This window comes from Achromobacter sp. GD03932 (genome assembly GCF_029839485.1).
GTDB lineage: Bacteria > Pseudomonadota > Gammaproteobacteria > Burkholderiales > Burkholderiaceae_B > Achromobacter > Achromobacter bronchisepticus_A.
Map to the genome: position 1 here is coordinate 111,896 of NZ_JAOCAT010000002.1, position 57,202 is coordinate 169,097.

The window sequence follows — 57,202 nt, forward strand, 5'->3', positions numbered from 1 at the left end:
GCGCCAGTCCGGCCGCAAGATTCCGCTGAACGCCACCGGGGCCAAGGGCGCCATCGTGCTCGACATGGGCCTGACGCCTGAATTGGGCAAGGCCTTGACGATGATTGGCCGTTCGGTGGGCCTGATGGCGCACATCATTGAGGAACAGAAAAAACCCATCGCCCAGAAAGTGTGGGACATGGCCGCCGGCAACGAGTGATGCGTCTGCCGGGCCGGATTCAGTCCCGGTCCGGCGCGCCCAGCGGAAACAGCGGCCGGTAGGGCCGCGCTTCTTCCACTGCCCGCGCGAACGAAGGACGCGCCAGCAGCCGCGCCCGGTAGGCGCGCAGCGCCGGATACGATTCGGCGATACGGTGCGTCCAGTCGCCATAGAACAATGAGGGTGCGGCGGCGCAGTCCGCCAGCGTGAAGTCCGCGCCAGCGGCCCAGGTTCTGCCGGCCAGATGGCCTTCCAGCCAGGCGTAGGCGATTTCCAGCTTTTCCACGGCCAGCGCCAGTGCTTCCCGGCGCTTGGCCTCGTCGCCCGACAATGCGCCGCCGACGGCATGCTGCGTCCAGCTCATGACGTGCAGGTCGAAGAACCGGTCCAGGAAGCGCACCTGCAGCGCCGCCCTGGGATCGGCGGGCAGCAAGCGCTGCGGCCCGGGATGCTCCAGCTGCAGATGTTCGATGATGATGCTGGTCTCGGCAATGTTGCGGCCGCCGTCTTCCAGCAGCGGGAACTTGTGCAAGGGCCAGCGCCGCAGCCATTCGGCCGCGTGCTCTGGCGTGTCCGGGCCGATGCAGCGGAACTCGAACGGGGTGCCGTTTTCGTACAGCGCGATCAATACCTTTTGCGTGTAGGAAGAGAACGGATGGCCGTAAAGCGCGAGCGGCATGGCGGGGTCTCCTGGCGGGATGGCGACAGACGATGCCTAGCATCGCCGAGACGAGAAACAACCGCAACAAGTAACTTCAAACCTTTTGTGTCAACCATCGAAGCGCCCACAGTGACGGTGTTCCAGTCGCGGGCGGATTAGTCGATGGCCCCTTTGGGGGGTGAAGACAGGCCCCTGAGGATATCGAGCAATTCCTTGACAGGATGACGCATGGCTTCCGGGCCGCTGCGCGTAATCAACGCCAATGGCGGCATGGTGGCGCCTGGCCTTACGTCAAGAATGACCATGTCCTTGTTCAGCCTGGTTTCCTCCAATGCATGTTGTTCCCGCATGGGTCCGATGCTGCCTGGATCCAAACGAAGAAACGTCAACACCGTTAGCGTGGAAAGACATTCGATGCTGGGGTGAGGGGGCGTGACGCCCTCGGTCAGGCAGGCCGCTATGACCGCGCGTCGCAGCAGCGATCCGCGTGGCGGCAGGATCCAGTCTTCGTTGGCAAGACGGGCCCAGGATATTTTCTTGCGGCGTGCAAGCGGGTGGGTACGGGTCGCCACCACGCTAAGGCGGTCGCTGGCAAGCAGGTGGACCTGCAGCCTGTCCAGCCGTTCATTGTTGAACTCGTCCGGCGCGAGCGCGCCGACGATGCAGTCGAGCTCTCCTCGCAGCAGCTCCGCGATCAACAGATCGATCTGGAACTCGCGGATCTGCACGGCCAGCCTGGGCAAGCGCCGGCGCAGTTCCACGATGCCGGAGGGCAGCATGTTGGATCCCGAGAACGTTCCGATCCGGATCAGGCCCGACCCGCCGGATCTCATGATGGCCGCTTCTTCCTGGGCCGCGCCCAGCCCCGCCATCAAGACATCCGAACGGCGCATCAGTTCAGCGCCGATGTGGTTCGCGGCGATGCCGCGCGCCATGCGGTCAAAGAGCGGACCGCCGAAGACCTCCTCGATCTCCTTGATCATGCGCGTCACGGCTGGCTGGGACAGATGCATGCGCTCGGCAGCGGCGTGCACCGTGGAAACTTCCCGCAAATGGCCGAGCAATTCCAAGTGACGGATCCTCAGGCGTTTGAGCAGGTTGGAATCAGCGTTTTCCATTATTTTTCCGATCCGTTTTTCGTATCGATAAATCAATTTATATGAATGGTGAATTATTGATCGGATTCCTAGAATTTGGATCACCGCGTAAATGAGACGACACCGTGACCGCCATGCCTGCCTCCATACCCGCCACCGCCATCGTCGAACGGCTCGACGCGCGCGGCTTCCACAAAATCGTGACCGTGCCGGACTTCGTCCAGCTCTCGGTCCATGACCTGATCGACAGGACGCCGCGCTTTCAGGTCATCCGGTGCTCGGACGAGAACCAGGCCATCCATGTCGCGGGGGGGCTGCATATCGGCGGACACAAAGTCGCCGTGCTGATCCAGAACCAGGGTTTGCTCAATTGCCTGAACAGCCTGCGGGCCGTGGGCCTGGACGCGGGCTTGCCCATGCTGTTGATGATCGGCCAATTCGGCAGGGAGTTTGCCAATGTGGGAAACGACCCAGCCCGGTCGCAGCGCCGCGTGGTCAATCTGGTGGAACCCGTCCTGGACGTCATGGGTATCGACCATTGGCGCCTGGACGGCCCACAAGATTTGCCGAACATCGACACGGCAATCGACTCCTGCGCCGCGCGGTCGGGACCTGCAGCAGTATTGATCGGCCACTACACCGCCTGGAACTAGCCATGAGCATTTCGACGCAAGACGCTTGCAAGATCATTCAAGAAGTCAGGGGCGACGCTATCGTGATCAGCACCATGTCCGCCATGCACAGCATGGACCAGATTGCCCCCGACTATGCCTTCGGCCTTTCATCGGTTCCGCTGATGGGAGGCGCGGCCGGACTTGGGCTGGGCTTGGCGCTTTCCTTTCCGGAGCGCAAAGTCATCATTCTTGACGGTGATGCCAGCTTGCTGATGGAGCTGGGCGTACTTGCCACGGTGGCAGGCATGCGTCCGTCGAACTTCTACCATTTCGTGTTCGCCAATGGCGTGCAGTTCAATGGCGGCGCGAATCTGGCGGTGGCGGGGGACGGGCGTGTCGATTTCAGCGCGGCGGCGCTGGCCTCGGGCTACGCGGGCGCGGCCCGGTTCACGCAGGCCCACGAGTTTCGTGCGGGCATAGGCGCATGGCTTGCCGCGCCTGCGCCCGCGCTGATCGAGCTTGAGATTGAACCGACTCCGGCGCGATTCGGTCCGCAACTTGCGCAGCCGGAACAAGGCGATGCGCGTTTCGCGCGCATGGGAATGGAAGCGCGGCGGTTGATGCGCGCGCTGGGAACGGCACAATGAACTCGCCCGAAATCGTGGATTATGTCGTGATCGGCGGCGGGTCGGCGGGTTGCGCGGTGGCGGCTGGACTGGCCAGGTCGGGCAAGCACAGCGTCGTATTGCTCGAGGCAGGCCGGGCCGAGCGCAGCATCTGGACAAGAGTGCCCGCAGGGGTTGCTTATCTGATCCGCGACGAACGTGTCGTGAGGAAGTTCTACACGCAACCTGAAGCCCGTCTCAAGGATCGTCCGATCTATTGGCCGCGGGGCCGCGTGCTAGGCGGCTCGTCCACCGTCAACGGCATGATCTGGGTGCATGGCGATCCGCAGGAGTACGACCGCTGGCGCGATGAGTATGGCCTGTCTGGCTGGGACAACCAGTCCTTCAAGGCCTACTTGCGGCGAGTCGAGCGATTTCAGGCGGGAGATTCCGCCAGCCGCGGCCGGCAAGGGCCTGTTGTCGTGAGTGAATATGGCCCGCGCCAGCCGCTCATGGATGCGTTCGTGGCCGCCTGCGTGCAGGCTGGAATTCCGGCGAACGCCGACTACAACGGCTTGCACTACGAGGGCGTCGGCTACCTGCAGATGAACACCCGGCGAGGTCTCCGGGTCAGCGCTCGCGACGCGTATCTTGCGTCGCTGCCGCGCCGGAGCGCATTGCAGGTGATCACGGACGCGCCGGCGGAGAAGATTCTGTTCGAAGGCAGTCGCGCATGTGGCGTGGAGTACCGCAGGGGCGGAGCGCGCGGCCGTGTCATGGCCGCCAAGGAAGTCATCCTGTCGGCGGGCGCCCTGCAATCGCCGCAGTTGCTGGAGCTTTCCGGCGTAGGCGATTCGCAGCGTCTCTCCGGCTTGGGCATATCCGTCCGGCATCATGCGCCGGCCGTGGGCGAGGGCTTGCGCGATCATCTGCATGTGCGGCTGACCTACGAATGCCGCAACGCGCGTACGCTCAATCAGATCGTGCCCAGCACGTGGCGCAAAGCGCTGATGGCCCTGCGCCTGGCCGCCTGCGGGGATGGGCTGATGAGCAGCGCGAGCGCCGTCGCTCACGCCTTGGTCCGTACCGATCCAAGCCTCGCGCAGCCCGACGCCAAGCTGCAGTTGCACTATCTTTCCAGCGTAGATGCCAGGACCGCGGGCAAACTGGTGCTCGACGACTTTCCCGGATTCTCGATCGGCACCTTTGCATTGCGGCCGCAGTCGCAAGGCTCGGTGCACATTACTTCGAAAGATCCCGACGCGGCTCCCGCCATCCATGGCAACTATCTCGACCATCCCGACGATGTGCACGCGACGCTCGGCGCGTTGAGGCTCGCGCGCCAGGTGGCCGCGCAGCCGGCGCTGTCGGAGTTCGTCGTGCGGGAAACGAGGCCCGGGCCTGACTGCACTTCGGACGAAGCCTGGCTGGATTACGTCGGCTCGCTGGGTCAGACCTCGTATCACCCCATAGGCTCTTGCCGCATGGGAACCGATGCCGCATCCGTCGTGGATGAGCGGTTGCGCGTGCGGGGCGTTTCCTGCCTGCGCGTGGCGGATGCCTCGGTCATGCCGACCATGCCGTCGGCAAACACCAATGCTCCCTCGATCGCCATCGGGGAGAAAGCGGCGGACATGATTCTGGAAGATGCAGTACACCCATAAAAATCTTTGAGACAAGCCATGAAAAAGCACATCAGAGGACTGATAGTTCTTGCGTCACTTTGCGGCGTCGCGTTACCTGCATGGGCGCAAGGCGATGCCGCGTATCCCACGAAGCCGATCAGGTTGATCGTCCCATCGCCCGCCGGCGGGGAGCCTGACACGCTGGCAAGACTGGTCGCCCAGCAGATGAGCGCCGATCTGCGGCAGCCCGTCATCGTCGAGAACAAGGCAGGCGCTGGCGGATTGATAGGCATCGCCGCCCTGGCCAATTCCAAGCCGGATGGCTACACGATAGGCGTTTCGTACCAGGCGGCCTTGTCGTTGTCGCCGCACCTGCTCGTGAAGAAGCTCTTCGACCCCTTGAAGGACATTGCAGGGATCGGGCTGATTTCGGTTTCCGGCAATGCGCTGATGGTTCCCGCGAAGTCGCCCATATCTTCCTATGCAGACCTGGTACAGCGCGCCCGGGCCAACCCGGGAACGATGAATTTCGGCTCCTGGGGGGATGGCAGCGCCGGACACATCAGCGGTGAGATCATGAAGCGGCACGCCAACATCAGCATGCAGCACGTCGCCTACAAGGGATCGAGCGAAGCGCTGATGGGCATGCTGGGCGGCGATCTGGACGCGACGTTTGGCGGCTGGGCGCTGGCCTCCGCGCAGGCGAAGGCAGGGGCTGTCCGGATCCTGGCCGTGACGTCTCCCGAGCGGGCCGGCATGTTCCCCGATGCCCCGACGTTCCAGGAACTCGGCATACCGTTCGGCCTTAATTCCTGGTATGGCGTGGTTGCGCCCGCAGGCGTACCCGCGCCGATCATTGAACGCCTGCAGGCGTCGGTGGAACGAGCGGTCGGTCAGGAATCGGTCGCGGCGAGCCTGAAATCGATGGGGATGCAGCCACGGTCGTCCACTGCGGCAGAGCTACAGCAGCGCATCAAGAACGACTATGAGGTTTGGGGCAAGGAGATTTCCGCGGCGGGCATCAAGCCTCGCTAGCCCGAAAATCCGCTTCCTGATCCAGAACCGAACTGGAATTAGCGTTATCCTGCCGCCAGACTAGATCGTCGGCTGCCATGCCTACCGGGATGGCGCCGATGCCGCGACCGGCGAGGACTGCGCACTTGAAGCAAATCCGGCACTACCTGTTTGGCATCATCGTCTCCATCCTGCTGGCGGGACTGCTGGCATTCCTGGGCGTCGTGTTCGTTTCCACCCCGAACCTTGGCTGGGGCGCGCAGGCGCTGTTGAGCTATGGCGTTTTGTTCGGCGGACCGCTGGCCGTGGTGCTGGCGCTGTGCTGGATCGTCTACATGGTGCGCGACAAGGGCCAGGTGCCCGGGCGCGTCCACGCGTGGATGTTCCTGCCCACCGTGCTGGCGCTGGCCATCGTGCCCGTCAGCGACTCCATCGAGCAGGGCAAGTGGGACCGCTTCCAGGCGTCGCACCCTGCGATCCAGGAAGCACACGTCAATCTGAGCGGGCGCACCATCTGGACGGACAGGCGCGGCGGAAGCGTGTCTTCGGGCGCGTCGCCGTACCTGGAGTCCGGGTCGGCGGCGCACTCCATGTTTTCGCGTTTCAGCCGCTATCCGAACCAGGGGCCGGCGGCCAGCGAGGCTTTTCCCTACGAGGGCGCGCGCCTGAAGGATGGCGTGGATCGCTACGTGTACTCCAGCCAGGACGGAACGCCCGGCGCGTCCGTGCCGCTGAAACGCGCGCCGTATCCCGATCTGGGCAAGCTGCCCTCGGCGTCCTCGCAGGGCGAGGCGGAGCTGGTGGTTTATCACTATTACCACTATGCCGATCACGTCGAGGTGGCGCCGGGCATCGCGCGCTTCGCTGGCACGACCGACGACCGGATGGAGGCGGCCGGGATGCCCGGGGTGGCGATATTCGGCCTGCAGAACCTGACGCCGCAGACCATCGCCCGGGTGGAGATCAATGGCCAGGCCTACGACATGGGCTCGGAGGCGGCGCGCAGCGTGCTGCCGCGGCCTTGCGATCTGGCGCGTGGCGGCAGCCCGGTATTGCTCGATCTGGAGCAACCCTTGCGAGTGCGTTGGCAGACGCTGGAAGAGCCCGGGACCTGGCGCGAGGCCACAGTGAACGTGCCGGCCTTCAGCGCCGCGAGCAGCAAGGATCCGGGCAAGGGCCTGCAGCGCGTGCGGCTGTACTTCCTGCCCGACGAGACGGTGGCCGCCGAACGCTACAGGGAAATCCGCGCGCGCGGCGAACTCTCCGTCCGCGCCACCGGGCTGCCCGCCGCGGCGCAACCCTATACGGGCTGCGGCGGCGCGTATTCCGGCTACAACCCGCAGACCGTGAAGCTGCTGGGCAACTGAAGCCAGCGCGCGCTACACGTCTTCGACGCGCTGCGAGGGCGCAAGGGGCGTGCCGAGGTCCAGCATGGCGTAGATCCGCTGCGTGAACCGCTGCCGCCGCGTGGGCCTGCCCATGCGCCAGCGCGTGTCCAGCCATAGCAGGGGCAGGGCGAAGCCCAGCCACACGATGAAGAAGAGCGCCAGCAGGAAGACAGCCAGTTCGGGAAAGTCCCGGAACGAACCGTCGTCCGGTCCGGTGAAAAACTGCAGGCCGACCACGAACAGCCAGGCCGTCAGCAACAGCGCGCCTATCAGCTTGAGCAGGCGCGCGCGCTGGCTCATGCCGACGCGGATGGGCGTGTCCCTGCCTTGTTCGCCGCCGTAGTAGCGGTGGCACATATAGCAGCGGCCGTCTTCCAGATTGCGCAGCGCGTAAACGGCGCGCCGGCCGTCCGGGTGGGCGGGGGCCGTGCGCACGGCCAATTCGACGCGGTCGTCCTCGGCCAGGAAGGGCAGCGCGTCGCCGAACGCTTCCTGGGCGATCATCGCGTAGTCCACGCCGTTGACCGTGTAGCGGTAGATGCCATAGTTGGGCCCTTTGTGGACCTGGCGCATTTCATGCGTGAGGCCCACGAGATGGCCCCGCACGTACCCGATGGGCGGCTCGCCCTCGTCCTGAGTCGATAGCGGCTCCAGGCGCGGCGGCTTGGGCGGCGGCGCAGGCGTGCCGGCAGCCGGCCTTTGCTTGGGATCGAACAGCGCCTCGCTCGCCAGGATCAGGGGGCGGTGGCGGCGGTTGTGCCAGAGGCCGTGCAGGGCCGACCCCGCCACCACCAGCGCCACCAGCGCGACGACCAGCGAGAAGACCATCAGGAACACGCGCGTCAGGCTGGCGATGCCAAGCAGCCAGGCCAGCCACACGAACGCCGCGCCGATCGCGCCGCCGATGGCAACCTCGCGCCAGCCGCGCCGCTTCAGGGTCTGGTAGTAGCGCGGCGGGATCGGTTCTCCGCGCGCCGGAACCGCCCAGGAAAAAACGGCCAGCCCTTCGTCGCCGTCCATCACGCCCAGGCGCGCCGGGATGCCCTGCTGATGCAGGCGCTGCAGCTGGTTGATCTGCGGCGCCTGCAGCCCGGCGGCGATCACGCTTTCTGTTCCTACGCGCAGGTACGCATCGTGCCGCGCGAGCGGCACCGCGAGGCGGATCTGATCGATGGTTCCTTCGAGTATGCGGGCGGAGGGCTGCGCCATGACGGGATGCGGGGTGGAAACCGTCAAGGATAGCGTAGCGGCCTGCGTGGGTTACCAAGCGTCCGGCAAAGTGCCAGGCCCTTCATGGGTGGGGAAATGCGGCAGTACTTCTTCCGCCAGTTCCTGCAACACGTCCGCCGCGGGCCGTTGCGAGAACTGGATGCCCAGCGCTGCGTGATTGACGCCGGCCGTCCGCCATTCCTCCAGCAACGCGATCAAACCCTTTCTGCCTGTGCGCAACACGAACCCGTTGCGCAAGGGCGTACGCGGATGATCGGGGTCGTCGACCAAGTCCAGCCATTCATTGGTCATGTGCGGACGGAAGCCGCCGTCGGGGATCATGGCGCGCCAGGCGCGGATTTTTTCCGCCAGGCGTTGCGGTCCCATCGGGGTATGCGTGGCGTCAGGATAGGTCAGCCAGCCATCGGCATGTTCGGCGATCCATCGCAGCGACTGGCCCGAGGAACCGGTGACGATCAGCGGTATGTTGCCCGCGGCCGGCTTGGGCAGGAACTCCGCGCGGCTGAAGCGTCCCAGCGGCGAATCGATCTCCAGATGTCCTGGGCGCATCAGCTGGCGGAAGTACGAGACGGCTTCTGCGAACCGCGGTCCGCGTTCGTCATGCCGCAGCCCATAAGCGGGAAACTCGGCAGGCCGGTCTCCCGAGGCGATTCCCAGCACCAGCCGGCCGCCCGACAATTGGTCGATGGTGCTGGCCGCCTTGGCCAGATCGATGGGGTGGCGCAGGGAGAAGATTGCGCTGCCCGTCGCGAGGGCGATCTTCTTCGTTTGCGCCGCCAGAAACGCCAGGTAGGTAAACGGATCGAAGACCTGGCCTGCATCGCCGAAGGAAGGGGAGTACAAGGGCACATCGCGCACCCAGACGGCGGCAAACTCCTGCCGGTCGATTTGCCGCACAAGTTCGGCTTGCCCCGCAAGGACCGCCATGCTGCCTTCATAGAAGCGCAGCGGCAGGAAGATGCCCAGCGTCAGGCGCTCGGGCGCGAACATCCGCCGATAGCCGGGGTGTGCGGAAAAGGCGAAGTATGACGCGCCCGCCGCGCCGTGGAGAGAGTGGGTGGTGTCCATTCCGACTGTCCTCGTTTCCTTCAAGCGCCCGTTGCCGGCGCGGGCAGGGTGATACCTTTGGCGACCGCGGGCCGCGCAGCCACGCGTTCGTGCCACGCGCTCAGGTGCCGGTGATGGCTGAAATCGAAATCGATGATCCGCGCGATGTGGCTCCAGCCGAAATGCGCGATGTCGGCGATGGAGTAGGCGTCGCCGGCAAGATAGGGATGGTCGGCCAGCCTGCGGTCCAGCACCGCGAGCGCGTCCTCGGTCAGGCGCTGGTAGCGTTCAAGCGCGGCGGCGTTGCGCGCCTTGTCGAAGACCTCGAAGTTGACGCGCTGTCCGATGATGGGACCGACGCTGCTGGAATGGAATTGCAGCCACTTGATGGTTTCCCAGCGGCCCCGGGTGTCCGCGGGCAGCAGCCTCCCGGTCTTTTCCGCGAGATACAGCAGGATGGCCGCCGATTCGAACAACGCCACGCCGGTTTCATCGTCGGTCAATACCGGAATACGGCCATGCGGATTCAGGGCCAGAAAGTCGGGCTGGCGGTGCTCGCCCTGCGCGATGCGCACATGATGCAGGCGGTAGGGCAGTTCCAGTTCTTCCAGCGCGATGGTGGCCTTGTAGCCATTGGGAGAACTATCGGTGTATAGATTCAGCATGGGCTTGCTCATTTAAGATTGGCTAAATATTGCGGTTGCGCGGCGGCAGTCAAATTCTCTGTCTTGAGCGGGATCGGGTACAGCGATGATTTCTCACTTTTGAATTTAGGAAAACTAAAATGACGGCAACGCTTCCCCTGCAGGCGCTGCGCACCTTTGTCGAGGTAAGCCAGCGCGGCAGCATCACCGCGGCGGCGCAGGCTTTGCATGTCACGCCGGGAGCCGTCAGCCAGCAGATCCGGCTGCTGGAGGACCGGCTTGGCATCGCCCTGCTGGTGCGCGAACGCCACGGCATGCGCATGACGGAGGCGGGCGCCGAGGCGTATCCGATGCTTAGCGCGGCATTCGCGCAGATCGACAAGGCGGTGGACTTGCTGGCCGCGAAGCAGGCGCGGCAAAGCCTGACCGTCAGCACCGTGGCGACGTTCGCGGCATCGTGGCTGGTTCCCCGCCTGGGGCGCTTCAAGGAACGGCATCCGTACATCGAAATCCGGGTGGAGGCGACGCCTGCCCTGGTCGATCTGCGGCGCGACCACGTCGATGTCGCCCTGCGCCACGGACTGGGCGATTACCCGGGACTGGATGTGGTGCCGCTGATGGCGCCGGTGCTGGTGCCGGTGGCCGCGCCAGGCTACGCCGCAGCGCTGGTCGAAGCGGCAGACTGCCTGGATTACCCGCTGCTGCACGACGCGGACCGCGCCGATTGGCCATTGTGGTTAAGCGCGCATGGCGTGGCCCCGGATCCCCGGGCGCAGCGCGGCAACGCGTTCGATGACGACTTCCTGCTGATCCGCGCGGCGGAAGCAGGCCAGGGACTTGCGCTGGTGCCCGCCGCGCATGCGCAGGAAGAGATCGCGGCCGGACGTCTGGTGCAGGCGCTGGACAAGCCCTGGCCCGCGCGATTCGCCTACTACGCCGTAAGCAGGCCCGGCGCAGTCCGGCGTCCGGAAGTCCGAGCCTTCATCGACTGGATCGTCGAGGAGGCCGGGGCGTGACCGCTACGGCCGTTTGCGCGGCCAGGAGTCTTCAGGCTTCGAAACGCCGCGCCGCCTGCAACAGCAGGTGCTCGCTGCCCGCGCGGCCCAGCAGTTCCAGCCCGACGGGTATGCCGCTTTCCGTGAAGCCGATGGGTACGCTCAAGGCCGGCAGTCCCGTCACCGCCGCGAGCAGGCCATTGCCGCCGCGCTGGGCTTGGCCCAGCAGCACCGGCGCGCCACGCACGCTGGGATAGGCGAGCAGGTCCAGCTGGCCATGCGCCATGGCAGCCAACACGTCGTCGCGCAGCGCCTGGGCGCGGGCCAGCACCGCGAGGCGCGCGCTGCCATCAGGATCGCGCAGCGCATCGCGCTCGCGCAGCAGCGGCGCGACTTCCGGGTGGGGATAGCCGCCGTCCAGGATGTCGGTCAGGCTGCGCACGGGCAGACCCGCATCACGCAGGCAGAGGGCCAGCGCGTCGCGGAATTCGTAGCCGGTGACGTTGGCGGCCGTCAGGCGCGCGTCTCCCAGCGCCAGCGCGACGGGCTGGACGTGTGCGCCGTCGGCTTGCCAGCCGGCGAGCGCCGCGCGGACGTGGCGCGATACCTCCAGTTCCGCTTCGGCTGGGCCGAAGAATGCCTCCAGCGTGCCTATGCGCCAAACCCGGTCCGCGCCGCGCGCGTCTTCGCGTTGTCCCGCCAACACCGACCACAGGGCCGAGATATCCGCAAGGCTGCGGGCCAGCGGACCGACCGTGTCCAGCGTCGGCGACAGCGGCACTACGCCGGCGTTGCTGTAGCGCCCGGCCGTGGGCCGCAGGCCCCAGACCTGGTTGAAGGCAGCGGGGATGCGGATCGAGCCGCTGGTGTCGGTGCCGATTGCGGCCGCCGCGAAGCTGGACGCCGCCGCGACCGCGCTGCCGCCGCTGGATCCGCCTGGCACGCGCGCGGCGTCGTAGGCGTTGCGCGTGCGGCCGGATAGTGAAGAAACGTTGGTGATGCCGCAAGCCAGTTCGTGCAGCGTGGTCTTGCCCAGCATCACGGCGCCGGCTTCGCGCAGCCTGCGCACGACGTCGGCGTCGCGTTGCGGGCGGCGGCCGGCCAGCGCCAGCGAGCCTGCGGTGGCGGGCATGTCCGCGGTATCGATGTTGTCCTTGAGCAGAAGGGGAATGCCATGCAGCGGCCCCAGCGCCGCCCCGCGCAGCCTCTCCCTATCCCGATCTGCGGCCTCGGCCAGCGCCGCGCCGTTCAGCGCGATGACCGCGTTGAGCGCTGGCCCCGCCTGGTCATGCGCCGCGATGCGCGCCAGGTAGGCGCGTACCAGGTCCACGGCGTTGAGCGTGCCTGCCGCCATGGCGGCCCGCAACTCGGCGATGCCGCGGCCAAAGACCGGGTCGTCGCCCGGCAGAGGACCCGCCAGCAGGCGCGGCGCGCTCATCGGAAGTGGCACGCCACCCATTGCTGCCCGCCGTTCGAGCTATCGGGCCGCTGCGTCAGGACCGGCTGCTTCTCCTTGCATACTGGCTGCGCCAGCGGGCAGCGCGTATGGAAGCGGCAGCCGCTGGGCGGATTCGCCGGGCTGGGTGGATCGCCCTGCAGCAGCTTGCGCTGCGCGGGCTTGTGCGGATCGGGAACCGGGACGGCCGACAGCAGGATCTCGGTGTAGGGGTGCAGCGGGCGCGAGAACAGCGTGTCGCGGTCGGCGACCTCGACGATGCGGCCCAGGTACATCACCGCCACGCGATGGCTGATGTGGCGCACCACCGCAAGGTCATGCGCCACGAACAGGTAGGCGATGCCCATCTCTTCCTGCAGGTCCATCAGCAGGTTGATCACCTGCGCCTGCACCGACACGTCCAGCGCGGACACCGGCTCGTCGCACACGATCAGCTTGGGCCGCAACGCCAGCGCGCGCGCAATGCCCAGGCGCTGCCGCTGGCCGCCGGAGAACTCGTGGGGAAACTTCTTCATCGCTTCCGGACGCAGGCCGACCTTGGAGAACAGCCAGGCGATCTCGTCGGCGCGCGACCGGCCGCCCGAGGCCGGGAAGTTCTGCAGCGGCTCGCCGACGATGTCGCCTGCCGTCAGCCGGGGGTTCAGCGACGCGTACGGATCCTGGAAGATGATCTGCATGTCGCGCCGGCGGCTGCGCATCTGCTCGGCCGACAGCGCCAGGATTTCCTCGCCTTCCAGTCGCACGGATCCCGAGGTAGGCTGGATCAGCCGCAGCACGGACTTGCCGGTGGTGGTCTTGCCGCAGCCGGACTCGCCCACCAAGGCCAGGGTCTCGCCCCTGGCCACGGAAAAGGACACGCCGTCCACGGCCTGGATGACCTTGCGGCGCGGCTTGAACCAGCCGCCCGCGCCGGGGTAGTGCATCTTCAGGTCGCGCACTTCCAGCAAGGGCGTGGCCGGTGTGGCGGGCGGGTTGCAGGCGCTCATGCTTGGACTCCAGTCAGGGCGGCGCCGGGCGTCGCGGAAGCCGCCGCCTGCGGGGCGGGTTGCGCGGCGACGCGCGCCGCTTCATGGCAGGCCACCACGTGGTCGCTGCCATGTTCCAGCAGCTGCGGCGCTTCGGCACGGCAGCGGTCGGTGGCGTAGGCGCAGCGCGGGGCGAAGCTGCAGCCTTTGCCCAGTTCGCTGGGCGCGGGCACCATGCCGGGAATCTCGGCCAGGCGCTGTGTCGACGCGTTCATCGACGGCATCGACGCCATCAATGCCCGCGTGTACGGATGCAGGGGGCGGTCGAACAGTTCGGTGACGGGCGCTTCTTCCACCTTGCGGCCTGCGTACATCACCGCCACGCGGTCACAGCATTCGGCCACCACGCCCAGGTCGTGGGTGATCAGCACGATGCCCATGCCCAGGCTCTGCTGCAGGCTGCGCAGCAGGTCCACGATTTGCGCCTGGATGGTCACGTCCAGCGCCGTGGTCGGTTCGTCGGCGATCAGCACTTCGGGATTGCAGGCCAGCGCCAGCGCAATCATCACGCGCTGCCGCATGCCGCCGGATAGCTGGTAGGGGTACTCGTGCACGCGCCGTTCGGGTTCGGCGATCTGCACCAGGCGCAGCATTTCCTCGGCACGGCGGTAGGCCTCGCGGCGGCCGAGCTTCTGGTGCAGCATCACCGTTTCCGCGATCTGCCGGCCTACCGTCAGCACCGGGTTAAGCGAGGTCATCGGCTCCTGGAAGATCATCGAGATCCGGTTGCCGCGGATCTGGCGCATCTGCTTTTCGGTCAGGCCCAGCAGGTCGGTGCCGCGGTAGCGGATCTGGCCGCCGGCATAGCGCCCGGGCGGCGTCGGGATCAGCCGCAGGATGGACAGCGCGGTGACGCTCTTGCCGCAGCCGGACTCGCCGACCACGCCCAGCGTGCGGCCTGCCCGCACCTGGTAGGACACGCCGTCCACCGAGCGCACGGTGCCGGACACGGTGTCGAAGTAGGTGCGCAGGTTGTCGACTTCTAGCAGCACGTCGCCGGGGGCGACGGCGGCGGGGGATATAGCCATGGCGTGCTCCCGGGTCTTAGCGTTGATTGGCCAGGCGGGGGTCGAGCGCGTCGCGCAGGCCGTCGCCCATCAGGTTGATTGCCAGCACGGTGATGGCCAGCAGGATGCCCGGGTACAGGATGGTGTAGAACGCCACCGCCACGTAGTTGCGGGCGTCGGCCATCATGTTGCCCCAGCTGGGCACCTGGGCCGGCACGCCTACGCCCAGGAACGACAGCACCGCTTCGGTCAGCACCGCGGTGGCGGCGATGAACGTGGCCTGCACCACCAGCGGCGTGACCATGTTGGGCAGCACGTGGCGGCGCAGGATCACCGGCAGGCGCGTGCCCACGGCGTGGGCGGCTTCGACGTAGAGCTGTTCGCGCAGCGTCAGCGCGAGCGAACGCACCAGACGCACCACGCGCGGCACCTGCGGGATCGCGATGGCGATGATCACCGTGGTCAGGCTGGCGCGGATCACCGCCATCAGGGCGATGGCCAGCAGGATGTCGGGAATGGCCATCATGCCGTCCATGATGCGCATGATGATGGCGTCGGCCCAGCGCACGAAGCCCGCCAGCAGGCCCAGCACCACGCCGACCGCGGTGGCGATCAGCGCCACCACGATGGCCACCACGAGCGACACGCGGCCGCCCCAGACCACGCGGCTGAACACGTCGCGGCCCAGCGCGTCGGTGCCGAAGTAATGCTCGGCCGACGGCGGCTTCATGCGTTGCAGCGGATTGATGCTGATGGGGTTGTGCGTGGCGATCCAGGGCGCGGCGATGGCCAGGCCCGCCACGATCAGCAGCAGCGCCAGGCCCAGGATCAGGGTGGGGTGCTTGCGTACCCAGCGCCAGCGGCGCCCGCTGGCGCTGAGCGCCTCGTGCAGCACCACGGGCGGGCTGGCGGAAATCGAGCTTTCTGACATGTTTCTTTCCTGCGGCGGCTCAGTAACGGATGCGAGGATCGAACAGCCGGTAGCTGAGGTCGATCAGCAGATTGATCACCACGTAGGTGCCGGCCGATAGCAGCAGCACGCTCTGGATGACCGGATAGTCGTGGTGCTGGACCGCGTCGATGACCAGGCGGCCGATGCCGGGAATGGCGAAGACCGTCTCGGTCACGACCACGCCGCCGATCAGCAGCGCGATGCCCACGCCCACGGTGGTCGCGATGGGAATGGCGGCGTTGCGCAGCGCGTGCTCCAGCACGGGCAGCACCGCGAGGCCCTTGGCGCGCGCCGTGCGGATGTAGTCCTCGTGCAGCACTTCCACCACGGTTGCGCGGGTCATGCGGGTGATCAGCGCGATGTACACCAGCGCCAGGTTGATGCAGGGCAGGGTCAGGTTGCGCAGCCAGGGGCCCACGCCCTCGGACAGGCTGACATAGCCCTGCACCGGCAGCCATTGCAGCTTGATGGCGAAGCCGTAGATCAGCAGGTAGCCGACCAGGAACACCGGCACCGAGAACGCCAGCACGGCGAACAGCATCACCAGGCGGTCGATCCAGGTGCCGGCGCGGTAGGCGGCCAGCACGCCCAGCGGCACGGCCACGATGATGGAGACCAGCATCGTGAGCGCGGCAATGGACAACGTGGGTTCCACCCGCTGCGCCAGCAGCTGCGTCACGGGCACGTGGGTGAAGATGGACGTGCCCAGGTCGCCTTGCAGCAGTTTGCCCGCCCACAGCCCGAACTGCCGCCACAGCGGCTCGTCCAGGCCCAGCGCCACGCGCAGCTTGGCGATGTCGTCGGCGGAGGCGAAATCCCCGGCGATGAGCGCCGCCGGGTCTCCCGGCGACAGGTGGATCAGCAGGAAGACGATCACCGCCACCACTGCCATGACAGGCACGATGGCCAGCACTCGCCGGAGGATGTAACCCATGGTTGTCTCGCGTATCGATTAGGCTGGCTGCGGACTACTTGTCCAGCACCCACAGGTTCGGCAGGCTCCAGATCTTCTCCGCGTTCTTCAGGCTGTTGTGCGAAGCGAATGCCCGCGAATACTGGCCCACCGAGATCGCGGGGAAGGCTTCATAGGCGCGCTCCTGGAACAGGTCGAGCACACGCTTGCGCTCGTCCGAGCTGGTGGCCGCGATCCATTGGGCGCGCAGTTCGTCCAGCTTCTTGTCGCAAGGCCAGCCGGGCAGGCTGTTGCCGCACACCGCGCCCAGGTAGGTGTTGCTGATGGGCGAGTCGACGTTGAACTCGGACGCGGCCGACAGGAAGATGTTCCAGCCGCCCTTGTCGATGGGTTCCTTGCGGGCGCGGCGGGCGGTCAACGTGGCCCAGTCCATGGACTGGATGTCGAGGTTGACGCCGATGTCCTGCAGCGCCTGGATGGCTACCAGCGTGGCGGAGTTCAGGTAGGCCAGGTCGGTGGGCAGCAGGATCGCGACCTTCTCGCCCTTGTATCCGGCTTCGGCCAGCAGCTTCTTGGCCAACGCGGGATCGGGCTTGGCGTAGGGCGCCGCGCCGGCGGCGGTGTCGTTGGGGCCGCCGCAGATGAAGACCGTGGCGCAGTACTTCATGCGCAGGTCGTCGGGATAACCCATGGCGGCGGTGAACTTGTCCTGGTCCACCAGATGGGCCACGGCCTGGCGCGCCTTCTCGTTGTTGAACGGCGGCATGGACTGGTTCAGGATGATGTAGCCCTGGGCGCGCTCCATCACGCCGATCTTGACGTTCTTGTTGCCGCGCAAGGCGTCGATGTAGTCCGCCGGCGCCTGTTCGATCATGTCGACTTCGCCGTTGGTCAGCGCGGCCGTGGCGCTGTTGGAGTCGGGCAGTACGCGCCATTCCACGCGCGGAATTTTCGGGGTCTTGTTGCCGGCCAGGCCGTCGGCCTGGGCCTTGGGGCCGACGTAGTTCGGATTCTGCTCGAACACGATCTTGCTGCCGGGCACCCATTCGGCGCGCTTGAAGACGTAGGGGCCGGAGCCCACGACCTCGGTCAGCGGCCGGTCGGCCGGCTGCGAGGCCAGGCGCTGGGGCAGGATGAAGGCGGGATAGCTGGACACTTTCGCCAGGCCTTCCAGCACCAGGTCGAACGGCTGGTCCAGCGTCAGCTTGAAGGTGCTGGCGTCCACGGCTTCCCACTTGCCGCCGGCGCGCGTGATGGCCTGGCCGATGTTGTCGCGCGCGGACCAGCGCTGCAGCGACGCGATCACGTCGGCGGTGGTCAGGACCTGGCCGTCGCTGAACTTCAGGCCGGGCAGCAGCGTAAAGGTCCAGGTCTTCTTGTCGTCGCTGGCCGAATACTTCTCGACCATCTGCGGCTGCGGCTTGCTGTGCGAATCCATCGCGAACAGCGTGTCGTACACCATGTAGCCGAAGTTGCGCGTGATGTAGGCGGTGGTGAAGGTCGGATCCAGCACCTTCAGGTCGGCGTGCGGCACGATGCGCAGGGTCTTGGCCTGCTGCGCGTGCGCCGGTGCGGCGCCCAGGGTGAAGGCCAGGCCGAGGGTGGCCGTCGAGAACAGGCAAAGCAGGCGTTTTTTCATCGCGCTAGGCTCCCATCTTGTTGGTGGATACGCCGGCGTCCATGCGCCGGCAGGTTCTTAGAGCGGCCACTTGGGCAGCCGGATATTGCGGTACGTGAGCGTTTTCCAGTCGGGCGTGGCGACGCCTTTGCCGCCGACATAGATGATGTGGCGCGCGACTTTCGAGAACGAGGCATGGAAGTGCTGGGCGGACTTGACCACCACGATCTTCTTGGAAGAAAGATCGCAGCCCAGCTGCGTGAACAGGTCCATGTTGATGGCCTGGTTGCGCAGCGAGGTCAGCACGATCTCGATGCCCTGGGTCTCGACCAGCGCGCAGTCGCCCATGGCTGCCGGCGCGCCGGACAGGCCCGTCATGATCATGTCGGCCTGGATCGCCTTGACCGTGCAGCGCAGGTCCAGCGGATCGCCGGACAGCGGGCCGACCTTGCCGCCGATGCGCAGGTCCAGCACCGCGCCAGGGCCGGCGTCGAAGGCGATGCGCGCCGACACCGGATCCCACATGGGACCCAGCGCCGCGTTCGTCACGCCGCGTTCCAGCATGCGGCTCAGCACAAAGGTGGCGTCGCCAGGGGCGCCGCTACCGGGGTTGTCGGGCCGGTCGGCCAGCACCACCGGACCGTCGCCGAAGGCCAGGGCTTCATCCAGCGCCTGGTCCACGCTGCGGTAGGGCACCATCAACTGTTCGCGCATGCCGATGAGCTCGTCGGCCAGACGGCGCGCCAGTGTTTGCGCAAGAGCGGCATCGCCGTCGGCATAGACCAGCACCTTGGTGCCCATTTCCGGCACGTCCCCGGTGGCGAAGCCTTGCGCCGCCGAGATCGACAGGATGCCGTCGCGGCCTTCCAGCGCCTTGATGCGGCTGACGAAGCCCTGGGCGGGTTCGCGCGTGGTGTGCATGGGCACGATCATTTCGCAGTCGATCAACGCCGCGACGGGCCGTGTGCGGCCGGCTTGCGCGTCCAGGCACAAGGCCAGCAGGTCTTCCGCGCGTTCACGGATATCGGTGTGTGGATATTCCTTGAACAGCACCAGCACCGTGGCCTGTTCCACCATCAACGGACTCAGGTGCGCATGGGGATCCAGTTCGGCGCCCACCACCACATCGGGGCCGACGATCTCGCGCACGCGGCGCAGGATGTCGCCCTCGCAGTCGTCGTAGCCGTCGGCCACCATGGCGCCGTGCAGGCCCAGCAGCACCATGTCCACCGGCAGCGCCGCGCGCAGGTCGGCCAGGATCTGGTCGCGCAGCGTCTCGTAGGCGGCGCGGGTGGTGGTGCCGCCCGGCTGCGCGGAAGTGACCAGGCCTTCGGCCAGCGTCCACCCGGCCTCGCGGCCGCGTTGGCGCGCCACGTATAGCGGCGCGCCTGCGAAGGTCACCGTGTCCGGATGCGTGCCCGCCGGGTAGTAGTCGCGGTCCTGGAAGGAGGCGAGGCTGGTGGGCATGGGCGCGAAGGTGTTGGTTTCCGTGCCCAGGCCGGCGCTGAAGATCTTCATGGCCGGGCCTCCGGACAGGCTGCCGCATGCGCCGCGGCGCGCGCGGCGGTCCAGGTCGACGACATAGTTTTCCCCTTGTATGGATCGGATGTCCGTCATTGCCGCCACACCAAAAGGGGGGCACTGCGTTCCGTATCGCGGATGATCGGCGGCACACCAGCGCGGCACAAATAGCTAACGTGTTCCCATGGATAACCCAAGGTTATGGTGTGCGGTTTTTCGGGGAAAATCGCGGCGAAAAGCGCGCAGATCGGCTGCTTTTAAGGGAAAACGATAGGCCGGCCGAAAGCCTTTCCGGGCGCATATGAAAGGTTATGGACAGTTCATGATTTGGAATTTGTGGGCCGGGCAGGCGGCGCTCAGAATTTGCAGCTGTTCCTGGCCGGCGGACATGCCGCAAGGCCTGTCGCCTTCAAACCGCTAGCGGCGCGCCGCGCCCTGGAGTCGCCCATGCGCATATTCACCGGCGCCCTCGCCACCGAAACCAATACGTTCTCGCCCCTGCCTACCGGTCTGTCGGCCTTCAAGTCGCGCGAATACCTCCCCGGCGGCACGCATCCCGACCACATGACGTTCTACGCCGGGCCGCTGTGGGTCGCGCGCCAGGGCGCAAGCGCGGGCGGCTGGACGCTGGTCGAAGGGCTGGTCGCTTCGGCCCAGCCGGGCGGCACCACTACGCGCGCGGCCTACGAAACCTTGCGCGACGAGTTGCTGGCCGACCTGCGCGCGGCGCTGCCGGTGGACATGGTGCTGCTGGGCCTGCATGGCGCCATGGTGGCCGACGGCTACGACGACTGCGAGGGCGACATCCTGCGCCGCGTGCGCGAGATCGTCGGACCCGGCGTGGTGGTGGGCGCCGAACTGGACCCGCACGCGCATCTCACGCCGCTGATGGTGGAGCAGGCCACTGTGCTGGTCTTGTTCAAGGAGTATCCCCATACCGATGTGCTGGAGCGCGCCGAAGACCTGCTGGCCTTGTGCCTGGACGCGCAGGCCGGCCGCACGCGGCCGGTGGCCGCGCTGGTCGATTGCGACATGATCGTGCCCATGCACACCACCCGCGAACCGGCGCAGGGCTTCGTCAGCCGCATCAAGGCGCTGGAAGGCCGCGACGGCATCCTGTCGATCTCGGCGGCGCAAGGCTTCGCCACCGGCGACGTGCCGGAAATGGGCACCAAGGTGCTGGTCTACGCCGATGGCGATGCCGCCCGCGCACGAATGCTGGCGCGTCAATTGGCCGACGAACTCATCGCGATGCGCGAACAGTTGATGGTGCCCTACCGCAGTGTGGACCAAGCGCTGGACGAAGCCCTGGCCTGCGGCGACGGTCCCATCGTGCTCGCGGACCGTTCGGACAATCCCGGCAGCGGCGCGGCCGGCGACTCTACCTATCTGCTGGCCAGGATGCGCGAACGGGGCATACGCAATGCCGCCATCGGCCCCCTGTGGGATCCGGTTGCCGCCCGCATCGCCTTCGACGCCGGCCCTGGCGCGGAGCTGGACCTGCGTATCGGCGGCAAGGTCGGCCCCTTGTCCGGCAGTCCCGTGGACGCGCGCTGCCGGGTCGTGGCCACGCATGCGGACATGACCATGACGGGCAACTCCAACACCCGCATCGCCCTGGGCGATTGCGCGCTGGTCGACGTGGACGGCATCCTGGTCGCCCTGGTCTCGCTGCGCACCCAGGCCTATCACACGGACCTCTTTACCCAACTGAGCTGCGACCTGACGGCGCAGCGCCTGATCGTGGTGAAGTCCGCGCATCACTTCCACGCCAAGTACGCGCCGCTGGCCAAGGCGGTGCTGTATGTGGCCGCGCCCGGTTCCGCCAGCCCTGACTGGCGCAGCCTGCCGTACCGCAAGGCCAGGCTGCCGAAGTGGCCGATCGCGTAGCGGCTTGAGACCAGCTCCGCCCGCGTCAGGCTTCGATGGTCACGATATCCCCGGCGTGCCGCGCATACTCCAGCGCATAGGCCATTTCGCTGCGAGTCTGCGCATGGAGATAGAGCCAGGGCTGCCCGCGCGCGACTTCATCACCCAGCCGCGCGTGCAGCGACACACCCGCGGCGGGCCGTTCCGGCGCGCCGGCCAGCTTGGCCAGGCGCGACAGCTTGCGGTTGTCGATATGGGTCACGCGGCCGGCTTGCAGCGAGACCAGAGGTTCGACGTGCGCGGCCTGAGGCGGTTCGCGCAGCCCGCCCTGGGCGGCGCAGATGCGGGCGAACTTCTCCCAGGCCCGGCCGCTGTCCAGGGTTTGCAGGGCCAGCGCGATGCCCTGTCCCGGCGGCGCAGCGCCGCCGATTTCCAGCACGGCGCCGGCGACCAGCGCGGCGCGTTCGCGCAGGTCCTGCGGCTGATCGGGGTCGTTGCGCAGTACCGCCAGCACGTCGCGGGCCTCCAGTGCGGGTCCGATGCCGCGGCCGACGGGCTGGCTGCCGTCGGTGTACAGGCAGCGCAGGGTCAGACCGAAATGCGCGGCCGTTTCTATCAGATGGCCGGCCAGGCGTTCGGCGGTCTCGTGGCTGCGTATCTTGGCGGTGGGGCCGACCGGAATGTCGATCACCACGTGCGTGGCGCCCGCCGCGATCTTCTTGGACAGCACCGAGGCGATCAACTGGCCTTCGGTGTCGATGTCCAGCTCTCGTTCGACGCGCACGAAGATATCGTCGGCCGGGCTCAGGTGCATGGCGCCGCCCCAGGCGATACAGCCGCCCTCGGTCTGGACGACCCGCTGCAGCTGTTCGATGCCCAGGTCCACCGGCGCCAGCATTTCCATGGTGTCGGCGGTACCCGCGGGCGAGGTGATCGCGCGCGATGAGGTCTTGGGCATGACCAGGCCGTTGGCCGCGGCGATGGCCACCACCAGCGGGGTGGTGCGGTTGCCGGGCAGGCCGCCCACGCAATGCTTGTCGACCACGATCGGCGCCTGCCAGGCCAGGCGGTCGCCGACGTCGACCATGGCCTTGGTCAGGAAGATGGTTTCATCGATGCTCAGCGGCAGCGTGGCCGTGGCGGTGAGGAAGGCCGACAGGTGCACGTCGGTGTAGCGGCCGCGCACCACGTCGCGGACGATGGCGGCAAGATCCTCTTCGCCCAGGCGGCGGCCATAGATGCGTTGGCGCACGCCGGCCAGGGATTCCAGCACCGGCGGGTGGCGGACCTGCACGCTGTCGCCGTCGCGTATTGCCAGCGCGTCCCAGGCTTCCTCGGACAGCGCCACTTCGTCGAGCGCGAGCAGGTCGCTGTCGATCTGGTAGAGCTGGGCCTGCACTTCGTGGCCGTTCGAGGTGATCAGCACCTGCGAGCGCGACGCCAGGCCTTCGGAACGGCAGACGTGGCAGTCCGCGCGCATCAGCGCTATCGGCTGATGCTGCGCGTGCAGGCGCATGCGCGTTGCGCGCAGCGCGGGCGGTTTGAGTTCCGTAACGCTGCTCACAGCTCGTACCTCTGGTCCTGCAGCGGGACGGTGACATGCCAGCTGAGTTCGCGCTGGATGCGTTCGCGCAGCGCCTCGGAGGCCTCGGGCTCGCCATGGACGATGAAGACCCGGCGCGGCGCTTCCTGAAAACCGGACAGCCAGCGCATCAGCTCATCGCTGTCGGCGTGCGCCGACAGCATGGGCAGCTCGGCGATCTCGGCGTTGATGGGCGTCCACTGGCCGTAGATCTTGGTCTCGGTCGCGCCGTTGAGCAGCTTGCGGCCGCGCGTGCCGGCGGCCTGGAAACCCGAGAACAGCAGGGTGTTGCGGTGGTCGCTGCCGAAGGCGGCGATGTGGTGCAGCACCCGCCCGCCGGTGGCCATGCCGCTGGCCGAGATGATGACCTTGGGATAGCGGTTGGCCGACAGCGCCTTGGATTCCTCGACGTCGCGCACGTAGGTCACGGCCGAGCAGGCGGCCTCGTACTCGCGCGGGGATAGTTTGTGATCGCCGGCATGGCGGTCCAGCAACTCGGTGGCGCTGGTCGCCATGGGGCTGTCCAGGTAGACCGGGACGTTCGGCAGCCGGCCGGCCTGACGCAGTTTCCACAGCGCATGGATCAGGGTCTGCGCCCGCCCGACGGCGAAGGCGGGAATGACGACAGTGCCGCCGCGTTGCACCGTGCGTTCGATCACGGCGCCCAGGGCTTCGACGGGATCGGCCGGGTCGTGGCGCCGGTTGCCGTAGGTGGACTCGATGACGATATAGTCGGCCCGTGGCACGGGTTCGGGATCATGCATCACCGGATCGTTGTAGCGGCCCAGGTCGCCCGAGAACACCACGCGCATGCCGCCGATATCGATCTGCGCGGTGGTTGCGCCCAGGATGTGGCCGGCGCGGCGCAAGGTCAGCTTCGCGCCGCCGGGCAAGGCGGTTTCCTGGTGCAGCGCTACATCGGAAAAATGCGTCATTGCGCGTTCGGCGTCGACCACGCGATAAAGCGGCAGCGCGGGCTTGTGCTTGGAAAAGCCCTTGCGGTTGGCGAAGTCGGCGTCCTTTTCCTGCAGGTTGGCGCTGTCCAGCAGGATCAGCTCGGCGACGTCGCGGGTCGCGGGCGTGGCGTGGATCTTGCCTTTGAAACCTTCGGCCACCAGCCGCGGCAGGTAGCCGCAATGATCCAGATGCGCGTGCGTGAGCACTACCGCATCGATATCTGCGGGCGAGAGCGGCAGCCGCTGCCAATTGAGTTCGCGCAGGTTCTTCAGGCCCTGGAACAGGCCGCAGTCGATCAGCAGGCGCGTGTCCGCGTGGCTCAGGAGGTGCTTGGAGCCGGTGACGGTGCCGGCTCCGCCCAGGCAGGTCAGTGTGAGCATGGTTTCCTTGTGCAGCATCAGAAGGGTTAGGCGAGGTCGGCAGGATTGCCCTTGCCGTCCAGGGCTTGCAGGCGCGGCGCGTCCAGCACGTCTGCCCGGCGCCAGCCCGCCACGGCAGCGGCGGCATCGACTGCGTGCGCCCAGGTGCAGCGGTTGGCGTACAGCATGCCAGGCACGTCCAGCGTGCCGCCGCGGCTGATGTAGCCCAGCGCGCGGGTGCGGGCCGGGCCGCCGTCCAGCCGGCGCAGCACGCCCAGCATGGGTTCGGGGCGCGTATGGCACAGCAGCACGCGCGGCAGGCCGGGCGGGAAGAGGGCGTGGAGGGCGGCGTCAGGTAGCGTGAATACCGCTTCGAGTTCGTCGCGCGGGGCGCGCAGGCGGCCCGGCTCCAGCACCACGGACACGCAGCACTCGTGGCCCAGCGCGGCCAGATGGGCGCGCGCCTTCAGGGCTTCTTCGAGCTGGTAGGCGCCGATGGCGACGAATTGCAGGGCGCAGGCTTGCGGGTCGCCGGCAACGTGGGCCGCGCCTTGCTCCACCAATGCCTGCGCCGCCTGGGCGTCGAAGCGCTGCTTGCCGTCGCGCTTGGACACGACCAGGCAGGCGACCTGCGCGCGCTGCGCATAGACCGCGCGCAGCGCCGCCGCGGCGCTGTTGCCGTCCACCGGGAAGAGCACGCGCGAGGTGTCGGACATTTCACCCAGCAAGGCTTCGCCTATGGTGGGGTCCTGGTGCGATTGCTCGTTCTTGGCGTTTTCCCAGGTATGGGAGGTGACCACCAGCGGTACGGACAGCCAGCCCGGGGTTTGTCCCAGTTCCTTCTGGCGGCGCGCGAAGATGATCTCCTGGCGCAGCAGCCCCAGCATCTTCACCGCGAAGGCCTCGTAGCTGACGATGAGGTTCAGGCCGCCCTTGTTCGCCAGCGCGGCGGCGGCCACCGCTTCCTCGTTCAGGGCGGTGATGACGGCGCCGTGCTGGTCTTCGGCCACGCCGGCCTCTGGATGGTCGACGCGGTGCTTCAGCAAGGCCAGCGCGCCGCCCATCTTGTTGCTGGCCAGTTCGTCCGGATTGCCGATGCGCACGCGCAGGCGCGGATTGGCCCGCACCAGTTCGACGAACCAGCGGTCCAGCGCCGCCATGGCGCTACCCTGGACGCCAGCGGCTTCCCAGGCGGGCTCGGGCAGCGCAGGCGCGTCGGGATGCCGGTGCGCCATGGGGTGCCTGCTTTCCAGCGGACGGCGCTGCGCATCGTGATTGGCCAGCGCGGCCAGCGCCGCGTCCAGTTCAGGCCCCGGGACGAACAGCCGGGCGGCGCTGGCGTTGAAAGCATCGCGGGCCGCGCTGTCGGTGTGCGGGTTGCCGCCCAGCGGCAGGTTGTGCGCGGCGTTGGTGCCGGCGCCGGGAAAGCCGAATCCCTTTTCGGTTTCGGCGATGACGTAGGGCAGCCGGGCAGGGTACTGGAAGCCTGGCGCCGCCAGGCTTGCGGCCAGCGCGTCTTCCGCCGCCAGGATGGCCCAGGCGATGGCTGCCGGATCGCGGCCGTCGACGATGAGCGGATCGAAGCCGTTGTGGCGCAGGTCCTCGGCCAGCCAATGCGCGCCGCCTTCCTGCACGATCTGCGTGCGCTGCTCGATGCGGCGGCCGTTGAGGATCATGACCGGCACGGCCTGGCCGCAATCCTCGGCCCGCCACCAGCGCGTGGCCCAGTCGGAGCCGCGCTGTTCTTCGAACGCGCCGTCGCTCAGGAATGCCACCAGGCTTTCGCCCGGCAGCGGCATATGCACGTATTGCAGGCCGGCAAAGCCCAGGTAGCCGCCTTCCGACACGGCGCCCGCCGTGTTGGGGCCGGCGTGGCTGCCCAGCGGCACGGCAGGCAATCCGCGGGCGTCGATGGCGTAGGAGTAGAAGTCCGTGATCAGGCGTCCCAGCCCGGCTTCGCTGCGGTCATAGCGGCCGCGCTGCGCGGGCGACACGTCGCCGGTCAGGGCGTTGACGGCTTCGATGGCGGCCACGCAATGGCCTTGGCCCATCAGCCAGCCGCGGGTCTTGCCGCTCAGCGCATTGGCCAGCAGGTAGGCGACGAAGGCGGGCGCCATGTTCAGCGATCCGCCGGTGTGGCCTTCGGGATTGGGTTTGAAGTCGCCGGCGACCAGCGGCCCGCCGTTCAGGTCGATGCGGCGCGCGTAGGTCATGTGGGCCACCACGTTCATGGCGGCGCAGCTGAGGCGGTCGGCCGCGGCCAGCATGCGGTAGGCATCGTCCGCGCTGGCGACGCGGCCGCTGGCCGTCAGGCGCCGCACCAGCGCGTCGACGCGTTCGACGGTGTCAGCGCGGTGCTGGATGGGGCCGTGGCCGGATAGCCAATGCTGGCGGAGCGTCATTGCGGGTTCCTTTCAAATCGGGTGATCAATCGCGCAGATTGCGCAGCAGCGCGTTGGCCAGCAGGGACGCGAGTTCGATGCGGTTGCTGGGATGAGGCACGGCGTCGGTGGAAACGACGCGTTCAAAACAGGCGGATACCTGCGCCCAGGCGTCTTCGGCGAAGAGCGCATGCACCACCACGCATTGCGGCGGCCGCATGCCCGCCAGCTTGCCGGCAGCCACCACCAGGGTGCGGCCGGAAGAGGCGATGTCGTCCACCAGCACCGGCGTGTAGTCGCGCCAGGCGGAGAGATCGGGAGCTTCGATGTCGACCTGCCGGTCGCCGCGGCGGGTCTTGCGCAGCACCACGTGCGGTGCGCCGATGCGCGCGGCGATCGAGCCGGCCCATTGCTCGCTTTCCTCGTCGGGGCCGACGATCAGCGGCGCTTGCACATTGCCGGCGATCCAGCAGGCCAGCCGCGGCGCCGCATGCAGCGTGGCGGTCGGGATGGTGTACAGCGCCGACAGCGACGGATGCCGGTGCAGATGCGGATCGACCGTCAGTAGGCGGTCGAAGGTCGCGGACACCAGGCGCGCGAACGACAGCGAACTGACGCTTTCGCCGTCCTGGAAGCGTTTGTCCTGGCGCATGTAGGCCAGATACGGCGCGATCAGGTTGACCTCGGTGGCGCCCAGTTCGCGCGCAGTGTCGGCCGCGAAGATCAGGCTGAGAAAGCAGGGATCCGGCCGGGCCAGCGTGCAGACGATGTCGACGGCGCGCCCTTGCGGGTCGCCATGCAGCCGCACATAGCTTTCGCCGTCGGGAAAGCGGCGGGTTTCGACAGCGCCGAGTTCGCCTTGGCACAGGGCGGCAAGGCGCTTGGCGAATCCTTCGTTGCCGGGTAGCGGGAGGATAAGTCTTTGCATGAATGCCGGGTCCGCCTGATCGAGGTTGGGGAAACCGAAGAGGCCGGGTGGGCCCCGCGCGGCCCTGGAAGGGCCGCGGCATTCTGATTATGGCGCAGGGGCGGGGTTTTTCGACGTCGTACGCCGGTCAAACCTTGATGTAACTCAAAGGTTTTATCAGCGTCGCCGCGCCAGCCAGATGTTCGCGCCGCCGCAGGTCGTATCGCCTTCCACGTGGCGTACCACTTCAAAGCCGGCCTGCCGCAACAACTCGCGGTACTCCGCGGTGTTCAGGCTGCCGTGATAGAGCGGCTGGCCTTCGAATTGGCCAATGGCCTCCCCCAGACACGTTCCGCTGGTGTACATCAGCGCGGCACCCGGCGCGGCGAGGCATTCAAAGGTCTTGAACATGGGCCGCTGGTCTTCGGGCCGCAGGTGAAAGAAGCTGTGCCAGGCGATCAGCCCGTGGAAGGGACGCAAGGGTGGCAGGTGGCGCATGTCCGCTTCAATCCAGCTGTGATCAGGGAACGAGGCTCTTGCCCGCGCAAGCATGGCGTCCGAGGCATCCACACCGGTCAGCCTGCAGCCGCGTTCGATCAGGTGGCGGGCGATGGGGACGCCGTTGCCGCAGCCTATGTCCAGCACCTCGGGAACGGGGCCGGGCAGCAGGTCCAGGAACGCGTCCAGCCAGGCGCGTTCGACCAGCTGCGTGCCGCGCAGTTTCTCGAAGGCGTCGGCATGCTCGCGGTACAGCGTGATCACGTTATCGGCGGGGGAGGTGGACATCGCGACGTTCCCTAGTAGAGTTGCAAATCCGATCAATAAGCAACGCCCGCGTTGCACAAGGACTTCCATGAGCAAGATCGAGCGTCTGCGCCTTCCCGATGACGATCCCGTCTTTGGCGGCAACCGCATTTTCGACCTGTTCCAGTATTCGCCTGCGGTCACGGCCAACGGGCTGGTTTTCATCGCCGGGCAGATCGGCTTGCGCGCCGACGGCTCGCTGCCCGAATCGGCTGTGGAGCAGGCGGACCTGGCGTTCCAGCGCATCGCCGCGGTGCTCGGCCATCTGGGCCTGGATTTTACCGATGCGGTCGAACTGGTCTCGTATCACGTCGACGTCGGCGCCGACCTTGCCGGCTTCCGCGCGGTGAAGGAAAAGTACATACGTTCCGACTTCCCGGCCTGGACCATATTGGGCGTTGCGGCGCTGGCGCGGCCCGAGCTGGCGGTGGAGATCAAGATGGTCGCGGCGGTGCGGGATTCGAAATAGGGCCGGGAGCGGCGACTCATCAGCCCGGATGGTTGATTCGTCATCCGGGACTTGTACGGCGCGCGGCGAACGGCGAATTTCTCAATTTGCCCAATTTCGCCGCAGCCGCCGCCATGATCTCCCCGCAAGATATTTCCCAGCCAGTCCGCCACGGCTTGCGGCTTACCTGGCTGGCCCTGCTGCTGCAGACGGGGATTGCCACCGTTTACGTATTCGGACGCCCGGCCTGGGCGCAGACGGAACCGTTGTCCTATGAACTGCGCGGCGCCGACGGCACCTGCTGTTCCAGCGGCGACCACCCCGACAACGGCCATGACGGCCAGTGGGGGCAGCGCGACTTCGTGCAGACGGACAGCAATCAGCGCATCAGCGCCAATGCACCCGGCCAGACCGGCATCCTGATCGACGTCAGCGGCGGCAAGGGCGGCAACGGCAGGGACGCGGACCCCAACCATTGGGGCGGTAATGGCGGCGGCGGGCGGATCATCGACTACACCTTGGCAGCCAGCACGGTCAATGCCGCCGGCCGCGGGATCGATCTGTATTCCGCGGGGGGCAATGGCGGCCTGTGGGGCAACGCTGACGGGCCCAATGGCGGCTACGGGATAGGCGGCGACGGACACCAGGCGCGAGCCACGTTGAACAACGCCAACGTGGTCGGCGCCGGTTTCGGTGTCGCCGTCCAATCCTGGGGAGGGTCGGGGACTGACAGCGCCATCGCAAAGGGCTTCAGCGGCGCGTACACGTCCGGCCACGGCGGCAATGGCGGCGCCGCGTCCGTGATCCTGCAGGGCACGACATCGGTGACCGCGCGCGGGCCGGGGCCGGCCGACGTCAGCGCGGCGGTGGGCCTGATATCGTCGGGCGGCAACGGCGGCGCCGCCGAACACACGGGCGACTTTGGCGGACATAGCGATTCAGGCCGCGGCGGGGATGCTTCCAGTGTCGTCTTTACCGCGTCGGCAGGATCTTCCGTCACCGGGCTGGGCGACGGCGTGTATGGCGTGATCGCCCGCTCCATCGGCGGGAATGCGTCGACCGCCAACGGCACCGACACCAAAGCCGCCGCAGGCGGCAACGCGGGCTCGGTCACCATGGCCAACGGCGGGACCATCAAGGCCAACGGCAATCGCGGCATTGGCGTCTACGTGCTGACCCAGGGCGGCAACGGCGGCAATGGCGGCCATGGCTCATGGGCCGAGGGACACAATGGCGGCGCGGGCGGATCGCCTGGCGCGGTCACGATCACCAATACCGGCAAGATCACGACCGGAACCGCCGGCACCGTCGGCGCAAAGGGCATCGTGGCCAGCGTGCTGGGCGGGGAAGGCGGTCCGGCCGGCGCCAGCGGCGCGTTCGGACAAGGCGGCAACGGTGGCGCGGGCGCGCTTGCGGGCCAGGCGATCACCATCACGAACGCAGGCGCCATCAGCACCCTCGGCAACGACGCCGCCGCCGTCATCGCCAACAGCGCGGGCGGCGGCGGCGGGCTGGCCTCGTCCAGCAACGGCATCATCGCCGTGGGCGGCGGGCATGGTGGCACGGGCGGTTCGGGCGGCGGCATCGCCATGGCCAACAGCGGCGGCATCGATACCTCGGGCGACAACAGCGCCGCGGTGCTGCTGCAAAGCATAGGCGGCGGTGGCGGCGTGGGCGGCGACGCCAACAGCACCGGCGTGATCGCGTCGGTCGCCATCGGCGGCACGGGCGGCGCGGCGGGCAACGGCGGCCTGATCCAATTTTCCTCGCAAGGCAGGATCCAGACCCGGGCCGGTAACGCATCCGGCGTGATACTCCAGAGCATAGGCGGCGGAGGCGGCAGCGGCGGATCGGCCAATGCGGTCGGCGTGGGCGTGGGGCTGAACGTGACGGTGGCTACCGGGGGCAAGGGCGGCAGCGGCGGCTCCGGCGGCACTGTGTTATTCACGCAGGCCCGCCAGGGCACGATCACGACCGTGGGCGCGCACAGCAATGGCGTGTTGGCGCAAAGCATAGGCGGCGGGGGCGGCAGCGGCGGACTGGCGAATTCCCGCGTCGTCACGATCGCGCCGCAAGTGGGCGACAACCCGAGCGGCGCCGTCACGGTCGCGGTGTCCAACGGCGGCGCGGGACAAGGAGGCGGCGATGGCGGCACGGCGCGGGTCACGAATGAAGGCGGCATCCGCACCTCGGGCGCGCAAGGCAACGGCGTGGTGGCGCAGAGCATTGGCGGCGGCGGAGGCAATGGCGGCGGAGTCCTGGCGCCAGTCAAGACGCCGGTCATAGGCAACACGCGAATCGATCTGCAACTGTCCGTGCGGCATGGCGGACAGGGTGGGCAAGGCGGCAGCGGCGGCCGCGCGCAGGTCGGCAATGCGGCGACTGGCGTCATCGCAACGGCGGGGGCGGGGGCGGCAGGGATCGTCGCGCAAAGCATAGGCGGCGGCGGGGGGAATGGGGGCATCGTCCAGATGCACGACGCCGCCAGTTTCAATGACATCCTGGGCGCGCCGGGCAGCCTGGCCGGCCTGTTGGAGAAGGCGGCGGACTGGCTGGAGAAGGGGCCGGAACTGGCCTTCAAAAAGGCCGTCAGCCTGTCCGTCGGGGTCACGACCGGCGGCAGCGGTGGCGCGGGGAACGCCGCAAGCGCATTCGACGTGCGCAACGACGGCGCCATCGCGACGGCGGGAGACCAGGCGCCGGGCATCCTGGCGCAGAGTATCGGCGGCGGTGGCGGCAATGGCGGGGCGATAGATTCGGCCGGGGCGTCCACCCTGCTGTCCAGCATCGATGCGCTGATCAATGCCGCCGCGTCCGGCGCGCAGGACCTCTATACGGTGGCGCTGCCTCAGACCAGCATCACCCACCAGACCGGCGGCAACGGCGGCGCGGCAGGCGTGGGCGGGGGGAGCGCGTCCGATCCGGCCATCGTCACCAACACGGGAACGATCGCCACGCAAGGCAGCGGTTCGGCTGGCATCGTCGCCCAGAGCATAGGCGGTGGCGGGGGCAGAAGCGCGGCCAGCGGCCAGGACCTGCAGGCGGTGGTCTCGGCCGGCGCCGGCAGCCAGGCGCCCGAGATCATCGACAAGATCACCCGCATCGTCGGCATTCTGGGAACCAAGGGCGGATCGCTGCTGGGGTCCCTGATCAACGTGCGCAACGGCGGCGTGGACGGGGCCAGCGGCGCGGGCGGCGCAGTGACGGTGGACGCCAGCGCCGCCACCAGCCGCATCGGCACGCAGGGCCGTCAGGCGCCTGGCATCCTGGCCCAGAGCGTGGGCGGGGGCGGCGGCATATCGGTGGTCGATCAGCCCTTGTTCCTGTGGAGCCAGACCGCCGCGACCGTCGCGCTGGGCGGCGACCCCGGGGAGGGCGTGTCGACCAGCACGGGCGGGGCGGTTGGCGTCGTTCATGGCGGCGTTCTCTCGACGGACGCGGGCGGCTCCGCCGGTATCGTGGCGCAAAGCGTGGGCGGCGGGGGCGGCGTCAGCATGCTCGCCCTGCGCAAGGCCAGCCTTGCCGCCATCCAGCAGCAGGCTACCTTGGCGGTCGTCCTGGGCGGCGAGTATCCGTCCAACACCAACGGATTCAACCTGGTCCAGGTATCCGGCGGCGCGGTGAGCGTGGCGAACAATACCGGCCGCGTCGCCACGCAGGGCTGGTGGGCGCCGGGGATCATGGCGCAGAGCGTGGGCGGAGGCGGCGGCATGGCGGCGGCGTCGTCCAGCGCGTCCCTTGGCGGCGTCGATATCCAGTTGGGCAGCACCGCGAAAACCGGCATGGGGGCCTTCCTGGGCAACGCCACCGGCGCCGGGGGCAACGTCAACGTCACGAACACGGGCGGCAGCATCGCCACGAGCGGCGCGCTGTCCTTCGGCATATTGGCGCAGAGTATCGGCGGAGGCGGCGGGTTGGTCACGCTGGACGACGGCGCGGGGCCGGCTGCGTATGCCGTGAACATCGCGTTCGGCGCCAGTTCGCCGATGCAGGGACCGGGCGGCGCGGTCAGCGTGACGCAGGACGTGGGCGGACGCATCGTTACGGCCGGCGTCAATTCGCACGGCGTCGTCGCGCAAAGCATAGGCGGCGGGGGCGGCATCGCCGGCTTGGCAACGCAGCCCGGCCTGGTGACGCTGAAGCCCGTCTCGTCTCCCGCGCAAGGCGGAGACGGCAACGCCGTCAACCTGTCCATCGCGGGGCTGATCGCGACCTCGGGCAAGGGCGCCGCCGGGATACTGGCGCAGAGCGTGGGCGGCGGCGGGGGGCTGGCGGGCGACCAGTCATCCGCGCAATACACGACCGGCCTGATCCAGAACGCCGGCCTGACCGGCGGCAAGGGCAATGGCGGCGCGGTCAACGTGGCTATCGGCACGGGCGGCACCGTCCAGACCTCGGGCGCGAACGCGCCTGCGATCCTGGCGATGAGCGTGGGCGGGGGCGGCGTGTTCAAGGACGGCAACCTCTACCAGTACAGCACTCCCGGCAACGAACTGGCCTATGGCGGGCCAGTAAGCGTGGACATCGGCCATGCGGCGCAGGTGGTCGCCACCGGCGCCAATTCGCCGGCCGTGGTTGCCATCAGCAATGGCGCCTATGGCGGAGGCCGGGCCATCTCGATCAACCTGGGCCAGAACGCCCTGGTCAGCGCCAGCGGCGCATCCGGCACGGGTATCCTGGCGATCACGCCACTTGCCAGCACCACCATCACCAACGCCGGCGTCATCCAGGCCAGGACGGCCATGGACGTGGCCGGCGCGGCCGTCGTCAACAACAATGGGATCGTGGCGGGCGACGTGCTCCTGGGCGGCGGCAGCATCTTTCACAACAACACCGGCGGCACTTTGTACAGCGGCGCCCGCTTCCAGGGCGACCTGGACAGCGCCGGCATCCTGAATCCGGGCGGACCGGGCGTGTACACGACCACGCGCATTACGGGCGCGCTGAACCATACGGGAACCTACCGGCCCGACTTGAATTTCGGCGGCCACGACAGCGACTTCATTTCGGTAGCGGGCGCTTCGACCTTCGCGGGCACCGTCAAGCCGGTGCTGCGCAATCCCGTGAAGAACGTATGGCTGGGGATAGGCCATTTCGACGCCGCGCAAACCAGCGTTCCCGCGACCGCAAGCGACAGCCCCCTGTTCATCTACGCGCTGAAGAACAATGGCGCGGGCGGCCTGCGCGACCCGCTCATTTCCGTCGACGCCAACTTCACGCCTGCGGCGTTTCCGCTCACCGCGGATCGCGCGAGGATCGCGATTTCCCTGCAGGCGCTGTGGAACCAGGGGAAAGCAAGCGATGCCTCCACCTTCGACAAGTTCACGGGCGTTCAGAGCGCGGACCAGTACCGCGACGCCCTGAACCGCATCGCCCACGACGGCCAGTTCGCCCGCGCCGCCAACCAGATGCATGCCTCCTACGCGTCGATGAACCGGATGATGAGTTGCCCGGCGTTCGTCGGCGAAAGCACGATCCTGCGCGAAGGCGATTGCGTCTGGACCCGCCTGGACACGAACTGGACCGAACGCAAGGCCACTTCGGACGACGAGGGTTACCGCGTGCGCCAGAGCACGCTCACGCTGGGCGCGCAGCGCGAGATCGCCACCAATTGGTTCCTGGGCGGTTCGTTGAGCTATGCCTACGGCAAGACCACGTCGGCCGCCGACTTCTCGGGCAATAGCGACACCTACGCGGGCGGCCTGGCCTTGAAGTACAACAATGCGCCGTGGCAGGTCTCGCTTGCCGTGCATGGCGGCGTGGAGAAGAGCAGGATGTCGCGCGGCACGCTGGACGGCACGGCCAAGAGCAAGCCGGAGTCGTCATTTCTGGCGGCCAGGCTGCGCACCGCCTACGAATTCAGCCAGCCGTCCTGGTACTTGCGGCCCTATGTGGATCTGGACGTGAACCACATCCGGCAGGAGGGCTACAGCGAACAGGGCGCGGGCGCCTTGAACCTGAAGGTGCGCGGCAACGACACGACCTCGTTCATGGCCTCGCCCATGGTGGAGCTGGGCGGGCGCAAGGACCTGGCCAGCGGCGCGACCTTGCGCTCGTACGTGGCCGGCGGGATGAGCTTTCTGAGCGGCGGCGACGTCGTGACCACCATGCAGCTCAGCGGCGCGGGCGCGACGCCCTTCACGCTGCGCTCGGGCATGCCCAGGACCTATGGCAACCTGGCGGCCGGCCTGGAATACGTCACGCCCAAGGGCGTGGAGCTGAAGACGGAATATGCCTTGCGCGGCAATGGGGAATACCGCGACCAGTCCCTGACCCTGCGCGCCGCCTACCGCTTCTGAGCCGGCGGCGCGGCGGGGCGCGGCGGCTACTTGCGGACCCAGCGACCCTGGCCGCTGTCGTCGTAGAACTTGATGTCGAAGCCCTGGGCCCGTCCCTGATCCATCCTGAAGACGATGGACGCCAGCGAGGCGACCAGTTCGGCTTCGCCCACGGGCGCGAAAGCGTAGGTGTCGCCGTCCCAGTGCCGCAAGGGGATGCGCATGCCCTTGGGTCCCAGCACCAGGGTCAGGGCGCCGTTGGCCTCCTGGATCTCGGCGGGGCCGTAGTAGGGGTTGTCGAACCTGCCGGTGTATTGCGACAGCGCTTTCGAAGCTGCGGGCTTGGCGGGATCGGCCTGTCCGGACAGATCGGCCTGGGGTTCGAAGAACGCCTTCATCGCGCCGTTGTAGGCCGCGAACCAGTCGCGCGTGGGCTTGCCGTACAAGGCGGTGTCGGTGAACGATGCCGCGACGGATTCGGCCGCGCCCACCGGCGCGCCATTGGTCAGCACCACGATGCCGATGCCGGCCGAAGGGACGATGCGGAAGGTCGTTCCCGTTCCCATCAGGAAGGCGCCGGAATGCCCCATTGAAGGGCGTCCGCCCAGTTCCGTGTTGACATTGAAGCCATAGCCGTAGAAGCCGGAGCGCGAGTCCAGGTCATGCGCGCGGGCGCTGAATGCCTGGGGGGAGAGCGCGGGCAACAGCGCGCCGGGGGCGATCAAGGCCTTGCCTTGATATTGCCCGTCCGCGAGTAGCAGCTTCAGCCATTCCGCCAGGTCGACGACGGTGGAGGACACGCCGCCCGCGGGCGCCTGCTGATCGGCGTTGCGCTGGCCCGCGGGCACGAAGCGGCCGTGCTGGTAGGCGTGCAGCACGGCGCGATTGTCGCGCGCCTCGAAGTCGCCGTAACGGTAGCTGGTCGACTTCATGCCCAAGGGCTTGAAAAGTTGGTCGTCGGCCAGTTGCTCCCAGGGGCGTCCGGCGGCCTTGGCCACCGCTTCGGCGCCGATGGTGGTGCTGAAGTTGGCATAGTGGTAGGACGTGCGGAAGGCGTCCAGCGGCAGCAGGCGCAGGCGGGCGATCACGTCGCCGCGGCTGAAGCCCAGGTCTTCGAGATCGTCGCCCGCCGTGCCCGGCAGGCCGGAACGGTGCGCGAAGAAATCGCCGATCGTGGCGCGTTCGGACACATAGGCGTTGCTCAGCCTGAAGTCCGGCAGATAGCGCGAGACCGGATCGTCCCAGGAGGCGCGGCCCTTGGATACTTCAATCGCCGCCACTGTCGCCGACAGCGACTTGGAGATCGATGCGATCTGGAACACGGTCTGCGCATCCACCGGCGCCTGCTTGCCGGCCTCGCGCGTGCCGTATCCCTGCGCCAGCACGGTCTTGCCGTCGATGACCACTGCCACGGCCATGCCCGGCACCTGGCTGCGCCGCATGATGTCCGCGACGATTTGCGGCAGTTCCTGCACGGCGCGCTCCTTGCTGCCAGGCGGGATGGCGACGGCGTCCGCGGGCGGATTCGGCGCGCTGGCGATGGGCACGGGCTGCGACCAGACGGCCGTGCCGCCGCCCAGCGCAAGAAGGATGATTCCGGTGACGAGCGTGTGTTTGCGGTTCATGATGGCCTCAGAATCCTGCTTGGTAAGCGATGCGGAAAACGCCCTGGTTGATGCGCAGGGCCTGGTCGCGCTGATGCGTGAGCCCGGCCTGCACGATGAATCCCATGGGGGTGACGTAGGTGACCGCGCCTGAAATGCCCCAATCCGTGTCGTCTTGCAGGCCATGCTGCGCCAGCTTCTGGCCGTTGCCGGAAAGCTTGCGCACGGCGGCCGTCGCGGTCAGCTGCCAGCGGTCGCGCGACAACGAGACCGAGGTCACGCCGTTGCCGTTGGACACGGGGGCGCCGCGAAAGGCGCTGGAATAAGTAGCTTCGTTGAACCAGCTGAGATTCCACGAGTTGGCCAGCGGCGCGTCGTAGCGCAGCCGGGCCGACACCGTGTTGGCGCTTTTCCCTTGATTCGGATCCAGATGCAGCCGGCCCGCGTCCAGCCCGCCCGACAGTCCTTCCAGTCCGGGCAGATCGCGGAAATCGTAGGAAAGGATGAAGGACTTCAACTGGTCGCTGAACATCGGCGGCTGATCGGGCCCGATGAGGCCGCCGTCCAGGCTGAAGCGTCGGTTCATCGCGGTGTTGTCGCGCTTGAACAGCATGGCGGCCACGGAGTGCGTTCCGCGGCCCGAGGTATCCAGGGTGTAGCGCCCGCCCAGCCCGATCGAGCCGCGGAATTCCGAGTTCTCGTTGAAGCCCGTGTATAAGCCATCGATCACGTGCCAGGCGTCGCCAAAGCCCAGGTCCATCTTGCCGCCGTACAGCGCGTAGTTGTCCGCGGTATAGGCGGCGAACAGGTTGTCCAGATTCACGCCCAGGTCGGAAAACGCATTGTCCTTGGTGTCGTTGGTGGACGAGTTGAACGTCGCCTTGGTGCGGATCGAAAACTGCCGCGTCAGCTGCAGCACCAGGGCCGCCTCCGCAGTGGGCTGCACGCTGCTCCAGTGCGAGCGGGGAAGCTGGCCGTTGTCGTCCTGCACGCCGAAGAAACCGGTATAGCCGGTCATCAGCAGGAAGCGGCCGTTGAGCCGCGGATAGGTTGCGCCGCCCTCGCCCAGCTCGCTGTAGGGCGTGAGGAAGATCTCCGTCTTGAAGATATCCCGGGCTTCCTGCGCGCACGCGCCTTGCGCGGCCACGGCCAGCAGCGCGGCCGCTGCGGCCTGGCGCAGCGGCCGGCGGGGTCCGTTCACCGCGCCAACTCGGCCGCCAGTTCACGCACCTGGGAATGGATGTTGTTGAACATGGCGAAGTTCACGCGGCTGGCGACGACGAACACGCCCAGCCCGCGGTTGGGCGACAGCACGGCGTAGGACATGAAGCCGCCCAGGCCGCCGCTCTTGCCCAGCAGCAAGGGCGTGCCGTTGCGCGGCAGGGTCACCACCCAGCCCAGGCCCATGCCGTCGGCATCGGTGACTTCCGTGCCTACGACGGACTTCAGTCCGTCATAGGGCAGCCACATCGTGTGCGCCAGCAACGACGCCTGCTTCGATTGTTTGGCGCCGTCCAGGTGCCAGCGCATCCAGCGCGCCATGTCGTCGGCGGTGGAGTAGATGCCGGCGCTGGCGTACATCACGTCAGGCACAGGGGCATTGGGATCGGGCTTGTCGAAGGGATCCAGGCCGGTCATCAGGCGCTTTTTCTGCGTGTCGCTCAGCGCATTGGTGGTGTCGGTCATGCCGGCGGGTTTCAGGACTTCGTCGGCCAGCACGGTCGAATAGTCCGCGCCGCCGGCCTTGGCCAGCGCATCGCCCAGCAGGCCGAAGCCCAGGTTGGAATACAGCGTGGTGGTGCCGGGCACGTAGGCCGGCTGGTGGCTGCCGACCCACTTCCAGTAATAGGCGCGGTCGAACGCGGCGAACGGATTGTCGGAGGGCTTGGCGTCGGGGTTGGGCAGTTCACGCGGCAGGCCGGCCGAATGCGTGGCCAGGTCCAGCAGGGTCAGCGGACGGCCGTTGGCTTGGACCTTGGCGTTTTCCGGCGCATAGTTGGCCAGGGGATCCGTCAGCTTCAGCTTGTCCTTGGCCGCCAGCGCCGCCAATACGTCGCCGGCGAACACCTTGGATACCGAAGCGATCCTGAAAATGGAGCGGCCGTCGGGTTCGACGCCGCTGCCTGGCGCGGTTTCGCCATAGCCCTGAATCACGACCTCATCGCCGCGCACGGCCGCGATGATCAGTCCCGGCGCGCCCGAGTTCAGGTACAGCTGCATGCCGGCCATGGAGACGGCATCCTGCAGTGCCAGGTCGGCCGCGCGGGCCTGGCTGGCGCCCAGTGCGCAGGCGGCGCTCAAGGCTAGGGAAGTGATGCGCGGCAGGATGCGGGATGTCAGCATGCGGTTCTCTTTGCGGGACTGTGGGAACGGCTGTTCCTTTGCCTGCGATGATCCCAAAAACCCGTTGCGCGGCCACTTGCGGCAGGACGAAACAACATGCCGGCATGACGAACTGCATATTTCGCAGGCTCGCCCGGTTCAGATTCCCATGCGTTCGCGCAGCGGTTTGCGGTATGAGCGCGACACCGGCCAGGTCTCGTCCACGGCTCGCATCCGGATCAACCACTTGTCGACGCTGCGGCGGTCCACGTCCATGACATGCAATGCGTTTGCAATGGCGGTGCGGTGTACACGGAAGAAGGTCTGTTCCGGCAGCAGGGTCGACCATATGCCGAGCGCGCGCGAGTCCAGCACCATCGACCCGTCTTCCAGCCAGATCTCGCTGTAGTTGCCCGCCGAGCGCACGCCCACGATGGTTTCGGGCTGCACGCCGCGGACCACGCCGCGCATGCTGAGATAGATCACGGACGTGGCGCTGTCGTAGCGTGGCGTGCGTCCGCGTTCGCGGCTGTTGCCGTACTTGGCCTGGCCGATCAGGTTGGCGCATTGGTAGAGGGCGCGGACCTCGTCGGCGGACCAGGTCCGGTGCCGCACGGTGGTGTCGAAGCCGATGATGCCGTAGAGCTTCTTGTCGTGGAAAACCGGCACGCTCAGTACGCTCTTGTTGCCCTGGCGCTGGAACTCGACCTGGATGGCGCGGGCGGTGCGGGGCAGGTCGTTGACGTCGTGGATCGCGACCGCCTGGCCCTTGACCATGAACTTGTGCAGCCAGGCGATCAGCGTGGTCGGCACGTCCTGGAGTTCGGCGACGAAGGGCTCGGTCATTCCGCGGCACCATTCATGGGTATTGCGCAGGCGCAGCATGTCCGGGCGGTACTCGATCATCCAGGACCGGTCCACGTCCGAGGTCTCGCCCATGTAGGCCAGCTGTTCGGAGATCGCGTCGTCGGCGGGGAGCTTGAGCAGGCTCATCGCGCAGTGGTAGAGCCAGTCCGACGAGGGGTCGGGTTCGAGCAGGGTGGGGGTGTGAGTCTGGTACTGGACTGCATCCTTCACTTGCGGTTCCCCCCTTGCGGCGACATGGCGCTTGGCGCGCGCGGGCCGGACCCCGCGGCTAGGCGGGATTTTCCCTCCGGTAACGAGGGATGACAAGAACCGAAATCATCACCGCACCGTGGTCGGCGTCGCCGCCTGGGACGCTTGCGTCGGCATGCGGCCTACGCTGAGCGTGCCGGGATCCTCGGCAGAGGGGCGCACCACCGCCGCCTTGTTGGCGTCATTGGCGCCGAGCTTGGGCAGGTCGATGGGGCGCGCGGCCACGGTTTCAAAGGGGCCGCCGCCAGCGGATGGCACGCCCTCCAGGGTGACGCCGCGGGTCCAGTTGCCATCGTGGCGCGACAGCACCTCGTAGCGCTGCGGGCCGCCGGTGGCGCGGGCGACGATGTAAAGCGTGCCGTTGACCAGATTGAGCGCGGGCGGCGAGGCCGCCTGGGCGTCCAGCTTGGACGGCCTGCCGTGCTCCACCAGCCAGAGCTGTCCGCCGGCGCGTTCCAGTAGCGCGACCATGACGTTGCCGCTGGCATCGGCGCTGATGGCCGGGCGGCCGATGTAGGGCACGCCCATGTCGGTCGGAGAGCCCCAGTCCATGTCGAGATCGGTGGTGTCGCCGGTCTCCATCAGCCGGGTCAGGTGGTTGTTGCCGCGCTGGCGGAAATAGAGTTCGACGCGGTTCTGGTGATTGCGGATCGCCGCCAGGCCGCCAGCGGCCTGGGGCGCGGGCACGCGGCGCCAGTCCTGCCATTCGGGGAGCTGGCTCTTGGCGGCAGGCAGTTGGCGGGTGTAGTAGAGCTCGCCAGTCCCGGTGATCGCGAAGATGATGTAGCGTCCGTCGCCACCCAGCGCCGCGGCCGGGGAGCCGGTCACGCCTTCCAGCGGCGGCAGGTCCTGCCAGGCGCCCCAGCTGCCGTCGATGCCGGACGGGGTTATCCAGTGCAGCAGCCCGTCGTAGCCCAGCGCCACGGCGGCGGCCTCGCCGCGCGGCGCCACGGCCGGGATCTGGGTCACGCGCAGGCCGCCCAGCGCCTGCCAGCCCTGCCAGGTGCCGTCATGGCGCTGCTTGTTGGCCCATACGCCGCCCAGCGGGTCGCGCGCCATCAGGCCGGCCGTGCCATCGGTATGGCTGAACGAGACCAGCGGCCCGCTGGTGCGCCCGCCCAGGCTTTGCCAGCGGCGCTCGCCGGTGTCCCAACGGTTCACCGCGCCATTGGTTTCGCCAGCGGCGAACACCACCATGCCGCCGCGCCCGTCCGGGTAGAGCTGCGGCGCGATGTCCTGGCGCGACACGTAATAGGCGCGCTGGACCCAGGCGGCCGCCGGGCCGGCGGGTTCCTTGCAGCCGGTGGGGCCGGCGCAATAGTGGTAGTCGTTCCAGGCGTAGTGCTGGAAGATCAGCGACTTGCTGGCGATCTCCGCCTGGGTCAGGTTGGTGGCGCGTTCCTGGCTGGGGTAATCGACATAGCCCATCTCGGCGTAGTTGCCGGGCGCGCGCAGCATGGCTTCGCGCGCCAGCCGGGCGCTGGCGATATGGTCGGGATGGCCGTGGCCGGCGCAGCGCCAGCACAGCTGCGTGTAAGGCACGGCGATGGTGTCGTCGAGGTGGCGCACCGTGGTCGGCGCGTACTGGCGGATCAGGTCGGCCAGGGTGTCGATCAACTGTTCGCGCGTGTAGGACTCGGCATAGGGGCCCAGCGTGTCGACGTTCTGTCCGGGTACGGATTCGGTGCGGCTCAGCGGCGTCAGGCTGCCCCAGCCCTTGCCCAGCCACGGATCCTTCAGGCGCATGTGCCAAAGCTGCACGCGCGGATTGCCCTTGAGGGTAAAGCGCGCGATGCGCCGTCCGCCCGCGGTGCCGGAGTCTTCTTTCCATTCGTCCGGTTGATGCGCCATGTAGGCATAGGCGGAGCGCACGCCGCGTTCGCGTCCCAGCATGTAGCTTTCGCCTTCGCCGGCATCGCTGGCGGTCAGGTAGACCAGCCGCACGCAGCCCCCTGCCTGGATGTTGGAGGCGATGTCCGGGTTCATGAACAGCAGGTCGTCGTCCAGGTGGGCGACGAAAGCCATATCCTTGATGCCATGGCATTGCGCCAGCGTCGGTGGCGCGGCGTAGGCCTGGGCGCAGAGCAGGGTGGCGACGGTACAGAATAGCGCCCGGCCAACGGGGCGCAGCATGGCCAACAAGACGTGCATAACGGGGCGCAGCAGAAAAGGCGCGGCGCGTAAAGGGTATTGAGGTGAGACCAGTATAGCGGCGCGGAATTGCAATAAATGGGGGCGGTACAGGCCGCTTCGTAAGCTCGGTCGCGGCCCGGCACGGCCCACTGCGCGCGCTAGCGAGCCGGCGCGGTTGCCGCCTTGTCGCCCCGGTACGGGCTGAGATCCAGCCCCGCCTGCTGGAAGCGCCGCACGATTGCCGGCAGTTGCTTGCTCTGGCTGGCGCCGTCGACGCCCTGGATGGCCTGGCGGCACGTCTCGATGTCCTTCGGGCAGCCGTGGCCGGGCGCCAGCAGGCTGGCGTACACCGATATATTGACGGCCAGCTGGGACACCTGGATGTCGGTCGGCTTGCCCAGGTAGAAGCCGTCCAGGTCGCGCTTCAGGCGGGCGGCTTCCGCTTTGCCGGCAGGGGCCGCGTCGCGGCAGTCCATGAAGGTGGGGGAATGGTCGACCCACTGCATGCGGCGGCATGCCAGGGCCAGGTGCGCGGACGGCGTGAGGCCGGCGGGCAGATGCGCCCGGACCGTCGGCGATCCGGCGGTGGCGAACGATACGGCCTGTCCGTCCCTACGCTTGCCGGCATCGATCGGGCCGGCGATCAGCATGTTCATATCCAGCGACGCGGGAAAGCGCGCGGTCGGGCCGTTGGCATAGGCCCGGGACACGGTTTCGGCGGTCGCCGCGGGCAGGCCGAGCCTTGCTCCGATAAGGCTGTTGCCGCCTTGCAGGTAGGTGTCGAGCTCGTCGCGCAGCACCGCTTCCAGTACCGCCGCCTCGGTGGCGGAAAGACTGTAGGCGGCGCTGGCTAGCGTGGGGACCACCAGGCCCAATATCGCGCAGAGCTTTTTCATGGATATGTTTCGGCGGTGTGGTTCGGCGCGCAAGCGTAACCGGTTTGCGCGCGTTGCGTGGATGGCATCAGTTCGCGCCGGCGCTGGCCAGCAGCCAGTCGCGCAGGCGTTCGTGCGCGGCGTCGGCGCGGACCGCATCCTTGCGCAGGCACAGGCTGAAGGCCGCGCCGCTTTCGACGAAGCCCAGCGGCGCGGCCAGCCTGCCTCGGTGCAGTTCGGCTTCCACCAGCACCGCCGGCGCGATGGCCACGCCCAGCCCGGCCGCGGCGGCTTCCAGCATGTGGCCCAGATGGTCGAACTCGCGCCCGGCTTGCCGTGGCGTCAGCGCGATGCCCTGGCGCGCCGCCCAATCCTTCCAGGCGTCGGGCCGCGAACTGGTGTGCAGCAGCGGCATGTCCTGCACGTCGGCCGCGCTGCGGATACGCGCGGCCAGGGCCGGGGTGCAGACCGGACCTATGGTTTCGGCGAAGAGCGGCGTGACATCCCATTCTTGCGGCCAGGCGCGTCCGGCCAGGATCAGCGCGTCCACGCGCTGCGTGTTCAGCAGGGCGGCGTCGGCGGCTGTCTGCAGCCTGATGCGGATGTCCGGATGCAGGGCTTCGAACCGGTCAAGCCGCGGGATCAGCCAGTTGGAAAGAAAGCTGGCGGGCGCGCCCACCGCCAGTTCCGCTGGCTGCGTGCCGCGCCTGAGTTCATCGCAGCGGCGTTCCAGCAGGTCGAAGGCATCATGCGCGGCGCGCTGCAGATCCAGGCCCGCCGCGGTCAGGTGGACGCGCCCGGCGCGGCGCTCGAACAAGGCGCAGCCCAGCCAGTCTTCCAGCTGCCGGATCTGCTGGCTGACCGCGCTGTGGGTCACGCAGAGTTCCTTGGCGGCCAGCGTGAAGCTTGCCTGGCGAGCCGCGCTGTCGAAGAAGCGCAGGGCATTGAGGGACGGCAGGCGTCGCATGGCTGTTAGCTGGCCTTACATGTATGGGAAATAAATCATTGATTCAAATAAATTTTTTGTGAAGATAGCATAAGGCAAGTTATCTCTATCCCGTCACGGAAAACTTGCCCATGCCATCCGCCATCCATCCGGCCGCGCCCGACAGCCGAGGCCAATTCGGCCCCTACGGCGGCCGCTACATGCCCGAAACGCTGGTCCCCGCCCTGGACGAACTCGAACGCCAGTTCAAGGCGGCTTTGGCGGACGAAGCCTTCTGGCAGACCTACCGCGGCCTGCTGGCCGACTATGTGGGCCGGCCGAGCCCGCTGTTCCTGGCCCGCGGCGTTTCCGAGGAGCTGGGTGGCGCGCAGGTCTACCTCAAGCGCGAAGACCTCAACCACACCGGCGCGCACAAGATCAACAATTGCCTGGGGCAGATCCTGCTGGCTCGCCGCATGGGCAAGCGCCGCATCATTGCTGAAACCGGCGCGGGCCAGCATGGCGTGGCCACTGCCACGGTCTGCGCCCTGTTCGGCCTGCAGTGCGTGGTCTACATGGGCGCCGAGGACATGGAGCGCCAGTCCGTCAACGTGCGCCGCATGCGCATGCTGGGCGCCGAGGTGCGCGCGGTGCATGCCGGCACCGCCACGCTGAAGGACGCCATGAACGAGGCCTTGCGCGACTGGATCGCCCACCCGGCCGACACGTACTACCTACTGGGTACCGGCGCCGGACCGCACCCTTATCCCTGGCTGGTGCGCGAGTTCCAGAAGGTGATCGGGGAGGAGACGCGCCAGCAGATCGCGGCCAAGACCGGCCGCATGCCCGACGCCATGGTGGCTTGCGTGGGCGGAGGCTCCAACGCGATGGGTTTCTTCTATCCCTTCCTGGAGCTTGCGGACGTGCGCCTGTACGGCGTGGAAGCCGGCGGGCTGGGTCTGGCCAGCGGGGCCCACGCGGCCAGCATCAGCGCGGGCTACGAGGGCGTGCTGCACGGCTGTCGCAGCTATTACCTGCAGGACGAAGACGGCCAGATCGTCAACGCGCATTCGATATCGGCCGGCCTCGACTATCCCGGCGTCGGTCCCGAGCACGCCTTGCTGCATGATCGCAAACGCGTGGACTACGTGTCGGTCACGGACGCCGAGGCCGTATCGGCCTTCCATTGGCTGACGCGCAAGGAAGGCATCCTGCCCGCGCTGGAAAGCGCGCATGCGCTGGCCTACGTGCGCAAGCTGGCGCCGCGGATGGGGCGTGACGAGATTCTCGTCGTATGCCTGAGCGGACGCGGCGACAAGGACATGGACACGGTGACTCAATTTGGCGAGGTGGCGGCATGACCCGGCTTGATCGAACCTTGGCAGCGCTGCGCCAATCCGGCCGCAGTGGGCTGGTGACCTATTTTGCGGCGGGCGATCCCGATCCCGCCGCATGCCTGGAGCTCCTGCGCGGCTTGGGCGCGGCGGGCGCTGACGTGATCGAACTCGGCATGCCGTTCAGCGATCCGGTCGCGGACGGTCCCGTGCTGCAACAGGCCAACGTGCGCGCGCTGGCCGGCGGCCAGACCCTGAGGCGCACGCTGGCCCTGGTGCGCGATTTCCGCGAGGCGGACGCGCATACGCCCGTGGTGCTGATGGGCTATCTGAATCCCATCCTGCGGCGTGGCGTTGACGGCTTTATCGAGGACGCGGCCGCGGCGGGCGTGGATGGCCTGATCATCATCGACCTGCCGCTTGAACACGCTGACGAGATCGGCGGCGCGGCGCGCGCGCATGGCCTGCATCTGCTCCGCATGTCCGCGCCGACGTCCGAGAACGCGCGGCTGGCGGGCTTGCTGCGCGACGCCAGCGGCTTCGTCTATCACATCATGCTGGCCGGCACGACGGGTGCCGACCTGCCCGACGAGCGCCGCATCGCCCAGGACTTGGAGCGGCTGCGTTCGCATACCCGGCTGCCGGTGGCCGCGGGCTTCGGCGTGCGCTCGCCCGACGAAGCCCGGCTCGTCGCCAGGCATGCCGATCTCGTCGTGGTGGGTTCGCGGCTGGCGCAGGTGTTGGCCGAGCAGGGCGTGGCGGGCGCCCTGGACGAGGTACGCGGGCTGGCGGCAGCGTTGCGGCGGCGAGGCGCCGCCGCATAGTCAGGCCGCCCGGCGGGTGTCGGTCCGGCGCATGTCAGCCCCAGGGTTGTCACTGCACCTTGAGCTCGATGTCCCGTGCGACCTCTCCCAGGCGGGTGAAATCCGCCTGCGCGCGTTCCCTGGCCTGTTGCGGCGCATTGGCGACGATGACCCAGCCCAGATCCTTGAGCTTGCGTTCGGTGTCCGCGCCTCTCAGTCCGGCGACCAGAGCGCCGTGCAGCTTTTCGATCACGGCATCGGGCGTGCCCTTGGGCGCGGCCAATCCGAACCAGCCCGCCGGCACCAGGCCGGTAATGCCCAGCTCCTTGGCCGTGGGGACTTTGGGATAGCCGTCGAATCGATAGTCGCTGGTGACGAACAGGGCCGTGGTCTTGCCCGCGCTGACGTAGGGAATCTGCGAGGCCGCGTTGTCCATCATCGAATCGATGTGGCCGCCCATCAGGTCGTTGACGGCGGGCGCGGCGCCCTTGTACGCGACGATGTTCAGGTTCAGGCCAGCCTGCTTGGCGAAGGCGGCCTGCGTCAGGTGGGCCTGCGTGCCCAGACCGGCGTTGGCCGAGGTCAGGCCGGCGGGCTTTTGCCGCGCCAGCGCCTGGAAGGCGGCGTAGTCCTGCGCGGGGAAATCCTTGTTGACCACGAAGACGAAGGGCACTTCCACCGCGATGGAGATATGCGCCAGGTCGTTCACCGGCTGGTAGCGCAGCTTGTAGATGTGCGGATTGACGGCGATGGTGCCGCTGGCCGACAGCAGCAGCGTATAGCCGTCGGGCGCCGCGCGCACCACGTGCTCGGTGGCGATCGAACCGCCGGCGCCCGGCCGGCTTTCGACGATGACGGGCTGGCCCAGCTGCTTTTGCAGCGACTCCGCGATCAGGCGCGTCAGCGTGTCGGAAGCGGAGCCGGGCGCGTAGGGATAGACGATGGTGATCGGCTTGGCCGGGTAGGCGTCCGGCGCCGCCTGGGCGGCGGCGGGGCCCAGGCACAACAGCAGGGCGGCGATATGGCTGCGTAGGCGCTTCATGATTTCCCCTTGTGGTTTTGGGAGGTTCGGATGATGTCCTGTACTACGGGTATGGCCAGCGCCGCATACCAGCCCAGTTCCGCGAGCATGTCGCGCCGGTACCAGCCGGCCTGGTGCAGCAGATTCAATGAGCCCAGCGTCCGCCCGTTCCAGCGCACCGGCACGTTGACGGCGCTGGCGCAGCCCAGCGAGGCGATCAGTTCATGGTCGGGAAAGGCCCGTTCGCAGTCGCCGCGATCCATGCACAGGCGCGCCTCGCCTTGCTGCACCACGGTGGCGAAGAACTCGCTGTCGTGGCGCATGGGCTTGCTGCCGCCGGCGGGATAGGCCGCGGGCTGGCTGGAGTAGTAGCGACGGTTCAGTCCCGCCTCCCAGTCCAGCACCAGCACGGTGAACAGGCGGTAGCCGATGCGCTGCTGCAACGCCTGGCCCAGCGCGCGCAGGCCGGCGCCGGGCTGGCCGTCCAGCGCCAGGCCGCAGGCCACGGCTTGCAGGGACGATTCGGAGGAAATGGAGACTGCGGTCATGGGGCCATCTGGGGCGATTCGGGAGGTGCCCATTTTGGGCATGAAGCCCATAGACGGCCAATGAATAAACCTGAGATATCCATTACCATTTCCGCATGATTGCCCCCCTCTCCGAATTGCTCTGGACGCGGCGCCTGAAGCTGCGCCACCTGGAAGTCCTGATCGCCCTGGAAAAGGCCGGAACCGTCACGGCCGCGGCCAAGGCCATGCACATGACGCAGCCCGCGCTGTCGCACTGGCTGAGCGATATGGAAGACATGGTGGGCACGCCGCTGTTCGCGCGCGGCAGGACGCTGGCGCTGACCGAAGCGGGGCGCTCGTTGTGGCGCTATGCCTGCCGCGTGCTGGGCGACACCGCGCGCACGGGCGAGGAGATCGAGGCGGTCAAGGCCGGCGTCGCCGGCCGCCTGCATATCGGCACCATCCTGTCGGCCGCGCCAGTGCTGTTGCCGCGCGCCATCGCCACGCTGCACCAGCGCGCGCCGGACGTGCAGATCGAACTGGTCGAAGGCCTGCTGGATCCGCTGATCGAACGGGTGGCGCGCCACGAGATCGATCTCATCATCGGGCCTCTGGATCTGCGCGCCAGCCGCTCCGGCTTGTGCGCACAGTGGCTGATGACGGACAGCTTCAGCCTGGTGGCGCGGCGCGGACATCCGCTGGCCGGCATGGTTGCGCCGCAGTGGGCGGACACGCAGGGCTATCCCTGGATCCTGCCGCCGCCGGGCGTGCTGTCGCGCGTCAGGCTGGACCAGGCGCTGGTGGACGCGGGTCTGACGCCGCCCAAGCCCGCGGTGGAAACCAGTTCGCTGGTGGCCCTGTTATCGCTGCTGCAGGACAGGGAGTACGTCGCGACGCTGGCCAGCTCCGTGGCCCACATGTACGAAAGGCTGAACCTCATCAGCATCGTGCAGGCGCCGACTTGTCTGGAGTTCGGCCCCATAGGCATGCTGTGGGCCGCGGATTCGCCCAGCATCGTGCTGCCCTGGTTGCGCGAGATCCTGCGCGACGAGGCGCAGGATCTCGCGCAGGAAGCGCCCGGGGCCGGCCAGCCTACCTGACGGTGGCGTATTCCAGCGTCTTGGGCGTGCCGGTCAGCACGCGCGGCGTATCGCCCACCACCACCGTGTCGTCCAGGCGGAATCCGCCTATGCCATAGGCGTAGATGCCAGGCTCCGCGGAATACACCTCGTTGGCCAGCAGCGGACGCTGGCAGAAGGCCATGTCTTCCGGGTATTCGTGGTGGATGATGCCGACGGCGTGCCCGGTGCGATGGCGGATGAAGTTGGCGTAGCCGGCCTTTTCGATTTCGGCCTGCGCGGCCGCGTCCATCATGCACACCGGGTTGCCGGTGCGGGCCGCGGCGATGGCCGCTTCGTTGGCGGCCTTGGCCGCGGACCAGAGCCGGGTTTGCTCCGCGGAGGGCGCGCCGCAAAACCAGGTGCGCTCATTCTCGATGGTCAGCCCGTTCAGGCGCGGGATGACGATGTTGACCAGCACGTCGCCTTCCTTGATCCGCGCGCCGCAGGAGGCGCCGTCGCCATGCGGCGAGGCGGACGCCGGGCCGCTCAGCGTCCAGCAGCGGATGACTTCGAATTGCTCGCCCGGAAAGCGTTCGGCGGCTTCCTGCACGAACAGCGAGGCCATGGCGAAATCCAGTTCCTGGACCAGCCTGCCGGGACGGATGTTCTCGCGGTACCGGTCCTGTATCCAGTCGGAGATCGACGCGGCCGCCGCCATCACGGCAATCTCTTCCTCGTGCTTCTGCCAGCGCAGCGAACGGCATTCCGCCGTGGCCGCGCGCAGCGTCAGATCGGGCAATAGGCGGCCCAGCTGCGCCAGCACGGGGCTGCCGCCTTCGACCGCGATGCGCGAACGCGCCAGCCCGGCCTGCCGCAGGCGTTCCGCCAGCACTTCCGGCAGCTGGGTGATCAAGGGCAGGCGGTCGGTGACGCGCGGGTGTTCCGCGTAGTAGGTGATGTCGGTGATCCAGACCTTGCCTTGCTCTTGCGAGAAGCGCATGTGATGCGTCGACAGTTCGTTCATCACCAGGAAGGGTGCGCCATTGCGCGGCACCACTGCGAAGATGGGGCGTTCCCAGGGCAGGACGTCGGTGTGGAAGTTGGTGGCGAACTGGAAGAAATCCGCCGAGGTGAACACGATGGCATCGGCGGCCAGGTCGTCCATCAGTGCCGTCATTTTTTCGTGGCGATAGCGCCAGACGGCATTGCTGAGCTTGGGCATGTCTTTCCTTTCAGGGTTGCGGTCAGTCGTTGTTCAGGCCGAGCTGGCGTATCAGCGGTCCCCAGGCCGCGCTGTCGCGCGCGACCGATTCCGCGACCGCCTGCGGCGTGGACGGCAGGGGTTCGAGCTGGAGCTCCTGCAAGCGCGTCTTGACGGCCGGGTCTTCGAAGAAGCGCCGGGTTTCGGCATTGAGGCGGTCGATGGCGGCCGAGGGCGTGCCCTTGGGGGCGACCAGGGCATACCAGCCCGGCAGCGGGAAATCGGCGATGCCCAACTCGGCCAGCGTGGGCACGTCCGGCACGCTGGCCGCGCGCCGCGAGCCCACCACCGCAAGCGGCACGACCTTGCCCGCCTTGGCCTGCACGGCGGCGGTATTCAGCACGTCCGCCATGAGCTGCGTCTGGTTGGCCATGACGCTGGTCAGCCCCGCGGCGGCGCCGTTGTAGGGCACGTGGGTCAGGCGCAACCCCAGGCGCTGTTCGAGCATTTCCACGACCAGATGCGTGGAGTTGCCTTTGCCCGCCGAAGCGAAGTTAAGGCTCTCGGGGGCGGCCCTGGCTTTTTCGACCAGGTCCTTGAATGAACGTATGCCGGTCTGCGGATTGGCGACGAGCAGGAAGGGCGTGTTGACCAGCAGGCTGACGCCGTCGAAGTCCTTGCCCGGGTCGTAGGGCAGGTTCTTGTACATGTAGGGGTTGAACGCCAGGTACGAGATGCCGCTGATCAGAACGGTGTAGCCGTCGGCGGGTTGCTTGGCGACATGGCTGGAGGCCAGGATGCCGTTGGCGCCCGGGCGGTTCTCGACCACCACCGGCACATTGAGATGCCGCGACATGTAGTCGGCCCAAAGGCGGCCGATGACATCGGTGCCGCCGCCCGCCGCTTGCGGCACGACGAGCTTCAGCGGCTTGTCCGGATAGGCGGCCGCCGCGGCGGCGCAGGCCGCCAGCAGGCCGCAGGCAAGCCCGGCTGCGCGCAGGCAGCGGGCCAGCTTGGTACGCAACATATGCATTCCCCATGGATTCGTTGGATAGGCGCCGCCGGGTGGCGGCCTGCCGAGATGGCATCCAGGCGATTATGGGGAAGGGGCTTATGAGTGCCCAATGAAAAAAGCTGAGGGCGCCATTAGCGTTATTGCATAGGTGCCCGCCAGCGCGATGGCCGGAGGCTAGGCGTAGCGCTCCAAGCGGAACGGCCGTATATCTACCGGCGTTTCCTTGCCCTGGATCAGGGCGGCCATCGTTTCGCCCACCGCCGGGCCGATGCCGAAGCCATGGCCCGAGAAGCCTGAGGCCAGATAGAGTCCGGGCGCCTGGGCGATGGGGGCGATGACCGGCATGGCGTCCGGCGTCACGTCGATGTACCCGCCCCAGGAATGCGCGATGCGCGCCTGTTGGAACACCGGGAAGGCGCGCAGCAGGCGTTCCCAGGCCTGGTCTATGCCGCGTTTGTAGGGCGCGGGGTCGAGCACGCGGCAGCGCTCGTAAGGCGTCTCGCGGTCGGCCGGAAAGCGGCGCGGCGTCGCCAGCTCTTCGAAGAAGCGCTTGCTGAAGCGGATCCGGACCAGGGAATTATTGGCGATCCAGGCGCGCAGGAACTTGCTCATCAGGCGGAAGCTGTCCGGCACCAGCTCGGCCAGCGAGGCCGAGAATTGCGAGACGGTATAGCCGCCGTCGGCGCGTTTGCGGCAGGTGAAGTCCTTGCCATTGATGGCCAGCGAAACGCCGGCGTCGAAGGGCTCGGTGCGCAACACCGAACCGCGCACCTTCAGCTGCGGGAAGTCCACGCCAAGATTGCCGCAGAACAGGCGCGACCAGCCGCCGGCGGCCACCAGCACCGCCTGCGCGCGCAGCGTGCCGCGTTCGGTGATGACCGTGTCGACGCGGCCGGCGCTGGTCTCCACGCCGCGCACGGCGCAGTTTTCGTATATCAGCGCGCCGGCCTGGCGCGCCAGCGCCGCCACGCCATGGGTCGCGATCTGTGGCTCTGCCACGCCGTCGGCGGCGCTGTAGAGCGCGCCCGTCCACGCGCGTCCGGAACTGGGCAGCAGGCGCAGCGCCGCGTCGCGGCCCAGCATGTCGGCCTCTACGCCATAGGCGCGGGCCTTGCTCAGCCAGCTTTCGTGCTCGGCGGCGTCAGTGTCGTTTTCCTGCAGGTAGACCAGGCCGTTGCGGCGGTAGCCGACTTCGACCTGGGCCTGGATGTCGCGCCAGAGCTGGTTGGCGCGCAGCGCCAGCGGCACTTCGGGCAGGTCGCGGCCCAAGGTACGCACCCAGCCCCAGTTGCGAGAGGATTGCTCGCAGGCCAGAGCGCCCTTCTCGAACAGCGCGCAGCGCACGCCCGCGCGCGCCAGCGCGAGCGCCGTGCTCACGCCTATGATGCCGCCGCCGATGATGGCCACGTCCACCGTGGCCGGAAATTGCGTTTGTGTCGTCATGGCAAAGTGAAAGCGCCAGGGCAGGGGTCAGGCGGGATAGCCCAGCGCGTCGCGCAGGCGATACCAGTTGATGGCCAGCGAGGCGCCGAATTGCCGCGCCGGGTAGAAAGGCATGCGTCCGATGGGCGTGACGGGGAAGTCGAGTTCGTCCGCCGGCACGCCGCGGATGGCGTCGGTCAGCACGCGCCCCAGCGCGGTGCCCATGGCCACGCCGCGTCCGCAGTAACCGTAAGCGGTCCAGACGCCTGGCGCCAGGCGATGCACGCGCGGCAGGTCGTCCATGGTCATGCCTACGCGGCAGGCCCAGCCGTGGCGCCAGGCGGCGTCGGCCAGCTGCGGGAAACGCGCGACCGCGGCGCGGCGCAGCTGCTCGCCGGTTGACGGATCCAGGCGCTCGGACGAGTGCCCGCGGCCGCCGATGACGAAGCGCCCCTCGGGGTCGATGCGGCAGTAGTAGGTGATCTTGCGCGTCTCGGAGATGCCGGCGCGCAGCGGCAGCAACTGCTCCTGCAGCGCTTGCGGCAGGGGATCGGTGGCGATCTGCGCGCTGGATACGTTGACATACGACTGCGCGACGGCCGGCCATAGGCGGTCGGTGTAGGCATCGGTCGCCAGCACCACATGGCGCGCGTGGACGGCAAAACCGTTGACGCTCAGCGTCGCGCCGCCGTCAGGCGTGGGCGCGATGGCGGACACTGGCGAGTGGTCGTGCACCGCCGCGCCGGCGTCCAGCGCCGCGCGTGCCAGCCCGCGCGCAAAGGCCAGCGGCTGTACCGCGCCCGCGCGCTTCTCGCGCAAGCCCGCAGGCCAGAAAGAGGATCCGGTGGCCGCGCGCATCGCATCGGCGTCCAGGTATTCGACCTCGCCGCCATGCGCGTTCAATTCCCGCGCGCGGCTTTTGAGATAGCTGCCCGATGCCGCCGAGAACGCGCCCTGGATCCAGCCGTTGCGGGTGGGAGAGCAATCGATGCGCAGGCGTTCGGCCAGTTCGAAAAGATAGTCGGCGTTGCCGTAGGCAAAGCGCATCATGCGCGCCGCCGTGTCCGCGCCGAAGCGGCGGATCAGCGCGGCCGGGCCAGGCTTGAAGCCCGGCACCACCTGCCCGCCGTTGCGTCCGGAGGCGCGGTGGGCCACTTCGTGGGACTCGAACAGCGCCACCTTGAAGCCGGCCTCGGCCAGATGCAAGGCGGCCGACAGGCCGGTGAAGCCGCCGCCGACCACGGCGGCGTCGACGTGCAGCGGACCGGCCAGCGCCGGCGAGGCGGCGCGCGCAGGCGCGGTCGCTGCCCACAGCGTGGCTGCGGGCGAAAAAAGATCGTTGTTCATGGTGCCGGAGCTACTGGGCGTGGGTGACGCGCTTGAGGAAATCGCGCATGCGTTCGTTGCGGGGATTGGTCAGCACTTCGCGCGAGGGGCCTTGTTCGGCGATGCGGCCGTTTTCCAGGAACAGAACGCGGTCGGAGACGTTGCGCGCGAAGTCCATTTCGTGCGTGACGATGACCATGGTCATGCCCTTTTCGGCCAGCGTGCGCATCACGGACAGCACTTCGCCCACAAGCTCAGGATCCAGCGCCGAGGTCGGCTCGTCGAACAGGATGGCCTCGGGCTCCATCGCCAGCGCGCGGGCAATGGCCACGCGCTGCTGCTGGCCGCCGGAGAGCTGTTGCGGATAGTGGCTCATCTTTTCGGCCAGGCCGACCGACGCCAGGATCTCGCGGCCGCGCGCGGTGGCGGACTCGATGCTCTCGCCCTTGACGTGCACCGGGCCTTCGATGACGTTCTCCAGCGCGGTGCGGTGCGGGAACAGGTTGAAGCGCTGGAACACCATGGCCACGCGCTGGCGGATGTTCTGGATGTCCTTGCGGCGCGCGTCCACGGTGACGCCGTCGATCGTGATGCGGCCGCCGTCGTAGCGCTCCAGGCCGTTGATGCAGCGCAGGAGCGTGGACTTGCCGGAGCCCGACGGCCCGATCAGGCAGACCACTTCGCCTTGCTGGATTTCGGCGTCGATGCCTTCCAGCACGCGGTGGGCGCCGAACGACTTGCTGAGGTTTTCGATCTTGATCATTGGCGGCGCCCCAGTCGGCGTTCAAGTTTGCCGATGAAGTACATCATGGGCAGGCTCATGGCCAGGTACATGAGGGCGACCAGCGTGAAGATGGTGGCGCTCTTGAAGGTGGAGGATGCGATCAGCTTGCTCTGCATGGACAGCTCGACCACCGTGATGACGGCCGTCTGCGAGGAGTCCTTGAGCATCATGACCACGTTGTTGCCATATGGCGGCAGCGCGACCTTGAAGGCCTGCGGCAGCACCACGCGGCGCATCAGCTTGGCGCGCGACATGCCCAGCGACTGGGCTGCCTCGAACTGGCCGGGATCGACCGCGTCGATACCCGAGCGGAACACCTCCGACATATACGAGGAGTACGCGATGCCCAGGCCCAGCGCGCCGGCCTGGAAGGCGGTCAGGCTGATGCCGATCTCCGGCAGCACGAAGTACATGTAGAAGAGCACGACGATGATGGGAACGCCGCGGATGATGTTGGTGAGGATGCGGCTGGCGTGCGACAGCGGCGCCACGCCGCTGACCCGCAGCAGGGCCCAGAACAGACCGAGCGCCGTGGCGATGACCAGCGCCGCCGCAGTGATGGCGATGGTCGTCAGCACCCCCTGCATCAGCACCGGGAAGAACTCCGCGGCGTCACTGAAAAATGACTGGAACATCTTGGATACCTGTTAGGCGGCGCGCCGCGGCGGATCGGGCCGCGGCGCTCGGGATCAGGGCGTGACGCCCCACTTCTTCATGATGGCGGCGAGGGTGCCGTCCTGGCGCAGCGCATCGATGGCCGCATTGAGCTGCTTGACGCGTTCGGCGTCGCCCTTACGCACGGCCAGTGCGATGTTGGTGGGCATGGCCGGCTGATAGCTGTCGACGTAGCGCACGTTGCGCACGCCCTGGGTGCGTACCTGGTAGGAGATCACCGGCCCGTCGCCGAAGGCCGCGTCCAGGCGTCCCAGCGCCACGTCGCGCACCAGGTCGGACATGGTTTCGTACATCTTGATTTCCTTGAGGCCGGGCGCGGCCTTGAGCGGCTCGACATAGAGCGTGCCGATCTGCACGCCGACGGTCTTGCCCTTCAGGTCGGCGATGCTCTTGTAGTCGGTCTTGTCCTTCTCCGGCACGATCAGGGCCTCGCCGTACTCCACCACCAGCTGCGTGAAATCCACCACTTCGGCGCGCTGTGGCGTCTTGGCGAAGGCCGAGGCGATGATGTCGATCTTATTGGTCTGCAGGGCAGGCACCAGCGAGGCGAACGGAATCGGCATCACTTCCGCCGTAAAGCCGGCCTGCTTGCCCACGGCGTGGGCGATGTCGATCATCACGCCTTGCAGGGTATTGGTCTTCGGGTCCAGGAAGTTGAACGGCACCGCGGTGGGCGTGGCGCCTACCTTGACGGTCTGGGCGTGCGCGCCCGACAGCGCGGCGGCGCACAGCGCCGTCGCCAACAACGTTTTCAACACTTTGTGCAGCATCGGAATCCCCTTGGAAGCTGGAATCGCGCGCCTGCACGGTGTATCGGACGTCCGATTTCGTCCTTGTCAGGTGCGCATTATCGTATCGAATAGCGATAAGCATATATCGCATGTAGATTTTATAATCTGGCCGAGGAAAGCCTGTCAATCAACTCCGGTTTCGGCTAAGCGCTTTTTATTTAAGGGTTTTCCCGGGATTACCTGATGCGGTAAAGGTAGAATATGTCAAAAGAACAGCGGCTTTTTCTTGCATTCATTTGAATTGGAATGCAATCTCTGCCTATCGAACACTAATAGACTGGCGGCCCGCGCCGCCCAGCCCAGCCATGAATCCGGAATCCTCCACGCTGTACGTCCAATCGCTGGCCACCGGCATCGCCGTGCTCGATGCGTTTGACGCCGAACACACCTCCATGAGCCTGCCGGACATTGCCGCGGCGGCGGGCATCACCCGCAGCGCCGCGCAGCGTTTCGCGTTCACGCTGGAAGCGCTGGGGTTGCTCAACAAGGACCCTGTCAGCAAGCGTTATTCACTGTCGTCGCGCACGCTGGACGCAGGTTGCCGCTACCTGGAATCGCATCCGCTGCTGGACCGCGCCAATCCCTTCCTGCTGGAACTCAACCGCAATGCCGGAGAAACCGTGAACCTGGCGGAGCCGGCCGGGCAGGACATGATCTATATCGGCCGCTTTCCCAGCCCTTTGCGGCTATTGGTGCACATGCCCGTGGGCCGGCGTATCCCCATGTACTGTTCCTCGACCGGGCGCGTGTACCTCGCCGGCATGAGCGACGAGCAGGCTCTCGAGGCCCTGGAGGCCAGCGAGCGCGTGAAGTACACGGCCAATACGCTGACCGACCTGGACGAGCTGATGGCGCAGATCCGTTTGTCGCGCGAGCAGGGTTATGCCTGCTGCAAAGAGGAGTACTACCGCGGGGATCTGGCGCTGGCGGTGCCGGTCTACGACCTGAACCAGCGCGTGGTGGCGGGCCTGCAGTTGTCCGTGTCGGCGGCCAAGTGGACGGTCAAGCGCGCGGTGTCGCGCTTTGTCCCGATGATGCTGGAAACCGCCCGGCAGATTTCCACGTCGCCGCCCACGCCTCGCGCGCTGA

General features: G+C 67.6%; 47 protein-coding genes (2 of these 47 cut by a window edge). 14 read left to right on the forward strand and 33 right to left on the reverse strand.

The window, feature by feature from the left end:
• Positions 1–199: the 3' portion of a citryl-CoA lyase gene (locus tag N5C88_RS02225; RefSeq protein WP_280014583.1), read on the forward strand. Its footprint begins 548 nt before the window's first position; only the last 199 of its 747 coding nucleotides appear in the window; its start codon lies off the left edge, out of view; its stop codon occupies positions 197–199.
• A gap of 19 nt (positions 200–218) precedes the next feature.
• Here N5C88_RS02225 and N5C88_RS02230 read toward each other — a convergent pair whose 3' ends face one another.
• Together N5C88_RS02230 and N5C88_RS02235 are read right to left on the reverse strand one after the other, a co-directional pair.
• On the reverse strand, positions 219–878 hold the full coding sequence (locus N5C88_RS02230) for a glutathione S-transferase family protein (protein WP_280014584.1): 660 nt from the start codon (positions 876–878) through the stop codon (positions 219–221).
• 137 nt (positions 879–1,015) lie between these two features.
• Positions 1,016–1,978 carry a LysR family transcriptional regulator gene (locus N5C88_RS02235; RefSeq protein WP_059371460.1) on the reverse strand — a complete coding sequence of 321 codons (963 nt, stop codon included), beginning with the start codon at positions 1,976–1,978 and terminating at the stop codon, positions 1,016–1,018.
• Positions 1,979–2,091: 113 nt separating this feature from the next.
• On the opposite strand from N5C88_RS02235, the gene N5C88_RS02240 reads away from it, so the two are divergent.
• From N5C88_RS02240 to N5C88_RS02260, 5 genes are all read left to right on the forward strand, one after another.
• Positions 2,092–2,610: a thiamine pyrophosphate-binding protein gene (locus tag N5C88_RS02240; protein ID WP_191295103.1), complete on the forward strand. Its 519-nt coding sequence runs from the start codon at positions 2,092–2,094 to the stop codon at positions 2,608–2,610.
• A gap of 2 nt (positions 2,611–2,612) precedes the next feature.
• Positions 2,613–3,218, forward strand: a complete 606-nt coding sequence (locus tag N5C88_RS02245) for a thiamine pyrophosphate-dependent enzyme (RefSeq protein WP_165867752.1) — start codon at positions 2,613–2,615, stop codon at positions 3,216–3,218.
• Positions 3,215–4,840 (forward strand): GMC family oxidoreductase N-terminal domain-containing protein, encoded by a 1,626-nt coding sequence (locus N5C88_RS02250; RefSeq protein ID WP_118931306.1) that lies wholly within the window; start codon positions 3,215–3,217, stop codon positions 4,838–4,840. The genes N5C88_RS02245 and N5C88_RS02250 overlap by 4 nt, the downstream gene beginning before the upstream one ends.
• A gap of 18 nt (positions 4,841–4,858) precedes the next feature.
• The gene (locus N5C88_RS02255) at positions 4,859–5,836 is read left to right on the forward strand and encodes a tripartite tricarboxylate transporter substrate binding protein (RefSeq protein WP_280014585.1); all 978 of its coding nucleotides are present in this window, start codon (positions 4,859–4,861) and stop codon (positions 5,834–5,836) included.
• Between the two features lie 125 nt (positions 5,837–5,961).
• Positions 5,962–7,182, forward strand: a complete 1,221-nt coding sequence (locus tag N5C88_RS02260) for a hypothetical protein (protein WP_280014586.1) — start codon at positions 5,962–5,964, stop codon at positions 7,180–7,182.
• A 12-nt stretch (positions 7,183–7,194) separates the two neighbouring features.
• On the opposite strand, the gene N5C88_RS02265 is transcribed toward N5C88_RS02260, so the two are convergent.
• The 3 genes from N5C88_RS02265 to N5C88_RS02275 all read right to left on the reverse strand — a co-directional run bounded on the left by N5C88_RS02265 (position 7,195) and on the right by N5C88_RS02275 (position 10,145).
• Entirely contained in the window at positions 7,195–8,412 is a 1,218-nt protein-coding gene (locus N5C88_RS02265; protein ID WP_280014588.1) for a hypothetical protein, read from the reverse strand.
• 51 nt (positions 8,413–8,463) lie between these two features.
• Positions 8,464–9,423 (reverse strand): LLM class oxidoreductase, encoded by a 960-nt coding sequence (locus N5C88_RS02270; protein WP_280014676.1) that lies wholly within the window; start codon positions 9,421–9,423, stop codon positions 8,464–8,466.
• Between the two features lie 98 nt (positions 9,424–9,521).
• A complete protein-coding gene (locus N5C88_RS02275; protein ID WP_280014589.1) occupies positions 9,522–10,145 on the reverse strand; it encodes a glutathione S-transferase family protein in 624 nt (207 codons plus the stop codon).
• A gap of 119 nt (positions 10,146–10,264) precedes the next feature.
• Between N5C88_RS02275 and N5C88_RS02280 the strand changes: the two genes are divergently transcribed.
• Positions 10,265–11,140 carry a LysR substrate-binding domain-containing protein gene (locus tag N5C88_RS02280; RefSeq protein WP_280014590.1) on the forward strand — a complete coding sequence of 292 codons (876 nt, stop codon included), beginning with the start codon at positions 10,265–10,267 and terminating at the stop codon, positions 11,138–11,140.
• Between the two features lie 31 nt (positions 11,141–11,171).
• Here the strand turns inward: N5C88_RS02280 and N5C88_RS02285 are convergent, their stop codons facing one another.
• The 7 genes from N5C88_RS02285 to N5C88_RS02315 are packed head-to-tail and all read right to left on the reverse strand — an operon-like array spanning position 11,172 to position 19,608.
• Positions 11,172–12,557, reverse strand: coding sequence for an amidase (locus tag N5C88_RS02285; RefSeq protein WP_280014591.1), 1,386 nt, complete (start codon positions 12,555–12,557; stop codon positions 11,172–11,174).
• A complete protein-coding gene (locus tag N5C88_RS02290) occupies positions 12,554–13,561 on the reverse strand; it encodes an oligopeptide/dipeptide ABC transporter ATP-binding protein (protein WP_280014592.1) in 1,008 nt (335 codons plus the stop codon). Before N5C88_RS02290 ends, N5C88_RS02285 begins: the two co-directional genes overlap by 4 nt.
• Positions 13,558–14,628 (reverse strand): ABC transporter ATP-binding protein, encoded by a 1,071-nt coding sequence (locus N5C88_RS02295; RefSeq protein ID WP_059371470.1) that lies wholly within the window; start codon positions 14,626–14,628, stop codon positions 13,558–13,560. Before N5C88_RS02295 ends, N5C88_RS02290 begins: the two co-directional genes overlap by 4 nt.
• Before the next feature lie 16 nt (positions 14,629–14,644).
• Positions 14,645–15,538: an ABC transporter permease gene (locus N5C88_RS02300; RefSeq protein ID WP_059371471.1), complete on the reverse strand. Its 894-nt coding sequence runs from the start codon at positions 15,536–15,538 to the stop codon at positions 14,645–14,647.
• A 19-nt stretch (positions 15,539–15,557) separates the two neighbouring features.
• The gene (locus tag N5C88_RS02305) at positions 15,558–16,493 is read right to left on the reverse strand and encodes an ABC transporter permease (protein WP_059371472.1); all 936 of its coding nucleotides are present in this window, start codon (positions 16,491–16,493) and stop codon (positions 15,558–15,560) included.
• 34 nt (positions 16,494–16,527) lie between these two features.
• Positions 16,528–18,111, reverse strand: coding sequence for an ABC transporter substrate-binding protein (locus tag N5C88_RS02310; protein ID WP_280014593.1), 1,584 nt, complete (start codon positions 18,109–18,111; stop codon positions 16,528–16,530).
• A 57-nt stretch (positions 18,112–18,168) separates the two neighbouring features.
• Positions 18,169–19,608 carry a M81 family metallopeptidase gene (locus N5C88_RS02315; protein WP_118931422.1) on the reverse strand — a complete coding sequence of 480 codons (1,440 nt, stop codon included), beginning with the start codon at positions 19,606–19,608 and terminating at the stop codon, positions 18,169–18,171.
• Between the two features lie 450 nt (positions 19,609–20,058).
• On the opposite strand from N5C88_RS02315, the gene N5C88_RS02320 reads away from it, so the two are divergent.
• Positions 20,059–21,501: a M81 family metallopeptidase gene (locus tag N5C88_RS02320; protein WP_280014594.1), complete on the forward strand. Its 1,443-nt coding sequence runs from the start codon at positions 20,059–20,061 to the stop codon at positions 21,499–21,501.
• 25 nt (positions 21,502–21,526) lie between these two features.
• Here the strand turns inward: N5C88_RS02320 and N5C88_RS02325 are convergent, their stop codons facing one another.
• The 5 genes from N5C88_RS02325 to N5C88_RS02345 form a co-directional block, all read right to left on the reverse strand.
• Complete coding sequence (locus N5C88_RS02325; RefSeq protein WP_280014595.1) at positions 21,527–23,044, reverse strand: thymidine phosphorylase family protein; 1,518 nt, start codon at positions 23,042–23,044, stop codon at positions 21,527–21,529.
• Entirely contained in the window at positions 23,041–24,399 is a 1,359-nt protein-coding gene (locus N5C88_RS02330) for an MBL fold metallo-hydrolase (RefSeq protein WP_251879341.1), read from the reverse strand. Before N5C88_RS02330 ends, N5C88_RS02325 begins: the two co-directional genes overlap by 4 nt.
• 26 nt (positions 24,400–24,425) lie before the next feature.
• Entirely contained in the window at positions 24,426–26,780 is a 2,355-nt protein-coding gene (locus N5C88_RS02335; RefSeq protein ID WP_280014596.1) for a xylulose 5-phosphate 3-epimerase, read from the reverse strand.
• Positions 26,781–26,805: 25 nt separating this feature from the next.
• Positions 26,806–27,687 carry a ribose-phosphate pyrophosphokinase gene (locus N5C88_RS02340; RefSeq protein WP_280014597.1) on the reverse strand — a complete coding sequence of 294 codons (882 nt, stop codon included), beginning with the start codon at positions 27,685–27,687 and terminating at the stop codon, positions 26,806–26,808.
• 156 nt (positions 27,688–27,843) lie between these two features.
• On the reverse strand, positions 27,844–28,452 hold the full coding sequence (locus N5C88_RS02345; protein WP_280014598.1) for a class I SAM-dependent methyltransferase: 609 nt from the start codon (positions 28,450–28,452) through the stop codon (positions 27,844–27,846).
• 67 nt (positions 28,453–28,519) lie between these two features.
• Between N5C88_RS02345 and N5C88_RS02350 the strand changes: the two genes are divergently transcribed.
• Complete coding sequence (locus N5C88_RS02350; RefSeq protein ID WP_280014599.1) at positions 28,520–28,939, forward strand: RidA family protein; 420 nt, start codon at positions 28,520–28,522, stop codon at positions 28,937–28,939.
• Positions 28,940–29,052: 113 nt separating this feature from the next.
• Entirely contained in the window at positions 29,053–35,217 is a 6,165-nt protein-coding gene (locus N5C88_RS02355; protein WP_280014600.1) for an autotransporter outer membrane beta-barrel domain-containing protein, read from the forward strand.
• Positions 35,218–35,243: 26 nt separating this feature from the next.
• Here the strand turns inward: N5C88_RS02355 and N5C88_RS02360 are convergent, their stop codons facing one another.
• The 7 genes from N5C88_RS02360 to N5C88_RS02390 form a co-directional block, all read right to left on the reverse strand.
• Positions 35,244–36,821, reverse strand: coding sequence for a serine hydrolase (locus tag N5C88_RS02360; RefSeq protein ID WP_280014601.1), 1,578 nt, complete (start codon positions 36,819–36,821; stop codon positions 35,244–35,246).
• A 7-nt stretch (positions 36,822–36,828) separates the two neighbouring features.
• A complete protein-coding gene (locus N5C88_RS02365) occupies positions 36,829–38,001 on the reverse strand; it encodes a hypothetical protein (RefSeq protein WP_280014602.1) in 1,173 nt (390 codons plus the stop codon).
• Positions 37,998–39,143 carry a D-alanyl-D-alanine-carboxypeptidase/endopeptidase AmpH gene (gene ampH, locus N5C88_RS02370; protein ID WP_280014603.1) on the reverse strand — a complete coding sequence of 382 codons (1,146 nt, stop codon included), beginning with the start codon at positions 39,141–39,143 and terminating at the stop codon, positions 37,998–38,000. The genes N5C88_RS02365 and ampH overlap by 4 nt, the downstream gene beginning before the upstream one ends.
• 138 nt (positions 39,144–39,281) lie before the next feature.
• On the reverse strand, positions 39,282–40,199 hold the full coding sequence (locus N5C88_RS02375) for a LytTR family transcriptional regulator DNA-binding domain-containing protein (protein WP_280014604.1): 918 nt from the start codon (positions 40,197–40,199) through the stop codon (positions 39,282–39,284).
• Positions 40,200–40,307: 108 nt separating this feature from the next.
• Positions 40,308–42,389: a PIG-L family deacetylase gene (locus N5C88_RS02380; protein ID WP_118931289.1), complete on the reverse strand. Its 2,082-nt coding sequence runs from the start codon at positions 42,387–42,389 to the stop codon at positions 40,308–40,310.
• 140 nt (positions 42,390–42,529) lie between these two features.
• Positions 42,530–43,267, reverse strand: coding sequence for a hypothetical protein (locus N5C88_RS02385; protein WP_280014605.1), 738 nt, complete (start codon positions 43,265–43,267; stop codon positions 42,530–42,532).
• A 67-nt stretch (positions 43,268–43,334) separates the two neighbouring features.
• Positions 43,335–44,213 carry a LysR substrate-binding domain-containing protein gene (locus N5C88_RS02390; RefSeq protein WP_280014606.1) on the reverse strand — a complete coding sequence of 293 codons (879 nt, stop codon included), beginning with the start codon at positions 44,211–44,213 and terminating at the stop codon, positions 43,335–43,337.
• Positions 44,214–44,323: 110 nt separating this feature from the next.
• On the opposite strand from N5C88_RS02390, the gene trpB reads away from it, so the two are divergent.
• Both trpB and trpA read left to right on the forward strand, forming a co-directional pair.
• Entirely contained in the window at positions 44,324–45,532 is a 1,209-nt protein-coding gene (trpB, locus tag N5C88_RS02395; protein ID WP_059378668.1) for a tryptophan synthase subunit beta, read from the forward strand.
• The gene (trpA, locus tag N5C88_RS02400) at positions 45,529–46,329 is read left to right on the forward strand and encodes a tryptophan synthase subunit alpha (protein ID WP_280014607.1); all 801 of its coding nucleotides are present in this window, start codon (positions 45,529–45,531) and stop codon (positions 46,327–46,329) included. The genes trpB and trpA overlap by 4 nt, the downstream gene beginning before the upstream one ends.
• Before the next feature lie 49 nt (positions 46,330–46,378).
• Here trpA and N5C88_RS02405 read toward each other — a convergent pair whose 3' ends face one another.
• Both N5C88_RS02405 and N5C88_RS02410 read right to left on the reverse strand, forming a co-directional pair.
• Positions 46,379–47,350: a tripartite tricarboxylate transporter substrate binding protein gene (locus N5C88_RS02405; RefSeq protein WP_280014608.1), complete on the reverse strand. Its 972-nt coding sequence runs from the start codon at positions 47,348–47,350 to the stop codon at positions 46,379–46,381.
• A complete protein-coding gene (locus N5C88_RS02410; RefSeq protein WP_059378853.1) occupies positions 47,347–47,877 on the reverse strand; it encodes a GAF domain-containing protein in 531 nt (176 codons plus the stop codon). The genes N5C88_RS02405 and N5C88_RS02410 overlap by 4 nt, the downstream gene beginning before the upstream one ends.
• Before the next feature lie 95 nt (positions 47,878–47,972).
• Here N5C88_RS02410 and N5C88_RS02415 point away from each other — a divergent pair, with 95 nt between their 5' ends.
• The gene (locus N5C88_RS02415; protein ID WP_280014609.1) at positions 47,973–48,938 is read left to right on the forward strand and encodes a LysR family transcriptional regulator; all 966 of its coding nucleotides are present in this window, start codon (positions 47,973–47,975) and stop codon (positions 48,936–48,938) included.
• Here N5C88_RS02415 and N5C88_RS02420 read toward each other — a convergent pair.
• From N5C88_RS02420 to N5C88_RS02450, 7 genes are all read right to left on the reverse strand, one after another.
• A complete protein-coding gene (locus N5C88_RS02420) occupies positions 48,931–50,121 on the reverse strand; it encodes a Xaa-Pro peptidase family protein (RefSeq protein ID WP_059378673.1) in 1,191 nt (396 codons plus the stop codon). The two genes, N5C88_RS02415 and N5C88_RS02420, sit on opposite strands and share 8 nt — an antisense overlap.
• Positions 50,122–50,143: 22 nt before the next feature.
• Complete coding sequence (locus N5C88_RS02425; protein ID WP_280014610.1) at positions 50,144–51,127, reverse strand: tripartite tricarboxylate transporter substrate binding protein; 984 nt, start codon at positions 51,125–51,127, stop codon at positions 50,144–50,146.
• A gap of 162 nt (positions 51,128–51,289) precedes the next feature.
• On the reverse strand, positions 51,290–52,558 hold the full coding sequence (locus tag N5C88_RS02430) for an FAD-binding oxidoreductase (RefSeq protein WP_118931283.1): 1,269 nt from the start codon (positions 52,556–52,558) through the stop codon (positions 51,290–51,292).
• 27 nt (positions 52,559–52,585) lie between these two features.
• Entirely contained in the window at positions 52,586–53,884 is a 1,299-nt protein-coding gene (locus tag N5C88_RS02435; protein ID WP_280014611.1) for an FAD-binding oxidoreductase, read from the reverse strand.
• Between the two features lie 10 nt (positions 53,885–53,894).
• On the reverse strand, positions 53,895–54,626 hold the full coding sequence (locus N5C88_RS02440) for an amino acid ABC transporter ATP-binding protein (protein ID WP_118931281.1): 732 nt from the start codon (positions 54,624–54,626) through the stop codon (positions 53,895–53,897).
• Positions 54,623–55,282, reverse strand: coding sequence for an amino acid ABC transporter permease (locus tag N5C88_RS02445; protein WP_054451769.1), 660 nt, complete (start codon positions 55,280–55,282; stop codon positions 54,623–54,625). Before N5C88_RS02445 ends, N5C88_RS02440 begins: the two co-directional genes overlap by 4 nt.
• A 54-nt stretch (positions 55,283–55,336) precedes the next feature.
• A complete protein-coding gene (locus N5C88_RS02450) occupies positions 55,337–56,092 on the reverse strand; it encodes a transporter substrate-binding domain-containing protein (RefSeq protein ID WP_280014613.1) in 756 nt (251 codons plus the stop codon).
• 326 nt (positions 56,093–56,418) lie between these two features.
• Here N5C88_RS02450 and N5C88_RS02455 point away from each other — a divergent pair, with 326 nt between their 5' ends.
• Positions 56,419–57,202, forward strand: the 5' portion of a protein-coding gene (locus tag N5C88_RS02455; RefSeq protein ID WP_059378680.1) for an IclR family transcriptional regulator C-terminal domain-containing protein. The gene runs 74 nt beyond the window's last position; 784 of the gene's 858 nt are visible here — the first part of the coding sequence; the start codon lies at positions 56,419–56,421; its stop codon lies beyond the right edge, outside the window.

Excerpts from the sequence above, each read along its gene's own strand:
- N5C88_RS02355 (WP_280014600.1), top strand. The coding sequence starts at position 29,053 with ATGATCTCCCCGCAAGATATTTCCCAGCCAGTCCGCCACGGCTTGCGG.
- N5C88_RS02235 (WP_059371460.1), bottom strand. The coding sequence starts at position 1,978 with ATGGAAAACGCTGATTCCAACCTGCTCAAACGCCTGAGGATCCGTCAC.
- N5C88_RS02250 (WP_118931306.1), top strand. The coding sequence starts at position 3,215 with ATGAACTCGCCCGAAATCGTGGATTATGTCGTGATCGGCGGCGGGTCG.
- N5C88_RS02430 (WP_118931283.1), bottom strand. The coding sequence starts at position 52,558 with ATGACGACACAAACGCAATTTCCGGCCACGGTGGACGTGGCCATCATC.
- N5C88_RS02285 (WP_280014591.1), bottom strand. The coding sequence starts at position 12,557 with ATGAGCGCGCCGCGCCTGCTGGCGGGTCCTCTGCCGGGCGACGACCCG.
- N5C88_RS02435 (WP_280014611.1), bottom strand. The coding sequence starts at position 53,884 with ATGAACAACGATCTTTTTTCGCCCGCAGCCACGCTGTGGGCAGCGACC.
- ampH (WP_280014603.1), bottom strand. The coding sequence starts at position 39,143 with ATGCTGACATCCCGCATCCTGCCGCGCATCACTTCCCTAGCCTTGAGC.
- N5C88_RS02415 (WP_280014609.1), top strand. The coding sequence starts at position 47,973 with ATGATTGCCCCCCTCTCCGAATTGCTCTGGACGCGGCGCCTGAAGCTG.
- N5C88_RS02405 (WP_280014608.1), bottom strand. The coding sequence starts at position 47,350 with ATGAAGCGCCTACGCAGCCATATCGCCGCCCTGCTGTTGTGCCTGGGC.
- N5C88_RS02275 (WP_280014589.1), bottom strand. The coding sequence starts at position 10,145 with ATGCTGAATCTATACACCGATAGTTCTCCCAATGGCTACAAGGCCACC.
- N5C88_RS02420 (WP_059378673.1), bottom strand. The coding sequence starts at position 50,121 with ATGCCCAAGCTCAGCAATGCCGTCTGGCGCTATCGCCACGAAAAAATG.
- N5C88_RS02360 (WP_280014601.1), bottom strand. The coding sequence starts at position 36,821 with ATGAACCGCAAACACACGCTCGTCACCGGAATCATCCTTCTTGCGCTG.
- N5C88_RS02315 (WP_118931422.1), bottom strand. The coding sequence starts at position 19,608 with ATGAAGATCTTCAGCGCCGGCCTGGGCACGGAAACCAACACCTTCGCG.
- N5C88_RS02425 (WP_280014610.1), bottom strand. The coding sequence starts at position 51,127 with ATGTTGCGTACCAAGCTGGCCCGCTGCCTGCGCGCAGCCGGGCTTGCC.
- N5C88_RS02265 (WP_280014588.1), bottom strand. The coding sequence starts at position 8,412 with ATGGCGCAGCCCTCCGCCCGCATACTCGAAGGAACCATCGATCAGATC.
- N5C88_RS02335 (WP_280014596.1), bottom strand. The coding sequence starts at position 26,780 with ATGACGCTCCGCCAGCATTGGCTATCCGGCCACGGCCCCATCCAGCAC.
- N5C88_RS02340 (WP_280014597.1), bottom strand. The coding sequence starts at position 27,687 with ATGCAAAGACTTATCCTCCCGCTACCCGGCAACGAAGGATTCGCCAAG.
- N5C88_RS02450 (WP_280014613.1), bottom strand. The coding sequence starts at position 56,092 with ATGCTGCACAAAGTGTTGAAAACGTTGTTGGCGACGGCGCTGTGCGCC.
- N5C88_RS02345 (WP_280014598.1), bottom strand. The coding sequence starts at position 28,452 with ATGTCCACCTCCCCCGCCGATAACGTGATCACGCTGTACCGCGAGCAT.
- N5C88_RS02445 (WP_054451769.1), bottom strand. The coding sequence starts at position 55,282 with ATGTTCCAGTCATTTTTCAGTGACGCCGCGGAGTTCTTCCCGGTGCTG.
- N5C88_RS02300 (WP_059371471.1), bottom strand. The coding sequence starts at position 15,538 with ATGTCAGAAAGCTCGATTTCCGCCAGCCCGCCCGTGGTGCTGCACGAG.
- N5C88_RS02245 (WP_165867752.1), top strand. The coding sequence starts at position 2,613 with ATGAGCATTTCGACGCAAGACGCTTGCAAGATCATTCAAGAAGTCAGG.
- N5C88_RS02305 (WP_059371472.1), bottom strand. The coding sequence starts at position 16,493 with ATGGGTTACATCCTCCGGCGAGTGCTGGCCATCGTGCCTGTCATGGCA.
- N5C88_RS02270 (WP_280014676.1), bottom strand. The coding sequence starts at position 9,423 with ATGTTCGCGCCCGAGCGCCTGACGCTGGGCATCTTCCTGCCGCTGCGC.
- N5C88_RS02380 (WP_118931289.1), bottom strand. The coding sequence starts at position 42,389 with ATGCACGTCTTGTTGGCCATGCTGCGCCCCGTTGGCCGGGCGCTATTC.
- N5C88_RS02390 (WP_280014606.1), bottom strand. The coding sequence starts at position 44,213 with ATGCGACGCCTGCCGTCCCTCAATGCCCTGCGCTTCTTCGACAGCGCG.
- N5C88_RS02350 (WP_280014599.1), top strand. The coding sequence starts at position 28,520 with ATGAGCAAGATCGAGCGTCTGCGCCTTCCCGATGACGATCCCGTCTTT.
- N5C88_RS02385 (WP_280014605.1), bottom strand. The coding sequence starts at position 43,267 with ATGAAAAAGCTCTGCGCGATATTGGGCCTGGTGGTCCCCACGCTAGCC.
- N5C88_RS02240 (WP_191295103.1), top strand. The coding sequence starts at position 2,092 with ATGCCTGCCTCCATACCCGCCACCGCCATCGTCGAACGGCTCGACGCG.
- N5C88_RS02320 (WP_280014594.1), top strand. The coding sequence starts at position 20,059 with ATGCGCATATTCACCGGCGCCCTCGCCACCGAAACCAATACGTTCTCG.
- N5C88_RS02310 (WP_280014593.1), bottom strand. The coding sequence starts at position 18,111 with ATGAAAAAACGCCTGCTTTGCCTGTTCTCGACGGCCACCCTCGGCCTG.
- N5C88_RS02230 (WP_280014584.1), bottom strand. The coding sequence starts at position 878 with ATGCCGCTCGCGCTTTACGGCCATCCGTTCTCTTCCTACACGCAAAAG.
- N5C88_RS02410 (WP_059378853.1), bottom strand. The coding sequence starts at position 47,877 with ATGACCGCAGTCTCCATTTCCTCCGAATCGTCCCTGCAAGCCGTGGCC.
- N5C88_RS02280 (WP_280014590.1), top strand. The coding sequence starts at position 10,265 with ATGACGGCAACGCTTCCCCTGCAGGCGCTGCGCACCTTTGTCGAGGTA.
- N5C88_RS02330 (WP_251879341.1), bottom strand. The coding sequence starts at position 24,399 with ATGCTCACACTGACCTGCCTGGGCGGAGCCGGCACCGTCACCGGCTCC.
- trpA (WP_280014607.1), top strand. The coding sequence starts at position 45,529 with ATGACCCGGCTTGATCGAACCTTGGCAGCGCTGCGCCAATCCGGCCGC.
- N5C88_RS02295 (WP_059371470.1), bottom strand. The coding sequence starts at position 14,628 with ATGGCTATATCCCCCGCCGCCGTCGCCCCCGGCGACGTGCTGCTAGAA.
- N5C88_RS02440 (WP_118931281.1), bottom strand. The coding sequence starts at position 54,626 with ATGATCAAGATCGAAAACCTCAGCAAGTCGTTCGGCGCCCACCGCGTG.
- N5C88_RS02255 (WP_280014585.1), top strand. The coding sequence starts at position 4,859 with ATGAAAAAGCACATCAGAGGACTGATAGTTCTTGCGTCACTTTGCGGC.
- trpB (WP_059378668.1), top strand. The coding sequence starts at position 44,324 with ATGCCATCCGCCATCCATCCGGCCGCGCCCGACAGCCGAGGCCAATTC.
- N5C88_RS02290 (WP_280014592.1), bottom strand. The coding sequence starts at position 13,561 with ATGAGCGCCTGCAACCCGCCCGCCACACCGGCCACGCCCTTGCTGGAA.